Annotated in this window: 47 protein-coding genes, 1 tRNA gene, 1 other RNA gene and 1 pseudogene (1 of these 50 running past the window's edge); 16 read left to right on the top strand and 34 right to left on the bottom strand. The window is 65.1% G+C overall.

The window, feature by feature from the left end; translation table 11 throughout:
* The 8 genes from BLW40_RS13390 to BLW40_RS13355 form a co-directional block, all read right to left on the bottom strand.
* The coding region (locus BLW40_RS13390) for a DUF4372 domain-containing protein (protein ID WP_139305554.1) at positions 1-214 on the bottom strand (214 nt) is incomplete at its 3' end.
* Positions 215-285: 71 nt separating this feature from the next.
* On the bottom strand, positions 286-1,062 hold the full coding sequence (locus tag BLW40_RS17450) for a hypothetical protein (RefSeq protein ID WP_139305594.1): 777 nt from the start codon (positions 1,060-1,062) through the stop codon (positions 286-288).
* Positions 1,044-1,364, bottom strand: a complete 321-nt coding sequence (locus BLW40_RS13380) for a hypothetical protein (protein WP_139305593.1) — start codon at positions 1,362-1,364, stop codon at positions 1,044-1,046. Before BLW40_RS13380 ends, BLW40_RS17450 begins: the two co-directional genes overlap by 19 nt.
* A 469-nt stretch (positions 1,365-1,833) precedes the next feature.
* Positions 1,834-3,525, bottom strand: coding sequence for an AMP-binding protein (locus tag BLW40_RS13375; protein ID WP_074769385.1), 1,692 nt, complete (start codon positions 3,523-3,525; stop codon positions 1,834-1,836).
* A gap of 51 nt (positions 3,526-3,576) precedes the next feature.
* Positions 3,577-6,822 (bottom strand): fused isobutyryl-CoA mutase/GTPase IcmF, encoded by a 3,246-nt coding sequence (gene icmF / locus BLW40_RS13370; RefSeq protein ID WP_074769383.1) that lies wholly within the window; start codon positions 6,820-6,822, stop codon positions 3,577-3,579.
* Positions 6,823-6,941: 119 nt separating this feature from the next.
* On the bottom strand, positions 6,942-8,069 hold the full coding sequence (locus BLW40_RS13365) for an acyl-CoA dehydrogenase family protein (RefSeq protein WP_074769381.1): 1,128 nt from the start codon (positions 8,067-8,069) through the stop codon (positions 6,942-6,944).
* Position 8,070: 1 nt separating this feature from the next.
* On the bottom strand, positions 8,071-9,261 hold the full coding sequence (locus BLW40_RS13360) for an acetyl-CoA C-acyltransferase (protein ID WP_074769379.1): 1,191 nt from the start codon (positions 9,259-9,261) through the stop codon (positions 8,071-8,073).
* Positions 9,262-9,301: 40 nt separating this feature from the next.
* Positions 9,302-10,069: an SDR family NAD(P)-dependent oxidoreductase gene (locus BLW40_RS13355; RefSeq protein WP_074769377.1), complete on the bottom strand. Its 768-nt coding sequence runs from the start codon at positions 10,067-10,069 to the stop codon at positions 9,302-9,304.
* Between the two features lie 146 nt (positions 10,070-10,215).
* Between BLW40_RS13355 and BLW40_RS13350 the strand changes: the two genes are divergently transcribed.
* Positions 10,216-11,241, top strand: a complete 1,026-nt coding sequence (locus BLW40_RS13350) for an AraC family transcriptional regulator (protein ID WP_074769375.1) — start codon at positions 10,216-10,218, stop codon at positions 11,239-11,241.
* A 39-nt stretch (positions 11,242-11,280) separates the two neighbouring features.
* Here BLW40_RS13350 and BLW40_RS13345 read toward each other — a convergent pair whose 3' ends face one another.
* The 3 genes from BLW40_RS13345 to BLW40_RS13335 form a co-directional block, all read right to left on the bottom strand.
* Positions 11,281-12,069: an enoyl-CoA hydratase gene (locus BLW40_RS13345; protein WP_074769373.1), complete on the bottom strand. Its 789-nt coding sequence runs from the start codon at positions 12,067-12,069 to the stop codon at positions 11,281-11,283.
* 84 nt (positions 12,070-12,153) lie between these two features.
* Complete coding sequence (locus tag BLW40_RS13340; RefSeq protein ID WP_170834579.1) at positions 12,154-12,783, bottom strand: response regulator transcription factor; 630 nt, start codon at positions 12,781-12,783, stop codon at positions 12,154-12,156.
* 178 nt (positions 12,784-12,961) lie between these two features.
* Positions 12,962-13,879 (bottom strand): GGDEF domain-containing response regulator, encoded by a 918-nt coding sequence (locus tag BLW40_RS13335; RefSeq protein WP_074769369.1) that lies wholly within the window; start codon positions 13,877-13,879, stop codon positions 12,962-12,964.
* Between the two features lie 823 nt (positions 13,880-14,702).
* On the opposite strand from BLW40_RS13335, the gene BLW40_RS17675 reads away from it, so the two are divergent.
* Entirely contained in the window at positions 14,703-15,458 is a 756-nt protein-coding gene (locus BLW40_RS17675; protein ID WP_170834578.1) for a helix-turn-helix transcriptional regulator, read from the top strand.
* A 216-nt stretch (positions 15,459-15,674) separates the two neighbouring features.
* On the opposite strand, the gene BLW40_RS13325 is transcribed toward BLW40_RS17675, so the two are convergent.
* The 15 genes from BLW40_RS13325 to BLW40_RS13255 are packed head-to-tail and all read right to left on the bottom strand — an operon-like array spanning position 15,675 to position 28,917.
* Positions 15,675-16,904 (bottom strand): beta-ketoacyl-ACP synthase, encoded by a 1,230-nt coding sequence (locus tag BLW40_RS13325; protein ID WP_074769365.1) that lies wholly within the window; start codon positions 16,902-16,904, stop codon positions 15,675-15,677.
* Positions 16,904-17,623, bottom strand: coding sequence for a 3-ketoacyl-ACP reductase FabG2 (locus tag BLW40_RS13320; RefSeq protein ID WP_342027671.1), 720 nt, complete (start codon positions 17,621-17,623; stop codon positions 16,904-16,906). The genes BLW40_RS13325 and BLW40_RS13320 overlap by 1 nt, the downstream gene beginning before the upstream one ends.
* Positions 17,620-18,060 (bottom strand): hotdog family protein, encoded by a 441-nt coding sequence (locus BLW40_RS13315; RefSeq protein ID WP_074769363.1) that lies wholly within the window; start codon positions 18,058-18,060, stop codon positions 17,620-17,622. Before BLW40_RS13315 ends, BLW40_RS13320 begins: the two co-directional genes overlap by 4 nt.
* Positions 18,057-19,244: a beta-ketoacyl-ACP synthase gene (locus BLW40_RS13310; protein ID WP_074769361.1), complete on the bottom strand. Its 1,188-nt coding sequence runs from the start codon at positions 19,242-19,244 to the stop codon at positions 18,057-18,059. The genes BLW40_RS13315 and BLW40_RS13310 overlap by 4 nt, the downstream gene beginning before the upstream one ends.
* Complete coding sequence (locus BLW40_RS13305) at positions 19,241-19,825, bottom strand: DUF3261 domain-containing protein (RefSeq protein ID WP_074769359.1); 585 nt, start codon at positions 19,823-19,825, stop codon at positions 19,241-19,243. The genes BLW40_RS13310 and BLW40_RS13305 overlap by 4 nt, the downstream gene beginning before the upstream one ends.
* Complete coding sequence (locus tag BLW40_RS13300) at positions 19,822-22,116, bottom strand: MMPL family transporter (RefSeq protein WP_074769357.1); 2,295 nt, start codon at positions 22,114-22,116, stop codon at positions 19,822-19,824. The genes BLW40_RS13305 and BLW40_RS13300 overlap by 4 nt, the downstream gene beginning before the upstream one ends.
* On the bottom strand, positions 22,113-22,697 hold the full coding sequence (locus BLW40_RS13295; RefSeq protein ID WP_074769355.1) for a LolA-like protein: 585 nt from the start codon (positions 22,695-22,697) through the stop codon (positions 22,113-22,115). The genes BLW40_RS13300 and BLW40_RS13295 overlap by 4 nt, the downstream gene beginning before the upstream one ends.
* Positions 22,694-23,104, bottom strand: a complete 411-nt coding sequence (locus BLW40_RS13290) for an acyl-CoA thioesterase (protein ID WP_074769353.1) — start codon at positions 23,102-23,104, stop codon at positions 22,694-22,696. Before BLW40_RS13290 ends, BLW40_RS13295 begins: the two co-directional genes overlap by 4 nt.
* Positions 23,101-24,747: a glycosyltransferase family 2 protein gene (locus tag BLW40_RS13285; RefSeq protein WP_074769351.1), complete on the bottom strand. Its 1,647-nt coding sequence runs from the start codon at positions 24,745-24,747 to the stop codon at positions 23,101-23,103. Before BLW40_RS13285 ends, BLW40_RS13290 begins: the two co-directional genes overlap by 4 nt.
* Positions 24,744-26,366 (bottom strand): ApeI family dehydratase, encoded by a 1,623-nt coding sequence (locus BLW40_RS13280; protein WP_074769349.1) that lies wholly within the window; start codon positions 26,364-26,366, stop codon positions 24,744-24,746. The genes BLW40_RS13285 and BLW40_RS13280 overlap by 4 nt, the downstream gene beginning before the upstream one ends.
* Positions 26,363-26,944 (bottom strand): COG4648 family protein, encoded by a 582-nt coding sequence (locus BLW40_RS13275; RefSeq protein ID WP_074769347.1) that lies wholly within the window; start codon positions 26,942-26,944, stop codon positions 26,363-26,365. Before BLW40_RS13275 ends, BLW40_RS13280 begins: the two co-directional genes overlap by 4 nt.
* Entirely contained in the window at positions 26,925-27,170 is a 246-nt protein-coding gene (locus BLW40_RS13270) for an acyl carrier protein (protein WP_074769345.1), read from the bottom strand. Before BLW40_RS13270 ends, BLW40_RS13275 begins: the two co-directional genes overlap by 20 nt.
* On the bottom strand, positions 27,167-27,436 hold the full coding sequence (locus tag BLW40_RS13265) for a phosphopantetheine-binding protein (RefSeq protein ID WP_074769343.1): 270 nt from the start codon (positions 27,434-27,436) through the stop codon (positions 27,167-27,169). The genes BLW40_RS13270 and BLW40_RS13265 overlap by 4 nt, the downstream gene beginning before the upstream one ends.
* The gene (locus BLW40_RS13260) at positions 27,366-28,202 is read right to left on the bottom strand and encodes a lysophospholipid acyltransferase family protein (protein WP_074769341.1); all 837 of its coding nucleotides are present in this window, start codon (positions 28,200-28,202) and stop codon (positions 27,366-27,368) included. Before BLW40_RS13260 ends, BLW40_RS13265 begins: the two co-directional genes overlap by 71 nt.
* On the bottom strand, positions 28,192-28,917 hold the full coding sequence (locus BLW40_RS13255) for a beta-ketoacyl synthase chain length factor (protein ID WP_139305591.1): 726 nt from the start codon (positions 28,915-28,917) through the stop codon (positions 28,192-28,194). The genes BLW40_RS13260 and BLW40_RS13255 overlap by 11 nt, the downstream gene beginning before the upstream one ends.
* 177 nt (positions 28,918-29,094) lie before the next feature.
* Here BLW40_RS13255 and BLW40_RS13250 point away from each other — a divergent pair, with 177 nt between their 5' ends.
* Together BLW40_RS13250 and traT are read left to right on the top strand one after the other, a co-directional pair.
* The gene (locus BLW40_RS13250; RefSeq protein ID WP_170834577.1) at positions 29,095-30,633 is read left to right on the top strand and encodes a S1C family serine protease; all 1,539 of its coding nucleotides are present in this window, start codon (positions 29,095-29,097) and stop codon (positions 30,631-30,633) included.
* A 2-nt stretch (positions 30,634-30,635) separates the two neighbouring features.
* A complete protein-coding gene (gene traT, locus BLW40_RS13245; protein WP_074769335.1) occupies positions 30,636-31,385 on the top strand; it encodes a complement resistance protein TraT in 750 nt (249 codons plus the stop codon).
* An 819-nt stretch (positions 31,386-32,204) separates the two neighbouring features.
* Here the strand turns inward: traT and rpsU are convergent.
* Entirely contained in the window at positions 32,205-32,408 is a 204-nt protein-coding gene (rpsU, locus tag BLW40_RS13240) for a 30S ribosomal protein S21 (protein ID WP_002726599.1), read from the bottom strand.
* A gap of 112 nt (positions 32,409-32,520) precedes the next feature.
* On the opposite strand from rpsU, the gene BLW40_RS13235 reads away from it, so the two are divergent.
* Positions 32,521-33,192 carry a COQ9 family protein gene (locus BLW40_RS13235; RefSeq protein WP_074769333.1) on the top strand — a complete coding sequence of 224 codons (672 nt, stop codon included), beginning with the start codon at positions 32,521-32,523 and terminating at the stop codon, positions 33,190-33,192.
* 45 nt (positions 33,193-33,237) lie between these two features.
* Here BLW40_RS13235 and BLW40_RS13230 read toward each other — a convergent pair whose 3' ends face one another.
* The 4 genes from BLW40_RS13230 to BLW40_RS13215 all read right to left on the bottom strand — a co-directional run bounded on the left by BLW40_RS13230 (position 33,238) and on the right by BLW40_RS13215 (position 39,678).
* The gene (locus BLW40_RS13230; RefSeq protein WP_074769331.1) at positions 33,238-35,058 is read right to left on the bottom strand and encodes a [FeFe] hydrogenase, group A; all 1,821 of its coding nucleotides are present in this window, start codon (positions 35,056-35,058) and stop codon (positions 33,238-33,240) included.
* 1 nt (position 35,059) lies between these two features.
* Positions 35,060-37,060 carry an FAD-dependent oxidoreductase gene (locus BLW40_RS13225; protein WP_074769329.1) on the bottom strand — a complete coding sequence of 667 codons (2,001 nt, stop codon included), beginning with the start codon at positions 37,058-37,060 and terminating at the stop codon, positions 35,060-35,062.
* 170 nt (positions 37,061-37,230) lie between these two features.
* A complete protein-coding gene (locus BLW40_RS13220; RefSeq protein WP_083386777.1) occupies positions 37,231-38,712 on the bottom strand; it encodes a methyl-accepting chemotaxis protein in 1,482 nt (493 codons plus the stop codon).
* A 135-nt stretch (positions 38,713-38,847) separates the two neighbouring features.
* Positions 38,848-39,678 (bottom strand): RMD1 family protein, encoded by an 831-nt coding sequence (locus BLW40_RS13215; RefSeq protein WP_074769327.1) that lies wholly within the window; start codon positions 39,676-39,678, stop codon positions 38,848-38,850.
* Between the two features lie 171 nt (positions 39,679-39,849).
* Between BLW40_RS13215 and BLW40_RS13210 the strand changes: the two genes are divergently transcribed.
* The gene (locus tag BLW40_RS13210; RefSeq protein ID WP_074769325.1) at positions 39,850-40,155 is read left to right on the top strand and encodes an STAS domain-containing protein; all 306 of its coding nucleotides are present in this window, start codon (positions 39,850-39,852) and stop codon (positions 40,153-40,155) included.
* Between the two features lie 26 nt (positions 40,156-40,181).
* Here the strand turns inward: BLW40_RS13210 and BLW40_RS13205 are convergent, their stop codons facing one another.
* A complete protein-coding gene (locus BLW40_RS13205) occupies positions 40,182-42,275 on the bottom strand; it encodes a heparinase II/III family protein (protein ID WP_074769323.1) in 2,094 nt (697 codons plus the stop codon).
* Positions 42,276-42,286: 11 nt separating this feature from the next.
* Positions 42,287-42,667, bottom strand: coding sequence for a DUF2023 family protein (locus BLW40_RS13200; protein WP_074769409.1), 381 nt, complete (start codon positions 42,665-42,667; stop codon positions 42,287-42,289).
* A gap of 145 nt (positions 42,668-42,812) precedes the next feature.
* On the opposite strand from BLW40_RS13200, the gene BLW40_RS13195 reads away from it, so the two are divergent.
* From BLW40_RS13195 to ffs, 5 genes are all read left to right on the top strand, one after another.
* A complete protein-coding gene (locus tag BLW40_RS13195) occupies positions 42,813-43,757 on the top strand; it encodes a ZIP family metal transporter (RefSeq protein ID WP_074769321.1) in 945 nt (314 codons plus the stop codon).
* A gap of 77 nt (positions 43,758-43,834) precedes the next feature.
* A tRNA-His gene (locus BLW40_RS13190) sits at positions 43,835-43,911 on the top strand.
* Between the two features lie 154 nt (positions 43,912-44,065).
* Positions 44,066-44,329, top strand: a complete 264-nt coding sequence (locus BLW40_RS13185; RefSeq protein ID WP_074769319.1) for a type II toxin-antitoxin system RelE family toxin — start codon at positions 44,066-44,068, stop codon at positions 44,327-44,329.
* Positions 44,316-44,648, top strand: a complete 333-nt coding sequence (locus tag BLW40_RS13180) for a helix-turn-helix domain-containing protein (RefSeq protein WP_074769317.1) — start codon at positions 44,316-44,318, stop codon at positions 44,646-44,648. The genes BLW40_RS13185 and BLW40_RS13180 overlap by 14 nt, the downstream gene beginning before the upstream one ends.
* Before the next feature lie 71 nt (positions 44,649-44,719).
* Positions 44,720-44,818: signal recognition particle sRNA small type (gene ffs / locus BLW40_RS13175), an RNA gene on the top strand.
* A gap of 12 nt (positions 44,819-44,830) precedes the next feature.
* On the opposite strand, the gene BLW40_RS13170 is transcribed toward ffs, so the two are convergent.
* Positions 44,831-45,181: a hypothetical protein gene (locus BLW40_RS13170; RefSeq protein WP_074769315.1), complete on the bottom strand. Its 351-nt coding sequence runs from the start codon at positions 45,179-45,181 to the stop codon at positions 44,831-44,833.
* Between the two features lie 452 nt (positions 45,182-45,633).
* Here BLW40_RS13170 and BLW40_RS13160 point away from each other — a divergent pair, with 452 nt between their 5' ends.
* From BLW40_RS13160 to recR, 5 genes and pseudogenes are all read left to right on the top strand, one after another.
* Positions 45,634-45,876, top strand: coding sequence for an RNA-binding protein (locus BLW40_RS13160; protein WP_074769311.1), 243 nt, complete (start codon positions 45,634-45,636; stop codon positions 45,874-45,876).
* Positions 45,877-45,906: 30 nt separating this feature from the next.
* A pseudogene (locus tag BLW40_RS13155) lies at positions 45,907-46,159 on the top strand (IS1 family transposase); the annotation flags it as partial.
* Positions 46,160-46,218: 59 nt separating this feature from the next.
* On the top strand, positions 46,219-48,018 hold the full coding sequence (locus BLW40_RS13150) for a DNA polymerase III subunit gamma/tau (protein ID WP_074769309.1): 1,800 nt from the start codon (positions 46,219-46,221) through the stop codon (positions 48,016-48,018).
* Complete coding sequence (locus BLW40_RS13145) at positions 48,015-48,338, top strand: YbaB/EbfC family nucleoid-associated protein (protein ID WP_074769307.1); 324 nt, start codon at positions 48,015-48,017, stop codon at positions 48,336-48,338. Before BLW40_RS13150 ends, BLW40_RS13145 begins: the two co-directional genes overlap by 4 nt.
* A 61-nt stretch (positions 48,339-48,399) precedes the next feature.
* Positions 48,400-48,587 carry the 5' portion of a recombination mediator RecR gene (gene recR / locus BLW40_RS13140; RefSeq protein WP_074769305.1) on the top strand. It continues 406 nt past the right edge of the window, so only the first 188 of its 594 coding nucleotides appear in the window; the start codon lies at positions 48,400-48,402; its stop codon lies off the right edge, out of view.

The raw sequence follows: 48,587 nt of genomic DNA, 5'->3' as shown, positions 1-48,587 counted from the left end.
GGTAGAGACGGGCCGCGTGGCTCTCCAAGCCGCCGACGATCTCGCGGAGGCTGGTTGCTCCCGAAAGCTGGCCGTACAAAAGCGCGACAAACTGACTCTTCGTCGAAAGACGACGGACATGCTTGTCCGCCCTGTGCTCGCTGACCAGACGGTCGAACTCACCCCACGGAACATGCTTCAAAAGGTCGTGAAGAACGCTATTCTTGTGTCGCACGGTGTTGGCTCCAATTTCGTGTCCAGGAGACGCGCCAACGTCTGAACACGAGTAGAATCAACGCCGTGCACTTAGTCCAGAAATTTAAACCGGACAGCCGTGGCCGCCGTCGGACTGTCGCCGCTGGAGAAGGTGACGGTCCATTCACTGGTCGCGGCGGCGGCAGCCGGTTTGTCAGGCTCTGCTGCCTTGGCCTGGAACGGCTCCGGCATCGCTTGTTTCAATGCGGTCAACAGCTTGCCGAAATTTTCGGGATTGGCAAAGTCGGGGCAGAAATCCTCGAGGAAAGAGTTCTCCGTGTTGGTGTCATTTAGATTCTTGTTGGTATCTTGCCCTGCACTTGCGGCTGTTGCTGCGGCTGTTGCTGCGGCTGTTGCTGCGGTTGGTGCTGCGGCTGCTGCGGCTGCTGCGGCTGCTGCGGCTGCTGCGGCTGCTGCTTTGGCTTTGGCTTTGGCTATATCTATGGCGGCTTGGGTGGCCCCATATTTAGCGCAGGATACAAAGACCGTGTGCAGCAGACGCGGCAGGGAATAGGCGACGTAATTGCCAGAGATACTGGCGATTCCGGCCTTGTCGCCGTTTTCGGCCAGGATCAGCGTCGATAATACATCGCCATACTGGCTGAGGATCAGGGCGTATTCCTCTTTGTCGATCGCGCCGTTGGCATAGGCCTCGCAAGCCCGATAGGTCCCGTCGCGCAAGGCCTGGACCGCGACGGATCGTCCCGCCAATTGGCTGATCGCCTGAGTGGTCTGATGCTCTAACTGTACACCGATTGTGTCCTGGACAACGCCACCGGCGGAATTGGTGGTGTTGACTCCAAGCTTGCTCAGCAAGGAGATCGCCATCGCCGTATCCGGGCTCGGTTCGCTACAGACGATCCTTTGTTCCGTGTCGCTGTTTGAGTCTTGACCGTTATTTTTTCTTTTGGTTGATGCTTTCCGCTCTCTCTGACCCTCTTGCGTTCGATCACGGTGCGGACATCGGCGGTGGTGAAGGTGATCGTGCCGCCCTCGCCGAAATCCTTGCTGCGTGAATAGCCCTGCTGAACATTGTCTTCAAAGGCGACGCAGCCGGAAACCAGCAGCACCGCCACGACCATCGCGACCGGACTGGCGCGCCGGATCGCGTCCGTGAGTATCCGATTCATGATATCCCCCCCAACTCCCATGGTAGTTCCTATTGGAAACGATCATCTATCTGAGGGCGAATTTCAACGACTAAAGTTTGATCTAAATATGAAGTGGACTCGTATTGAGGGCTTTCTGTCGATGTGGCTTTTGGTCTTGGCGGACAATCTCTTTTTAGTTGCTGATGATCGCGACACGACACCACCCCGCTTCGGGGCGGGGTCGCATCGGTCTTGCGGGCAGCTCTTCGGGTGGGAAAATTAAAAGCCCCGCACGAGGGTGTGGCGTGCGGGGCTTGTGACTTTAGATCGGTCCGATCGGAGGGCGGGGAGTTCAAGCTCGCCTTTGGATCGGTTGGTCTTACCTGTCTGGTCAAGAAAACCATGACAGCAGACGGATTACCGCAGGATGGCGGCCGGATGAGATTTTTGTAATGATCCGAAAGTGCAGCCAGGCCCGCCTCCTGATCCGGCGGCGGGCCTGGTCGGATCACGCCATCGCGTCGGCGAAATCCTCCTCGAAATACTCGCCTTCGACCCGGATGCCCTGAAGACGGCGCTGTTCCTCGATCCGCTTCAGTTCGACGCGGCGGATCTTGCCCGAGATCGTTTTCGGCAAATCGGAAATCTCGATACGGCGAATCCGCTTGTAGGGGGCCAGCGTGGCGCTGATGTGCTTGAAGATCGACAGGGCCAGATCCTGGCTGGGCTGGTATCCGGCGCGCAGGACGATGAACGCCTTGGGCACGGCGAGGCGGAGCGGGTCGGGGCTGGGGACGATTGCGGCCTCGGCCACCGCTTCATGTTCGATCAGGGCACTTTCCAGTTCGAACGGGCTGATCCGGTAGTCCGACGCTTTGAACACGTCGTCAGTGCGGCCGACATAGGTGATGTAGCCATCGGCATCAATGCTGGCGACGTCGCCACAATGGTAATGACCGGCGCGCATCAGGCTGGCGGTTTTTTCCGGATCGTCCTTGTAGCCCAGCATCAGGCCGAGCGGACGCGGATCGAGCACCAGCGAGATTTCGCCTTCCCGCGTCGGCTGGTCCTCGGGATCGAGCAGGGCGACGCGATAGCCCGGCAGCGGGCGGCCCATCGAGCCTTCCTTGACCCGTTGCCCCGGCGGATTGCCGATCTGGCAGGTGGTCTCGGTCTGGCCATAGCCGTCGCGGATGGTGATGCCCCACGCCTTCTTGACCCGCTCGATCACCTCGGGGTTGAGCGGTTCGCCCGCGCCGACCAGTTCGCGCAATTTGACCGGATAGGCGGCAAGGTCTTCCTGGATCAGCATCCGCCACACCGTCGGCGGCGCACACATCGAGGTGACGCCGCAGCGGCTGATCGCGTCGAGCATGTTTTTGGCGCAGAAGCGGCCATAGGTATAGACGAACACCGTCGCCCCGGCGTTCCACGGCGCGAAGACGTTGGACCAGGCATGCTTGGCCCACCCGGCCGAACTGATATTGAGGTGGATGTCGCCCGGACGCAGCCCGATCCAGTACATCGTCGACAGGTGGCCGACCGGATAGGATTGGTAGGAATGGGCCACCAGCTTCGGCTTCGCCGTCGTGCCCGAAGTGAAGTACAGCAACAAGGTGTCGGTGACCCGGGTGGGCGCATCGGCGACGAAGCTGGCGCTGGCCAGGGCTGAGTCGCGGTAGTTGACCCAGCCGTCACGGTCCTCGCCCACCACGATGCGGGTGAAGTCGGCGTCGAGATGCTCGAACTTCGCGGTGTCGGCCGCGCCGACGACGACGTGGCGGACGCCGCCGCGCTCGAACCGGTCTTTCAGATCGTCGGCGACCAGCAAGGTGGTGGCGGGGATGATCACCGCGCCCAGCTTCATGCAGGCCAGCATCGTTTCCCACAGCGGCACGACGTTGTTGAGCATCAGCAGCACCACCTCGCCGCGTCCGACGCCCTGGGCGCGCAGGAAATTGGCGACGCGGTTCGAGCGTTCAGACATCTGGGCGAAGGACAGCCGGGTCTCGCCCCCGTCATCGACCAGCCACAACGCGGTGGCGTGGTTGTCCTTGGCCATGTCGTCGAAATAATCGAGTGCCCAATTGAAGTCGGTCAGGACAGGCCATTTGAAATCGCGATAGGCGGTGTCGTAATCGCTGCGATTGGCGACGAGAAAGTCGCGGGCCTTCAGGAACTCGTTAAGGTCTTTGGACATGGAACCTCCCTGGTCTTATTCGATATCAGACGGAGCGTTTTTGCTCTCTTGTCACATGTTCCGCCGGTACTGGCCGCCGACGTCGTACAGCGCGCCGGTGATCTGACCCAGCGAGCAATGGCGGACGGCGTCGATCAGGACGGCGAAGATATTGTCGTTCTGGATCGCCGCCTGTTGCAGCCGCGCCAGCCAGAGCGGGGCGGAATCGGCATGGCGGCGGTGGAAATCGCGCAGGCGGGTCAACTGGCTCTGCTTCTCGTCGTCGCTCGAGCGTTGCAGCACGATCTCGCGCTCCTCGCCCGGATTGGGATTGAGGAAGGTGTTGACCCCGACGATGGGGAAGCTGCCATCGTGCTTCTTGTGCTCGTAATAAAGCGATTCGTCCTGGATACGGCCGCGCTGATAGCCGGTTTCCATCGCTCCCAGCACGCCGCCGCGCTCGGCGATCCGGTCGAATTCGAGCAGCACCGCCTCTTCGACCAGATCGGTCAATTGTTCGAGGAAGAACGAGCCCTGGTTGGGGTTCTCGTTGTTGGCCACCCCCCATTCGCGGTTGATAATCAACTGGATCGCCATCGCCCGCCGGACGGAGTCCGGCGTCGGCGTGGTGTAGGCCTCGTCATGGGCGTTGGAGTGGAGCGAATTGCAATTGTCGTAGACCGCGATCAACGCCTGCAAGGTGGTGCGGATGTCGTTGAAATCGACTTCCTGGGCGTGGAGCGAACGGCCCGAGGTCTGGATGTGGTATTTCAGCTTCTGCGACCGCTCGTTGGCGCCATAACGGTCGCGCATCGCTACCGCCCAGATCCGCCGCGCCACCCGGCCGATCACCGAATATTCCGGGTCCATCCCGTTCGAGAAGAAGAACGACAGGTTGGGGGCGAAATCGTCGATCGCCATGCCGCGGGCCAGATAGGTCTCGACATAGGTGAAGCCGTTGGCCAGCGTGAAGGCCAGTTGCGAGATCGGGTTCGCCCCGGCTTCGGCGATGTGATAGCCCGAGATCGACACCGAATAGAAATTGCGCACCTTGTTGCGGACGAAATAATCCTGGATGTCGCCCATCAGCTTTAAGGCGAAATCGGTCGAGAAGATGCAGGTGTTCTGGCCCTGATCCTCTTTCAGGATGTCGGCCTGGACGGTGCCGCGCACGGTTTGCAGCGTCCGGGCGCGGAGTTCGGCTTCTTCGTCGGGGCGGGGCGGGCGTCCGGTTTCGGCCTCGAACCGCTCGATCTGCTGGTCGATCGCGGTGTTGAAGAACAAGGCCAGGATCACCGGGGCCGGGCCGTTGATCGTCATCGACACCGAGGTGGTGGGCGAACAGAGGTCGAAGCCGGAATACAGCACCTTCATGTCGTCCAGCGTCGCGATCGAAACGCCGGAATTGCCGATCTTGCCATAGATGTCTGGGCGTTCGTCGGGGTCGCAGCCATACAGCGTCACCGAATCGAACGCGGTCGATAGCCGGGTCGCCGGGCTGTCCTGCGACAGGAGCTTGAAGCGGGCATTGGTGCGAAAAGCGTCGCCTTCGCCCGCGAACATCCGGGTCGGGTCTTCGTTCTCGCGCTTGAAGGGGAACACTCCGGCGGTAAACGGGAAGAAGCCGGGCAGATTCTCGCGAAACAGCCAGCGCAGCAACTCGCCGTGATCCCGATAGGGCGGCAGCGCCACCTTGCGGATTTTGCTGCCCGACAGCGAGGTGACGACCAGCGCGGTGCGGCTCTCGCGGTCGCGCACCCTCACCACCTGTTCGTCGCCGGCATAGCTGTCCACCACCTGGGGCCAAGTCTCCAGCAAGGCGCGGGCGGCGGGGCTCTGCTGGGCCTCGCGCTGGGCGATCAGGGCGTCGATCTCGGCGACGGAGACGCCGCAGGCGGCATCCAGCATCCGGTGGGTCGCGGCAAGCTGCTGGCATTCGCGGGCCAGTTCGCTCTGGCGCGCGGACTCGGCGTGATAGGCGCGCAAAGTCGCGGCGATTTCGGCCAGATAGCGGACCCGGCCGGGCGGCACGATCGCGGTGGCGGCGGTCGAGGCGCGTCCGCTCGGGCGGGGCAGGGTGGTGACCCCCAGCGTGAAGCCCCGCTCCGCCAGCATGTCGCGCAGCCCGTGATAGAGCGCGGTGACGCCGTCGTCGTTGAAGCGGGAGGCGACGGTGCCATAGACCGGCATCGCCTCGGCGGGGACGGCAAAGGCGGTGCGGTTGCGCTGGACCTGCTTGCGGACGTCGCGCAGGGCGTCCTCGCCGCCCTTGCGGTCGAACTTGTTGATCGCGACCAGATCGGCATGATCCAGCATGTCGATCTTTTCCAACTGACTGGCGGCGCCGAATTCCGGGGTCATCACATACAGCGCCAGATCGCCCAGCCCGGCGACGGCGGAATCCGCCTGACCGATGCCGGGGGTCTCGACGATCACCAGATCGAAACCGGCGGCCCGGCACAAATCGACAATCGCCGGAGCATGGGACGGGATTTCGCTGCCCGACGAGCGGGTGGCGAGCGAGCGCATGTAGATCGGGCCGTTGACCGCATTCATCCGGATGCGGTCGCCCAACAGCGCGCCCCCGGTCCGCCGCCGCGACGGGTCGATCGCAATCACCGCGATCTTGAAGTCCGGGCAATCAATGCGGAAGCGGCGGATCAGTTCGTCGGTCAACGAGGATTTGCCCGCCCCGCCGGTGCCGGTGATCCCCACCACCGGAACCGGTCTGGCCTGAGCCGCCTGGGCGATCGCCGCGCGCAGCGCCGGGCCGACATGGCCGTTCTCCAGGCCCGAGATCAGCCGGGCCAGGGTGCGGCGGTCGGGGGTGTCGATCCCGTCCAGGCTGGCGGGCTGATCGGCGGAGACGTCGAAATCGGCACGGCGCACCACGTCGGCGATCATTCCTTCCAATCCCAGGCGCTGACCGTCCTCGGGGGAGTAGATCCGCTCGATCCCATAGGCTTCGAGTTCGCGGATTTCGTGGGCGACGATGACCCCGCCGCCGCCGCCGAACACCTTGATGTGACCGGCCCCGCGCTGGCGCAGCAGATCGACCATGTATTTGAAGAATTCGAGATGGCCGCCCTGGTACGAACTGATTGCAATACCCTGGACGTCTTCGTGAATCGCAGCGGTGACGATATCCTCGACCGAGCGGTTATGGCCGAGATGGACGACTTCGACCCCGTTTTGTTGCAGCAGCCGCCGCATGATGTTGATTGCCGCGTCGTGGCCGTCAAACAGACTGGTGGCGGTGACAAAGCGGATTTTGTTGGCGGGCGTGACGCCGACCTGAAGTTCGTTTCCGTCGGGCATGAGCCGTCCCCCCTTATTGCTTTGTTGGGTGAAGCGTAGCGGGTTCAATGGTTGGGTTGCGATGTCGAAACCACCCATTATGGTTGAGCGGTTTTGCCATCTTGCACTGCGGCGACGGGCTAGAGAGAGCGGGCGATCAGCATCCGCTGGATTTCGCTGGCCCCTTCGTAGATCTGGCAGACGCGGACGTCGCGATAGATCCGCTCGACCGGGAAATCCTTGAGATAGCCATAGCCGCCCAGCACCTGAATCGCCGACGAGGCGACGTTTTCGGCCATCTCCGAGGCGAACAGCTTCGCCATCGACGCCTCGGTCAGGCAGGGCTGGCCGTGATCGCGCAGATCGGCGGCATGAAGCACCATCAGCCGGGCGGCGGCGATCCGGGTCGCCATGTCGGCCAGCCGGAAGGCGATCGCCTGATGCTCGATCAGCGGCTGGCCGAAGGTGACGCGGTCGCGGGCATAGGCGCGCGCGCAATCCAGCGCCGCCTGGGCCATGCCGACGCATTGGGCGGCGATGCCGATCCGGCCGCCTTCGAGGTTCGACAGGGCGATCTTGTAGCCCTGGCCCTCTTCGCCCAGGCGCAAGGCGGCGGGCAGGCGCAGATCCTCGAACACCACCTGACAGGTGTCCGAGGCGTGCTGCCCCATCTTGTCCTCGACCCGGGCGACGCTATAGCCCGGCCGATCGGTCGGAACGATGAAGCCGGTGATGCCCTTTTTCCCGGCGGCGGGGTCGGTGACGGCAAAGGCGATCAGCACCTGAGCCGAGCGGCCCGAGGTGACGAATTGCTTGGTGCCGTTCAGCACGTAATGATCGCCGTCCCGCACCGCCCGCACCTTCAGCGCCGCCGCCTCCGAGCCCGCCTGCGGTTCGGTCAGGGCGAACGCCCCCAGCCATTCGCCGCTGGCCATCCGGGGCAGGAAGTCGCGCTTTTGCTCCGGGGTGCCGAATTTGTAGAGCGGCATGCAGGCGACCGAATTGTGAACGCTCATCACCGTCGAGAGCGCGCCGCATCCGGCGGCGATTTCCTCCAGCGCCATCGCATAGGCGACGTGGCCGGTGGCGCTGCCGCCAACCTCTTCGGGCAACAGCATGCCGAGAAAGCCAAGCTCGCCCATTTCGGCCAGGGCCTCGCGGGGGAAGCGGGCCTCGCGGTCCCACGCCTCGGCATGGGGGGCGAGACACTCGCGGGCAAAGGCGCGCGCGGTGTCGCGGATCAGAACCTGCTCTTCGGTGGGGATCATCTCAGAGCATCTCCACCGCGAGCGCGGTGGCTTCGCCGCCACCGATGCAGAGAGCGGCGATTCCCCGCTTCAGACCGTGCGTTTGCAGCGCCGCCAGCAGGGTCGCGACGATCCGCGCTCCCGACGCTCCGATGGGGTGGCCCAGCGCGCAGGCCCCGCCATGGATGTTGACCGCCTCCTCATCCAGGCCAAGATCGCGGATCGCCGCCATCGTCACCACCGCGAAGGCTTCGTTGATCTCGAACAGATCGACCTGATCCTTGCTCCAGCCGACCCGGTCCAGCAGCGTCGTGATCGCCCCGATCGGCGCGGTGGTGAACAGGCTGGGCTGTTGGGCGTGGGTGGCGTGGCCGCGAATCGCGGCCAACGGGCGCAGCCCCAGCGCCTCGGCCTGGGACCGGCGCATCAGGGTCAGCGCGGCGGCCCCGTCCGAGATCGAACTGGAATTGGCCGGGGTAACGGTGCCGCCGTCGCGAAAGGCCGGTTTCAGCGTCGGAATCTTGTCGGGATTGGCCTTGCCCGGCTGTTCGTCGGTGTCGATTGTCCGCTCGGTCTTGCCCGCCTTGACCGTGACCGGAACGATCTCGGCGGCGAAGGCGCCCCCGGCGATCGCGGCGCGGGCGCGGCTCAGCGAGGTCAGTGCCCAGCGATCCTGGGCCTCGCGGGTGAAGCCATAGGCGTCGGCGCATTCCTCGGCATAGGTTCCCATCAGACGGCCCTTGTCGTAGGCGTCCTCCAGCCCGTCGAGGAACATGTGGTCGAGCACCCTTCCATGGCCGATCCGATAGCCGCTTCTGGCCCGGTCGAGCAGATAGGGCGCGTTGCTCATGCTTTCCATGCCGCCCGCCACCATCACCTTGGCGCTTCCGGCCAGGATCGCGTCATGGGCCAGCATCGCCGCCTTCATTCCCGACCCGCACATCTTGTTGACGGTGGTGCAGCCGACCGAGAGCGGCAGACCGGCCCCCAATGCCGCCTGCCGGGCCGGGGCCTGCCCCTGACCGGCGGGCAGCACGCAGCCCATGATCACCTCGTCGATCTGGTCGGGGCGCAACCCGGCCCGCGACACGGCGGCTCCGATGACGGTGGCCCCCAGCGTCGGGGCGGCGATATCGCGCAAATCGCCCTGAAAGCCGCCTTGGGGGGTGCGGACGGCGCTGACGATGACGACGGGGTCGGGGGTGCTGTTCATGACGGTGGTCTCCCGATTGTTTTTTTGATGTTCTTTTTGATTATTTGGCGGCCATGCGGATGGCGCCGTCGAGGCGGATCACCTCGCCGTTCAACATCACGTTGCCGATGATGGCGCGGCACAGATCGGCGAATTCGGCCGGATCGCCCAGGCGGGAGGGGAAGGGAACCAGTCGCCCCAGCGAGTCCTGCACCTCTTGCGGCATCGCCTGGACCATCGGGGTGGCGAAGATGCCGGGTGCGATCGTCATCACCCGGATGCCGTGGCGGGCCAGTTCGCGGGCGATCGGCAGGGTCATTCCGATCACGCCGCCTTTCGAGGCGGCATAGGCGGCCTGTCCGATCTGGCCGTCGAAGGCGGCGATCGAGGCGGTGTTGATGATCACCCCGCGTTCGCCCTGCTCGTTGGGCTCGCCCGCGCTGATCGCGGCGGCGGCCAGCCGCACCATGTTGAAGGTGCCGATCAGATTGACCGAGACGGCGCGCGAGAAGGTTTCCAGGGCGTGGGGGCCATCGCGGCCGACCACCTTTTCCCCCGGACAGATTCCGGCGCAATTGATCAGGCCGTGCAGCCCGCCGAACGCGACGCGGGCGGTCTCGATCGCTCTGGCGGCGCTGGCTTCGTCGGCGACGTCGGTGGTGACGAAACGGGCGGCGTCGCCCAAGGCGGCGGCAATCGCGGTTCCGGCGGCGGCGTTGATGTCGGCGATCACGACGCGGCCGCCCCCTGCGACGATCATTCGCGCCGCCGCCGCGCCCAGGCCCGATCCGCCCCCGGTGACGATAAAGACTGAGTCTCTGATCCGCATTGCCTGTCGCCCTCCTCGCACGTTGGAGGCGAAGGGTAGCGAAGCCCGACCGTCCGGGCGATGTCGCCAGAGTTCAGAGTCCCTGACAGTTTTTACGTCTTGGGATAGTCTGCGACGGTTGCAACGCCTGGACGCGGCCGGGGGGTATGGAAAAGGGCACCATCTCGATCTCGTTCGTCGATGCCGTTCTCGACGGAGTCCGCCGTCGCGGCTTCGACGCCGACGAAATGCTGGAACAGGTCGGGCTGTCGCCCGCTTTGCTGTCGCATCCCCATGCCCGGGTATCGTCCGACACCTACACCATGGTGCTGCGGCTGATCGCCCAAGTACTCGACGACGAGTTCTTCGGCCAGGATTCGCGGCGGGTGAAGATCGGCAGCTTTGCGATGATGTGCCATTGCGTGATCGCCTGCCGTACCCTGGACAAGGCGCTGGGGCGGGCCTTGCGCTTTTTCGATCTCGGGCTGGACGATCTGCGCGGGACACTGTCGGTCCTCGACGGACAGGCGCGGCTGACGCTGATCGAGCGCGAGCCCGACGCCCCCGCCCGAATCTTCGCCCACGAGACTCTGCTGATGTTCGTGCACCGGCTGGCCTGCTGGCTGGTCAACCGGCGCATTCCGCTGCTATGGGCCGGGTTCCGCTATCCCCAGCCGCCCCAGGTCGAGGAATACCGGCTGATGTTCAGCGCCGATCTGCGGTTTGACCAGCCCGCGACGACGGTCGCCTTCGAGCCCCGTTATCTGGCGCTGCCGGTGGTGCGGACGGCGCAATCGCTGAAAGCGTTCCTGGCCGTCGCACCCGAAAACCTGCTGGTCCAGTACAAGGACGGGTCGTCGCTGGCGATGCAGATCCAGCGCCGCCTGCGCGCCTTGCCGCCGGGCGAGTGGCCCGGTTTCGACGAGATTGCCGGGGACATGCGGCTATCGGTTTCGACCTTGCGGCGGCGGATGGAGGCGGAGGGGCAGTCCTATCAGGCGATCAAGGACCAATTGCGCCGCGACATGGCGATCAATCTGCTGTCCGACACCAAACTCAGCGTGATGGACATCGCCGCCGAACTGGGCTTTGCCGAGACCAGCGCCTTTCACCGCGCCTTCAAGAAATGGACCGGGGCCAATCCCGGCGAATACCGCCGCACCGTCCGCGCTCCGCCGCCGCCCGGCGCATGAGGGCGAAAGGGGATCGGTTTCGATCCCCGGAAAACTCTCTCAATCCTCCCGCCACACCGGCGGGCGCTTGGACAGGAAGGCGTCGATCCCCTCGGCGGCGTCGGCGGCCAGCATGTTTTCCGTCATCACCCGGGCGGCATAGGCATAGGCTTCGTCCAGCCCCATCTCGGCCTGACGGTAGAACGCCTCCTTGCCGGTCTTGACCGTAAACGACGATTTCGCCGCGATCAGCGCCGCAATCTCGGCGGTAACCGTGTCCAGCGTCTCGGACGGAACAGCGCGGTTGATCAGCCCCCAGCGCTCGGCGGTGGCGGCGTCGATCGGATGGCCGGTCAGCAGCATCTCCATCGCCGCCTTGCGCCCGATCCCCCGGCTGAGCGCGACCATCGGGGTCGAACAGAACAGCCCGATATTGACGCCGGGGGTGGCGAAGCGGGCGGTGTCGGCGGCAAAGGCCAGATCGCACGACGCCACCAACTGGCAGCCAGCGGCGGTGGCCATTGCGTGAACCTTGGCGATTACCGGCTGGGGCTGGCGGACGATCGCGGTCATGACGCGGACGCATTGATCGAACACCGAGGCCACCGCCTCGCGACCGCGCAGCCCGTGCATCTCCTTCAGATCGTGACCGGAACAGAAAGCGGGGCCGTTTGCCGCCAGCACGACCGCCTTGACCGTCGGATCGGCGGCGAGACGGGCCAGCGCCGCCTCCAACTCGCTCATCAGCGCGACCGACAGGGCGTTGCGCGCCGCCGGGCGGTTCAGGGTCAGCGTCGCGACCCCTCCGCTTTGTCCGCTCAGCAAGATCGCCTCGGATCCCGTCTCCATCGCCGTACCCTCCGCTCCGGTTGCATTCGGTCTACGATGCCATGCCGCCAGTGCGCGCGAAAGTGCCTTGGGGGCGGATGCCCGTCAGGTGAGGACCGGGGCAAGTGGAACGGTCAGGTCGATCAGGGTTTTCAGCGAGGTCGCCCCGAATTTGTCGTAGACGTGGCCCCGGTGGGTTTCGACGGTGCGGACGCTGATTCCCAGTTGCAGGGCGATCTCCTTGCTCGACATCCCCTTGGTCAACAGCCAGAAGACGTCGCTTTCGCGCGGGGTCAGGCGGCGGTATTTCTCGATTGCGTCCTTGGCCGGAACGAAGCGCTGGCGATACGAGCGGTGCAGGTGGCAGGCCTGCTTCACCACCGACAGAAGCTGGTGGCAATCGACCGGCTTGCCGATCCAGGCTTGCGCCCCCGACTGGATGGCACGGACCACCGGCGGGATGTTGCTTTCGTCCGACATCACCACGACCGGGGCGTCATGTCCCTGCCTGCGGGCGTGGCCGAGGAAATCGGGTCCGATCTTAAGGTCGAGCAGGATGCAGCCGACCGCCAGGGCGTCGTGCCCGTCGATGAAGCCGTCGCCTCCGGCATAGGCGTGAACGTCGTAGCCGTTGTGCAACAGCGCCTCGGCGATCCGGTCGCGGCAGGCGGGATCGGCGTCGATCAGGGCAACGATGAAGCGGGGGGGCAATTCCACCACGTTCCCTTTCCGCATGATGACCGCCATCGCTGCCGTGGTGTTCGCCACAAGACAGGAGAGCGGCCGCACATCCCCTCAATGCGGGCCGCCATCAGGGAAGAGTCTAATCCAATAGTTTAATGAATTGGAGCAAAAGATTAGGGGCTGCCGTCTGTCCGGGCCGCCGCGGCGGCGGCGTCCGCCCGGTCGCAGGTCAGGATTTGGACCAATACAGGACGGGGTGATGGGGCGGACGCGCCTTCTTCCTGGATTTTTTCTCGTACATCCGCTTGTCGGCGATCTGGAGCAGGTCGGAAATCTCGCGGGAATCGTCGGGGTAGATCGCGCTTCCGCAACTGATGTCGATGCGGATGTCGATCCCGTTGATCTGATAGGGGGTCTGAACTACCGCTCGGTTCAGTTTGCGTTCGATCATCGAGATGCTGTTGCTGGCGTTGACATGCATCAGCAACGCGACGAATTCGTCGCCGCCGATCCGGGCGACGACGTCGCTTTCGCGCATCTGCCCGACGATCCGCGTCGCGACCTGATTGAGCAGGCGGTCGCCCAAGGCGTGTCCATGGGTGTCGTTGATCGCTTTTAGCCCATCGACGTCCATGAACAGGACTGCGGCCCGTTCCTGGCCCCGTTTCGCCTGATTGAGCAAAGTCTGCGCCTGTTCGTCGAACAGATTACGGTTGCCGATCCCGGTCAGGGGGTCGCGCAACGCCGAAATCCGCAACTCGAATTCCTTGCATTTGCGGAACATCGCATAGGCGATCGCCTTAACCAGATCGAACGAATCGATTCTGTTTTTGACGATGAAATCGACCGCTCCCTTTTGCAGGGCGGCAAACGCCCAATCCTTGCGGGGATAATCGCTGAGAACGATAATTGCGGTCCGATTGGCCGTTGGACCGTAAAAGTCGAACAGTTCGAAGTGATCGTCGGTGACAATGTCATAAGAAAGAAGGGCGACATCGAAAGATTTCGTTTTCAGCGCAGCCGATGCCTCGGCCGCAGAGGTCCGCGACACGATCTTGCACGTCGTGACGGTACTCACCGTCAGGATCGAGGTAAGCCTCTCGATGAACCTGGGATCGCCGTCCGCGAGAAGTAATCTGATCGTCATTGCGCCACTCTTGTTCGTCAAACGGCCACCCGGACCGGGGGACGACCCGCCCTTTGCCAGATTGGCGCGCGATCGGTCAGGTCAAGGAGCCAGTCTCGCAAATCGGGGCGCGATCTGCATCACCTAAACAGATGATGGAGGTGCTGAACCAGCGTATTTCGGATTGTACTTAATGTTGCGGTATGTCCCTGAGCAAGAACATCAGTGGGGCTGTTGACCCGCGATGGTGTGTCATTGCGTAGTCTCTACGTATTTACGCCTGGAAAGGGTGGTAGTACTTAGCCATAGGGCAAACGGATAGTAGGGGGAATGGAACGGGAAAGCAGAAACAAGGTTTGGCAGGACGGCGGGGTGAACAGAATTGGTCGATGCTGGCGGGGGAACCATGGACCATGGCGGCATCACGGTTGCCGATATGGAAAGAATTCTTGATTTAGTCGATCTGTGCTATTCATCGGCAACCGATGGAAACAGGTGGGGCTGCTTTCTTGATCGTTTGGGCGCGATGTTCGACGCCCCGATGCGGCATATCCTTTTGGTCGATGCCAGCAATCGACAAATAAAATACACTGTGTCCAGAAATATCGACAGTAAAACGCAAAGATTGTGGGCAAAAACTATTGCCCAGACTCAGGGCGAGTGGGCTTTATCGTCTTTTCCGCTCCCGCTTCGGCGCGAAACCGACGCGGACCAGGGACTGATCGCGCTCGAATGCCGAAAAGACGCGTGCCGCGCCTACGATTGCCTCGCCGATCACGATATCCGCTCCTGCCTGGGGACGAACGTCCGCGTCGATTCCAACTGCTTTGGCATGTTGGGACTGATGCGTCGGCCGAGCCAGCCTCCGTTTGACGCCGTCGATCTGACGCGGATGAAGATTCTCGCCCCGCATATCAACCGGGCGATGCGGCTGTTCGTGCAATCGAGCGCTGGCGACCGTCAGTGCCGGGCCGCTTTTGCCGCGCTGGACCATATCGCTCCGGCGCTGGCGGTTCTGGAGGGCAGCGGCCACGTCGTCTATCGCAACGACAAGATGCTGGCTTTGGCGCGCGAGGGCGATGTCTCGATCCTTAATGGCCGGGTTCATGCCAGATCGCCGCAGATTCGGGCGCGCCTTCTGACGGCGGTGCAGGACTGCCATCAGGCTGTTCTGGGCGGTCGGTCTCATCTTAGCCGCGCCATCGCCGTTCCCCGCTCGCCCGAGCGCTCGCCGCTTGCGGTGCTGGTGGGGTCAGCGCGAAGCGACGTCTGCGGCGATGCGTCCGCCAGTCCACTGGTTGTCTTGCTGGTGACCGATCCTGACGCCTGCCACGAAATCCAGCGCAGCGCTCTCAGCGAGCTTTACGGCATGACCGGGGCCGAGGCCGATGTCGCCGGAATGCTGGCTGAGGGCTTTTCCCCCGACGAGATCGCGCGCGAATTGGCAATCAGCCTGAACACCGTCCGCACCCACATGAAGCGGGCGTTCGAGAAAACCCGGGTCGGACGTCAGGCCGATCTTGTCCGGGTTCTGCTGACCAGTCCGGTTCATTCCCCTGGTCCGTTGGGGCCGGGCGAGGACGGGTCCGGTTCGACCTGAATTCACCGTCTCGGCCGACAGACAAAAGCCCCGCACGAGGGTGTGGCGTGCGGGGCTTGTGACTTTGTTATCTCTGATCCGATCTCGGGGCGGGGAGTTCAAGCTCGCCATTTGATCGGGGGGCACTATCTGTTGAGTCGTGAACATCATGCCCCTACCGGGGTTACCGCAGGGTGGCGGGGGGATGATGTTTTGGTAATGGTCGCGCCGAGCCCCTCAGCCGACGCGGCGGAACAGCAGCGAGGTGTTGACTCCCCCAAAGGCGAAATTGTTGCTCATCAGATACTCGGTCTCCAGCCGTCGCGGCCCGGCCTGGATGTAATCCAACTCGCCGCAGCGGGGATCGACGGTATCGAGATTGGCGGTGTGGCAGGCCCAGCCTTCCCGCATCATTTCGATCCCCAGCCAGGCCTCTATCGCCCCGCACGCTCCCAGCGAATGGCCGAAATAGCTTTTCATCGAGTGGATCGGCATCCTGGCTCCGAACAAAGCGGCGGTCGCCTGGGTCTCGGCGATGTCGCCGCCTTCGGTCGCGGTGCCGTGGCCGTTGACGATCCCGATTGCTTCGGGGGGAAGGCCCGCATCGGCGAGCGCCAGCTTCAGGGCGATTTCCATCGTCTCGGCCTGGGGCTGGGTGACGTGGCTGCCGTCGGAATTGGTGCCAAAGCCGACCAGTTCGGCGAAGATCGTCGCCCCGCGCGCCTTGGCCCGCTCGTATTCTTCCAGCACCAAGGCACCCGAGCCTTCGCCGATCACCAGCCCGTCGCGGTCGCGGTCAAACGGACGGGGCGTCAGATGGGGGGCATCGTTGCGGGTCGAGGTGGCGAACAGGGTGTCGAACACCGCGGAATCGGTGATGTCCAATTCCTCGGCCCCGCCCGCGATCATCACGTCGGCCTTGCCCCAGCGGATCGCCTCGGCGGCAAAGCCAATCGCTTGGCTACCCGAGGTGCAGGCGTTCGAGGTCGGGATCATCCGCCCGGTCAGGCCGAAGAACAGCCCGATATTGATCAGGGCGGTCTGGCTCATCATCTGGATATAGGAGGTGGCGTTGAGGTTGCGCGATTTGCCGTGCATCTTCAGTTCATAGAAGCCCAGCACCGAATCCGGCGAGCCGAACGACGAGCCGAACGCGGCTCCCGCCCGGCCGCTGCCGAGGATCGGATCAGACAGCAACCCGGCCTGGGTCAGCGCCGCCTCGGACGCGGCAACGGCGAGACGGGCGACCCGACCCATGGTGCGGACCTTCTTGCGCGGCCAATGCGCGGGCTCGGTGAAATCAAGGACCGGGGCGGCAAGTCGGGTGTTGACCCCGTCAAAGCGGTCCCAGTCCGGGCTCATGCTCCGGATCGCGGTGCGGCCTTCGCGCAGGGCCGGGCCGATCGTCGCCCAATCGTTGCCAAGGGCGGTGATCCCGCCCATCCCCGTTACCACCACTCTGCGCATCACACCATCCCGCCATTGACCGAGATCACCTGCCGGGTGATGTACCCCGCCGCATCCGAACACAGGAACGCCACCAGCGCCGCCACCTCGTCGGGCTGGCCCAGTCGCCGCATCGGGATCAGCTTCATCGCCTCGTCGAGCGGCACCTCGGCGATCATCTGGGTCTCGATCAGCCCGGGGGCGACGCAATTGACGGTGATGTTGCGCTTGGCCAGTTCCAGCGCCAGCGACTTGCTGGCTCCGATGATCCCGGCCTTGGCGGCGGAATAATTGACCTGACCGCGATTGCCGACCAGCCCCGAGACCGAGGCCATCGTCACGATCCGCCCGCCCTTGCGGGCCGAGACCATCGGCATTACCGTCGGGCGCAGCACATTGTAAAAGCCGTCGAGATTGGTGCCGAGCACCTGATCCCAATCTTCGTCTTCCATCGCCGGAAAGGCACAGTCGCGGGCGATCCCGGCATTCAGAACGATGCCCCAATAGGGACCGTGGGCGGCGATGTCGGCCTCCAGCCGGTCGCGGCATTGGGCGCGGTCGCTGCTGTCAAAGCCGATCAGCCGCCCTGCGCCGCCGATTGAGTCCAGGGTTTCCTGGGCTCCGTCCCGGTCGGAATGGTAATGGACCGCAACGGTGAACCCGGCGCGGCCCAGCGCCTGGGCGACAGCGCGGCCGATCCCCTTGCTGGCACCGGTGACGAGAATGGTCCTCGACATCATGATCGTCCTTCTTCCTCCGCATCCGGCTGATAGACGCTGAGCTGCGCCTCGGCCAGAACCTCCCCCGCCGCATCCTCGATGCGGCAATCGAACACGCCCATCCCCTGGTCGCGAAACACCAGCCGGGCCGAGATTTCCAACCGCTCGCCCAGGGCGAACCAGTCGGTCCGGGCGGTAAAGCGCCGGGTGCCGAGCAGATAGCCCAGCCGCACCGGCCCACCCTCGCGGCTAGCCTGGGCTCCCGCCCATAGTCCGCAGGTCTGGGCCATCAGCTCGATCCCGACATGGACCGGGATACCGTCGGCGGTGGCGAACAAATGATCCGGCGCAGGCGTTACCGCCGCCCGCGCGCTGTCGGCATCGGCGGCCAGCGCCTCGTCGAGCAGCAACATCGGTGCTTCGTGGGGCAGCAGGGTTTCGACCGGGGCGAGGGTCATGATTCCTCCCGACGGAGCGCGAGGCAGCAATTGCTGCCGCCAAAGGCAAAGGAATTGCTGAGTGCGGCCAACCGGGCGCGGTCGGGCAGGCGGGTTTCCGGCCCGGCCAGCGCCAGCGGCGGCAGATCGGGATCGGGGATGAAGTCCCACAGATGGGGCGGCACCCGACCGTCAGGGTTCCAGCGCCGCGACAGGGTCAGCCACAGGATCGCCGCCTCGACCGCGCCGGCCGCGCCCAAGGTGTGGCCGGTCATCGCCTTGGTCGAGCTACAGGCGACCGGCGCGGCAAACAGCGCCGCCATCGCCTTGCTTTCCATCGCATCGTTGAGCCGGGTCGCGGTGCCGTGCAGGTTGACGTAAGCGATGTCGTCGGGGGTCAGACCGGCCCCGTCCAGCGCGGCCCGCATCGCCGCCAGCGCGCCGCGTCCTTCGGGATCGGGGGCGCTGACATGATGGGCGTCCGAGGTCTCGCCCACCCCGACCAGGGCGATTTCAGCGGGGTCGGGACTGGCGAGGAACAACGCGCCGCCCTCGCCGATGCTGATGCCGTTGCGGTGGACGCTGAACGGATTGCAGGGGGTGGAGGACAGCGCTTCCAGCGCGCCGAAGCCCGACACCGTCATCTTGCACAGCGTGTCGGCTCCGCCTGCGATCGCGGCATCGGCCAAGCCGCACCGGATCAGCCGCCCGGCGCTGGCCAGGGCCTTGGCGCTGGAGGAACAGGCGGTGGCGACGACATAGGCCGGGCCGGTCAGCCCCAGCAGATCGGCGAGGAAGGCGGCACCGCCCCCGGTTTCCTGCTGGCGGTAATGAAATCCGCCGGGCCAGGAACCGGTCTGGGCATGGTGGGCGATCGCCTGTTCGCCCTCGGCGATGCCCGAGGTGCTGGTGCCGATCACCACCGCGATCCGGTGACGGCCAAAGCGGCGGATCGCGTCTTTGATCTCGTCGCCGATCTCGGCGGCCAGGGCGGCGAGCAGACGGTTGTTGCGACATTCCCACCCCGCCAGAGCGGGCGGCAGCGGGGCCAGATCGACCGGCAGCGCGCCGACCGGAACCGGATAATCGGGATGGGGGGCAATCCCTTGGCGCGATCCGGCGAATAGCTTTTCCACCGTCGCGGCCTTGCCCAGCCCGAGACAGGAGCCGACCGCCATCGCGGGCAGGTATAGCGGCGCGCTCATGGTCCCACCAAAACCGAACGGACGTCCAACTCGTACTCCCAGACGAGGTTGCGCAGATGGGCGGTTCCGTTCCACGGATCGCCCTGCCATGACACCAGGATCGCGCTGCCGATGGCGCGGTTGCCCGTCTGCTCGGTCAGATCGGCCCCGCTCAGGCCGGATCGCACCGCCGCTTCGGGCCAATAGAGCAGGACGATATCGGCCAGGATGTTTTCGGGCCTGAGCGAGTCGGGCAGCCACGCCGCCCGCTCGACTGAGATCTGCCCCTGGCTCCAGGTCACCGTCATCGCCCGGCGTCCCAGCGAATCCGTGCCCACCAGCAGCAATCGCTCTGGCTCGACCGACAGGCGGCCTTCGAACACGAAGCTGTCGCCCCGGTGGCGGGCGGTGACGATCTGGACCGCATCGACGCTGCGGCCAAGCGCGGCGGGGCTGGGCAGAGCCAGGGTGATCCCCGGCGCGATCGTCACCCGTCCCGGCTCGGGCGGCGGCGGTGGCGCGGCGCAGGCGGCCAGTCCCAGACCGATCAGAAGGACCAGGGCGGCGCGGACTCGGCGGATTTTGACTGTGTTGAAGCTCATCGCTCTGTGCGCTCCGGGACAAGGCCGCGTCGCTGTTTGACCGAGGGGGCGAGCAGGAAGGCCAGCAGCACGCCGACCAGCATCGTCGCCCCAAAAGCGCGGACCGCCGCGACGTCGCTGAAGGCCAGCAGCCCGAAGGACAGGCTGGTCGTCAGCATCGCCAGACAGACCGAGACCAGAATCGCCGCGTCGCGGTCGCGGTCCTCGGCGCAGAACAGGGCGTAATCGGTGCCGATCGACAGCACCAGCACCAGCCCCATCGCGCTAAAGAAGCTGAACCCCACCCCGACCAGGGCCAGCAGCGGCGGGGTCAGCACGATGGCGGCGGTCGCGGGCAGCATCACCCTGAGCGCGCCGCCCCAGCCATAGCGCCAAGACAGCAGCGCCAGCATCAACAGCGGGGTCAGGGTCAGCAGGCCAAGGGTGCGCAGGCGATAGGCCCGCAACAACTCGCTGAGGTCGCCGGTGGGGTCGATCAGGCGGACACCGTCCAGCCCTTCGGCGGCGGCGCGTAGCCGGGCCGGGTCGTGGCCGCGATCCAAGGTGACGACATGCATCTTTTCACTCAGCACCAGCGCGTCGAGAAAGGGCAGGGCGCGGGTGGCGGTAATCTCGGCCAGGGTCAGCGGTGCGGCAGGCGCGGCCTCGGGCACAGCGGGGGCGGCCATGCCGAGGCGGTCGCGATAGGCGGCCAGATGCGGCTGGGTCAGGTCGCGTTCGACCAGGGCGGCGGTGTCAGCCTGACGTTTGGCCGAGGGGACGAAGCGCGATGCCGCCTGCCAGCCGCTGGCGCTGCCGGAAAGCCGGGCGCTCAACGCCTCTTCCCGCTCCAGCACCTGTTGCTCGCTGTCGCCTTCGACCAGGAAGAACTGGGTCAGTTGGCCGAACCCGGCCAGCCGCTGAATCTCGGCCTGTTCGGCGACCAGGGTGGGCGACAGCCCTTGCTGGCGGCGAACGTCGTCGTCGGGCTCCAGCCGGGCCAGCCCGATGGCGCCCAATCCGGCCAGCACCAAGACCAAAGCGATCCGGGCTCGGCCAAAGCGGGCTTCGTCCCAGAAGCGCCACAGCCCACGGGCCGCCGCCGCGATAGGACGGTTCAACCGGGCTCCGGGGGCGCGGTCGAGCAACGGGAACCACAACACCACGGTCAGGAACGAGCCCAGCAGCCCCATTGCCGAGAACAAAGCCACCTGCTTCAGGCCGGGAAACGGCGACAGCGCCAAAGCGGAATAGCCGATGATGGCGCAGGCGGCCCCCAGCGCCAGCCCCGGCATCACCTGGGCCAGCCGGTCGGCGGGCCGGGTCCGATTGGTGAAGATCTGACCGAAATAAAGCAGGGCGTAATCGACCGCGATCCCGATCAGGCTGGCCCCGAACAATTGGGCGGCGACGTGCAGGCTGCCGAACAACGCAAGGCAGGCCGACAGCGCGACCAAAAAGCCGGTGCCGATCGCCAGCAGCGACAGCAGCAGCGGCCGGGCCGAGCGGAAGGCCACTACCACCAGCAGCACAATTCCGGCCAGCGAGACCAGCCCGATCCGGCTCGATTCGCCGATGGCCTGGGTGGCTCCGGCCTGGGCGAAGAACACCGCCCCCAACCGCTTGGCCGTGACGCCGGGGGGAGCGTCGGCCAGGGCGGCATCGAAAGCGGTGACGAAGCGGTTCTGGAACTCCAGCGCATAGGGCTCGCCGGTCAGGATCAGGCTGACCAGCACCCAATGGGTACCGTCCTCGATCACGGTCGGCATTCCCTCGTCGATCGAGAGCCGGTTGGCCGGAACCGGCAGGCCGGTGAGGAAGGCGGGAAACAGCAGGAAGGGATCGCGGGCGAGCAGCCGCGACTCGACAAAGCCGCCAAAGCCGAACAGCTGCGACAGCGCCCGCGTCACCAGACTCTGGCCGTCGCCGTGTTCCAGCGCGGCGCGGTCGTTGTCGGCCAGCAGACCGGCGCGGTGGGGGAAATAGGCCGCGCCCAGGCGCTTGATCGCCTCTGGTCCCGGAACATCGGTTTCGGTCTTGACCAGCCCGGCCTCGGTCAGGCGGCGGCGCAGTTCGCTTGCCTCAGTCCGGGCAACGTCGCGCTCGGGATGGCCGACCAGTACCACCACTCGCCGCGCCAGGGTTTCGGCGATCCGGTCCTTGGCTGCCTGCACTGCGGGGTCGCGCTCCTCGCGCGGCAGCAGGGCCATGATGTCGGTTTCGAGCGGCAGGCCCGAGCGCGCGATTGTCGCGACATGGACTCCCGCCACTATCACCACAGCCAGCCAGAGCAGGGCGAGGACTTTTCTCACTTCAGCATCGCCGCCTCGGCGGCATCGAGCGGGCGGGTGTTGAGGCTCTGCGCGGTGAAGGTCAGCCGGTCGAAATCGCCGCCGGGTTTTCTGATCTCGACCGCTTCGACAAAGCGGCCCAGCCGGGCGGTGATCCCGGCGATCTGGGCGGCGGTGGGGTCGTCGGGCTTTGACGGGACCAGCACGATCTGGTCGGCAGTCCGGGTGATCGCGAACACCCCGTCCAACGCCCGCCAATCACCCCCCAGCGCGCCCGCCATCATGTCGTAGAGGCGGGAGAGGAAGGGCAGCCGTGTTGCCGCCAGCCGGGTGGTTTCGGTGCCTTCGACGCTTTGGACCAGCCCGGCCGGGGTCACCACGGTGGTGACCGCGAACGGGGTCTCGGCCCGCCAGATGAGCCCGCGACCGGGGGCGACGACAAAGCTGCCTTCCGAGCGGATCGGATGGGCAAAGCCCTGCATGTGGCGTTCCTGGACGAAATGGCCGCGCAGCACGTCGCCGTCTTTCAGCATCGCCGGTTCGGCCCGCAGCCCGGTGGCGGAGAGTGCAAGCAGCAGGACCAGGAGAAGAGCGCGGATCATGGCAGCAGCTTTCTGACCCGCTCGACCAGTGCCGAGGGGGATTCCAGGCACAATTCCTGGCTTGCCGTCTCGACGGCCAATTGGGTGGTGGTGGCCTTGGTCAGAACCTCGCCGGTCGCGGCGTCGGTGATGCGGTACTCGATCCGCAGCCGGTTTTCATATTCGGCCAGGGTGGCGCTGACCCGGATGGTTTGGGCAAAGCGGACCGGGCGGACATATTTCAGCCGCATATCGACAATCGGCCACAGATAGCCCGATGCTTCCATCTCGGGATAATTATAGCCGATGCGGTCGAGCAGGGCGCAGCGCGCCTGTTCGAGATAGCGCGGGTAATTGCCGTGCCACACCACCTGCATCGGATCGAGATCGTAGAATTGTGCGGTAAGCGTGATCTCTGCGGCAATCATCGGTCGGTCTTCCCCGCCCAGAAGCTGAAGAAATTATACCATTGCGTCGGCGCGGCCCGGCATTCGGCCTCCAGCCGGGCGGCATAGCGCGCGGCTGGTTCGGTCAGCGCTTCGGTGCGGCGGCCGCGCGGCAGGACGATACGCTGGGCGAACGGCTCGAGGCTGAGGCTCCACCGCCCGTCGCCGATACGGCGGCAGAACAGCAGATAGACCGGGCAATCGAGCAGCGCCGCCAGCAGCCACGGCCCGTGCGAGAACTCGGCCATCGCCCCCAGGAACGGCACCCGGCTGACCCGACCGTGCGACAGCACCGGCACCCGGTCGCCCGCGATCGCCACCCATTCGCCCTGCTCGATCCGCTCGCGTAGCAAGATCGCGGTGTCGGGGCCAATCTCGGCGACCTGGATCGTCCGGCTCGGCGCGTCGCCGTGGTGGCGGGCCAGCAGCCGGTTGTAATTCTCGGCATGGCTTGTGTGGACCAGGATCGTCAGCCGCGCCCGCAAGTCCGGGTCCATCAGCGCCCGCGACAGTTCGGCGTTGCCGTGATGGGACACCACCAGCAACGCGCCGCGCCGGGTCGCCGCCGCCTCGGCCAGGGTCTCGGGGGTGGCGATCTCCATCGCGGCAGGGGGGATCGCCCCGCTCCAGGCGGCGAAGGCATCGAGCGCGCGTCCGGCGAAATCGCGGAAATGGCGGAACCCATCGGCAAAGCGCGCCGGTCGTCCCAGCACCCGACCCAGATAATCGAGCGAGGCGCGGCGTTGCTCGGTTCCACTGAGATAGAAATAGAGCACGATCGGAGCGATGGCGGCAGCGCAGGCCCGCCGCCCCAACAGCCGATAGGCGGCGGCGACCAGGGCCAGCCCCCACAGCGCGCCGCGTTCGCCCAGTCCGGCCCAATGGGCGGCGGGGCGGGGCGGGCGATGGAGCAGGATCGTGGGCAGTCGCCACAGCATCGCGGTCACCAGCCGGGTATGCATCCAACTGATGCGAAGATTGTCGGCGACGATGGCGAAATTCGACAGATTGCCGGGGGGATAGGTCACCTTCACCGGCACCATCACCGGGGCGATGCCGCGCCAGAACAGCCGGACCATGATGTCGGTATCGAAATCCATCCGCCGTCCGACCGGCTCGCGATCAAGCAGGGCAAGACAGGCGGCCAGCGGATAGACGCGAAAGCCGCACATGCTGTCGCTGATCCGAAAGGACAGGGTCTCGACGAACACCCACAGATGGGTGATCCAGCGCCCGATCTTGCGTCCGGTCGGGATGCTGTCGTCATAGAGCGGCGCGCCGCTGACCAGGGCGTCGGGATCGGCTTCGGCCGCCGCCAGCAGGCGGGGCAGGGCGTCGAGATCGTGCTGGCCATCGGCATCAATCTGAACCGCGTGGGTGAAGCCAGAGGCGGCGGCGAGGCGAAAGCCGGTCGCGACCGCGACGCCCTTGCCTTGATTGACCGGCAGCCGGGTCACGGTGACGCCAGCGTCGGGATCATGGAGGGCGGCCAGCGCGCTGGCTGCCGGTTCGTCGCTGCCGTCGTCGATCACCAGGATTGGCAGACCGGCGCGGCGCACCGTCGCGATGATCGCGGGCAGGGCGGTCCAGTGGTTGCGGCTGGGGATCAGGGCGCAGGGTTTCATCGGCAGGACGCCATGCCAGAGGAACAGATATCGTCGCCGCGCCGATACTGGAAGCCCAGCCGCCGTTTCGCCGCCTCGTGGCGCAGGCTCAGGGTGACCCGGTCGCCCGGCAGGATCGTCGCCCGGAACTTGATCTGGAAATCGCGGGCGGCGGGCAGATCAAGGCCGAGATGCTCGCGGGCAAAGGCGATGGCCCAATCGATCTGCACCACGCCGGGCAGGATCGGATGGCCGGGAAAATGCCCCTTAAACCACACCAGAGCGGGGTCGATCTCAAGATCGAGTTCGACGCTGCCATCGTCGTTGCCGCCACGCCGGGCTACGATCCGGGGCTGGCGGGGCGGCGGTTCGAACAAGGCGGCCAGATCGGCACTGCGCCGCTTGCCCATCGCTCCGACCGGCAGCGCATCGACAAAGCGCCAGCGGCGGGGCAGACCGGCGGGATCGAGGCTGGCCGCCAATCCGGCGCGCAAGGCCCGGCCGAGCCGGAAGCGTCCCAGCCGGGTCAACTCAGTCTGTCCCGCCGCCGCCAGCATCACCACCGCCGCAAGATGGGGCTGGGGATCGTTCAGAACCACGATTGCGGCATCGGCGATTTCGGGGCGGGCTTTCAGCGCCTGCTCGACCGCATCGAGGCTGACCCGCTTGCCCTCGATCTTGGCGATCCGATCGGCACGGCCCTGCAAGTAAAACCCGTCCTCGGCGGCAAGCTCGATCCGGTCGGCAATCTCGGCCTTCCCGCCCGGTGCGTCGAGACAGAGCAGCCCGGCGGCGCTGCGGCCGACGCGGTAGCCCGGCAGCGGCCGCCACGGGGGCTCGCCGGTGCCGTCGCGGTGCCGCGTCGCCATCGCTCCGGTTTCGGTGCTGCCATAGATTTCAGTGATATCGCGCCCAAGAACCCGCTTGGCCTCGATCACCGCCGCTTCGGGCAGGGGCGCCCCTGCCGACAGGATCAGACGCGGCCGCTTCGCCTCGTCCAACGGGGGCAGGCCGCCCAGCCGGGTCAGATGGGCCGGACTGGTGATCAGCACCGCGCCAGCGGGGAGGGCGGCGAGCAGGTCTTCCCACAGATCGAAGGGCCGGGCAAAGAACGGCCGACCCGCCGCCAGCGGCCATAACAGCCCGAACATCAGCCCATAGGCATGGCGGTGCGACACCGTGGACAGGGTGTCGGCTCCGGCCAAAGACTCGCCCCACAGCGCATCAAGCGCGGCCAGTTCGGCGTCCAACTGAGCGAGCGAACGGGCCACCTCCTTTGCCTCGCCGGTCGAGCCCGAGGTCTGAAGGGACAAAGCGGCCCGGTCGGGGTCAAGCCCGCCGCTCCACTCGGCCGCGCCCGGCTCGAAATCGTCGTCGATCCAATGCTCGATTCCGTCGGTTGGGCCGGGATGGGACGGCACCACCACGCGCGCTCCGGCGCTCAACGCCCCGAACAGGCCGACGGCAAAGCGCCAGCCGTCGCGGCAGGTCAGGCCGACCCGGCGGGCGGCGGCCAAGTGGCGGGCGGTGCCACCGATCTCGGCGCGAAAGCGCGCCCAGGTCAGGTCTTCCCCGTCGCGCCGGGCCACGACATGGTCGGGGGCGAACGCGGTGGCCTTCAGGCCTTCGAGCCGGATCACGCCGCCTTCTCCCTGGCCCGGACCCGGCGGCGGATCAGATATTCGATGGCGAACAGAGTCCCCATCAGCAGATAGGAGATCAGCCCGTTATAAAGGGTCCACAAATCGCGGTCGCCCGCCGCCACGGTCATCGCGGACAAGGAGGCGTTGCCCAGCAGGAACATGAACCAGACCAGGGTGACCTTGCGCATGTAGGCGCGGGCTGACGGAGAGGGTTCGGGCTCGGTCAGGCTGGCGAAGTTCTCGACCAGGGTCGGGCCGCCCCGCAGCGACAGGCCGAACGCCGCCGCCATCCCCAGGCTCATCAGCACCGGATAGGTCAACACGGCCAGGGTGGGATCGAGCAGGGCGAAGGTGGCGGTGGCGATCAGAGTTGCCGCCAGCGCTGGGACCAGTGGCCCCGTCGCGGCCCGGCCTCGGGTCAGTCCCAGCCGCGCTCCGACCAGGATCAGGGCGAGCGCGGCGAGGGCTCCGGCGGGAACCCGTCCCAGGGCAAGATAGACCAGACCGGGATACAGCAACCCCAACCCGCCCAGACCAAGACCGAGGAGGAGGCGTCTATTCGGCGAGGAGGTCATGGACGCGGTCGACCACGTCGGCAACAGTGCGGACCGTCTTGAACTGCTCGGGTTTGATTTTCTTGCCGGTCAGGTCCTGGAGGCGGACGACCAGATCGACGGCGTCGATGCTGTCGAGGTCGAGTTCCTCGAACAGCCTGGATTCAAGGGTGATGCTGTCGGGGGCAACCTCGAACATTTCGACGAGATAGCCGGACAGAGTGGTAAAAATCTCCTCGCGGGTCACGAACGGGCTTCCTTTTGCTCGGTGATGAAAGCGGCCAGCGCGGCGACGCTGGCGAAGTGGCGCCGGACCTCGTCCGAGACGGTCTCGATCCGGATGCCATAGGTCTTGCGGAGGGCTACGCCCAGCTCCAGCGCGTCGATCGAATCGAGGCCCAGTCCCCCGTCGCCGAACAAAGGCTCGTCGGAGACGATCTCCTCAGGAGACACATCCTCTAGGTTGAGAGACGAAACGATCAGCCGCTTCAGCTCCAGTTCCAATGCATCCATGACTATGCGATTCCGTATAGTACTCTTCAATGAATTCGACCAGCTTGCGCGCCGAAAGCGAGCGGTAGCGATAACCCAGGAAGTTGTGGATGTCTAGCCGATCCCCCACTTCCATTTTGAACCGGGTGCGAGTGGCGGGGACTTTCCACCAGGGATTTCCCTTATGAAGGATTGGTGGAGTACACTCTATTCTGATCAATTGTAGGTCGGCCTCGCCAAGTATCGCTATATTTGCAAAACCTCTGCGGAGGACAATCGGGCGTCCGGGCACGGTCCGGGTGCCCTCGGGAAAGACGATCAGGTTGTTCCCCGCTTTCAAGGTGTCGATACAGGTCCGCAGCAGCGTTTCGGGATCCTGGTCGTTGCGGATATAGCCTGCGCCCTCGACGGTCAGGCGGAAGAACGGATTGCGCCACAGCCCGCCTTTGACGATGCATTGGACATTGGGGATCGCCGCCATGATCATCACCACGTCCAGCAGCGACGGATGGTTGGCGATCAGCATCACCCCTGTCAGCGATTTCAGCCGCTCGGTGTCCTTCATCTCGACGTCGGCGACCTTGAAGGCGTGGATCGCCCGGCAATAAAGCCGCAGGCTGCGGTGCAGCACCGCCTGAATCCGCTTTTGCCGCCGGTCGCGGTCGCGGGTGACCAGGGCAATCGCCGGAAACACCGTCAGCGCCAGCAGGCTGCCGCCGAGCCCGATCACCGCCAGGAACAGGCCGGTGCCGAACGCCCGCCAGATCCGTTCGGGTTTATGCCACATGCTGCCACGTCCAGGTCAGCCGCTCGCCAGCGGCACGGGTTTCACTGCCCCCGCCCTCCAGCAGGGTGGCGACGCAATGGGCCAGGGAGTCGGTGCCGGGCGGGTCGGACGGCGCGAGGCCAAGCGCGATCCGCTCGCCCACCCCGTCGTCTCGGTTCGGGGCCAGCAGCAGGGCCAGCGCCAGCGAGTCCTCGGCCCCGCCGCCGATCTCGGCATAGGACTCGGGCAGCGCCTCGTCGAAATGGAGCAGCAGCACCCGGTCGATCCCTTCGGCCAGACTGGTCGCGGCTTCGAGACAGCCATAGCCGAACGATTCGCCTCCCGCCGCGACGGCGGTATGCCCGGCCCGATTGTCGGCGGCGATCGACAGCAATCCGGCCAGGGCATGATGGACCGACAGGCTGAACCCCGCCGGAGAGACCTCGCCGCTTGCGGCCAGCGAGGACAGCAGGCCGAAGGTGCGGGAATATTCACCATGGCGGGACGACAGGACGATTTTCGGTGTCGTGCCATGTGTCCCGGCCAGCAGATACCATGCCGCGTCCAGCGCCTGGCGCCCGATCGGCGTGACCCGGCGGCGCAGCGATGACGGCAGGTCGGCACCGGCCGCGACCGTGCCGCCGCTGGCAAGACGGTCTCGTCCGGGCAGCCAGCCCGCCCAGGCTTCGAGCCGGAAGCCCGGCGCGTGCGATTCGGTCCGCGCTGCGACCGCCATGATTTCGTTCCCTCCGCTCCCGGTCACGCCTGTCGGTTGTCGTCATCGACACTAAGCCATCATCCGGCCCGGCGGGCAATCTCCGCGTCGTGACGGGGCCGTCCCCCCCGTTTGCATCTACAGCCGATCTTTCCTATGATGGCCGCGACTGCAATCTATGGATCGTACCGGCGGACGATGACCCCTCCGATCACGCGCCTTGCCCGCCTGTGCCGCCGTCTTTTTGTCGCGGTGGCGATCCTGGTCGCGGCGGCTCCGGCCGTGGCTGCCGATCCCGATCTGCCCGCCTTGGTCGCCGCCGCCCGTGCCGCCGGCGAGAGTGCCCCCGACCTCGCCCGGATCAGTCTGGTCCAGGCCACCTCGCGCCAGATGCTGGCGGTCGATGGCGATATCGACTTTCCCTTTTCGGTCGGACTCGACCTGCCGCTCGACGCCCAGCCGCGCGATCTGGCCTTTGCCCTGACCGGTCCGGTCGCCGAAACCGGTCGCTATGTCATCGTGTTCGACGTCGCCCTGGCCAAATCCTCGCGCAAGGTCCGCGACGTCCAGGACCGTACCTCGCGCAAGATCGTTTCGGTCGATCGGATCGACAATCCCGCCTATCTGCGCGCGGTCAAGAAGTTCGATGTCAGCGCGACCCGGGTCGAACGCGCCCCCGACAATACCAAGCTGCTGATGCGTTATGACGAGGCGCAGCGCAAGGTCGCCACCACGCCGCGCTATCTCGAACAGCCGGTGTTCGGTCCCTATCAGTTCAAGGTCGCCGACGCCGAATGCGTCAAGACCCTGACCGTCAATTACCGGCTGATCGACCGGGTTGCCAACACCGTCCGCGCCTCGGTGATCGACGTCGTCGAGACCGAGCGCTTTACCTTCGCCTACAATATCGACGCCTCTGACCCTAATCAGGGAGCCTATGCCAGCGATTTCTCGACCGAGCGTCAGGTCCGCGATTGGGAGCGCGCCCCGGTGCTGGTGACGCTGTCCCAGGTGTTCGACCACGCCTTGGCCCCGAGCGTCCCGGTCCGTCCGCTCGGCTCGGTCTCGGCCCTGCTCGACGAGATCGGGCGCGACCGCACCCGCGCCGCCGCCCGCGCCTACGACGAACGCTACGCCGAGCGCCCGCTCGACGATCCCCGCTTCGACAGCGTCGTCGTGATCTATACGCCCCAGGCGTTGGGCAGCGGCTTTTTCGTCCGTCCCAACATCGTGATGACCAACTGGCATGTGGTCGAGAACAGCCCGATCGTCGAATTGCGTACCTATGACCGCCGCGAAACCTTTGGCCAGGTGATCGCGAAGGACGTCCGGCTCGACCTTGCCCTGGTCAAGGTCCAGGACCGCGGCCGGGTCGCGCCGTTCTTTCAGGGCAAGGGGCTGAAACCCGGCGACAGCGTCGATGCGATCGGCCACCCCAAGGGGCAGCGTTATTCGATCACCCGTGGCGTGGTCAGCGCGATTCGCAAGGCCAGGGCCAACACCAATCCGGCCCAGGATGGTGCCGAGATTTTGTATGTTCAGACCGACGCCGACATCAATTCCGGCAATTCGGGCGGGCCGCTGTTCCTGGGCGACAAGGTGGTGGGGGTCAACACCTATATGATGATGCAGCGGGTCAAGGGCGGCGATGGGGCGGCCCCGCTGCCCGGACTGAATTTTGCCGTCCATTATGCCGAAGCCAAACGCTTCCTGGACCAGTCGATGAGGGGGGACTGACGATGCGCTTTGACCGGCGACACTTCCTGGCCGCCGGGATGGCGGCATTGACGACCGCCTGCCAGCGTCCCAACCAGGGCGACATGGTGGTCGATTCGAAAACCGACCGGATGTACGGGATGCGCTCGGACGGGTCGATTTTCACCGACCCGACGATGTTTCCCAACCGCCGGCTGAAGCTGTCGCTGCGCAACATGTCGGGCGACCCGGCGTGGGATATGGACTCCACCCGCGAGCGGTTGCTTCAGGGCTATGTGGACAAGGGCTACGAACGCTCGGATGGCTCCGATTTCGGCCTGAAGATCGACCTCAACGTCGTGCGCAGCCAGCAATTCGATCGCGACATGATCGCCCAGTTCGGCTTTTTGGGGGCAACGGCCGGGGCTGCCGCCGGAGCCGGAACCGGCGGGGCCTATAACGGTCCGGGGGGGATGACGGGGGGCGCGGGGATCGGTCTGGCCGCCGGGGTGTCGCTGGGGACGCTGATCGGCTATTTCACCGTCGATAGCATCTATGTCGTCGTCACCGAGGCGATTTTCGCGGTGCGCCGCAACGCGGCCAAGCCGCGCCGGGTCGTCACCTTCGACGGCAGCCCGCGAATCGAGGAATGGGAAGAGAGCGGCTATGGCTCATTCCATCGGGTCCACCGCGTCACCATCGCCAATTACGGCGGCGGCCGCTTCGTTACCCAGGCCGAGATCGCGGGCGACATCCGCGACCGCCAGATCCGCTCGCTGATCAGCCTGATCTGAAAACACGTTAAAGCCCCGCGCCAGGGTGTGGAGCGCGGGGCTTTTGACTTTAACGATCCGATCCATCAAGCGGGGAGTTCACTCTCGCCAATCGATCGGTGGGTAGTGGCTGTTCGAGTCGCCCCTACTTTGCCCATGCCGGGATTACCAAAGCATGGCGGGCGGATGATATTTTTGTAATGCTGCGGACGTGAAAAAGTCCTTCGGCCTTTGGCCTCATACCATGTCTCGGTGATCGGAACCGATCACCGAAGCCCTCAAACGGCGGGCGGGACGCCTCCGCGTCCCTTGCCTTCCGCGCCATCAGGCGCGCGGCCCCTTGGGCCTAACCAAATCCCCATGAGTTTCACTCACTGGGATTTGGTATCAGTGTACTTTTCCCCGGTTCAAAAAGAATCCCCGTGCTCAATCAAGCTTTCCGCGCGGGGATGGATTTGGTTCCCTCCGAGGCCGATGGGCGACGCCCACGGCTTCGGAGGCTGGTGAAACAGACAACACGAAAATGGGCGCTGGGCCGCCCCTAGCCCATTTTTCCCCTTTTAATCCAACGGGAAAAAGTACACCGAGCGACAGCGAGGGACTTTTTCACGGGAGACTAATGCTGCGGTCGGGTGGACCGGTACGCACACGTTTATCGCCCGCGGCAAAAGCCGGGACGTTGGGCAGAAAGGCGCACCGACGCCCTCCGAATCCCTAAGATGCCGGATTTCCGGCTAGGGTCGGAGTGGCGTCCGTGGCGAAGCTATAGCGGGGCAAAACGGTCACGATACAGCGACGAACGGCACCGCCACCCGGCGACACCGCGCGCTGTCGGGCCGTTTAGAAACCTTCGCGTTCCAAACGCTTGCGTTCCAGCTTACGAGCACGACGCACGGCTTCGGCCTTTTCTCTGGCGCGGCGCTCGGACGGCTTCTCGTAATTGCGACGCAGCTTCATTTCACGGAAAACCCCTTCGCGCTGCATCTTCTTCTTGAGCGCCTTAAGGGCCTGATCGACGTTGTTGTCACGAACGAGTACTTGCACGTTTCGCCACCGCTCCTCTACGCTTGAAAAGCCACCCCATCGCACGGCACAACTGCCGTCCGGGAAGGCGCTTGATATCACAGTGACGGTTGCTTGGGAAGGGGCTAGGGATATGCAAATCGATCCGAGCGCGAAACGCGACGATCTGGTGCTGGCGGCGTTGCCTCATATTGCCTTCGACGGATGGTCCGATGTGGCGTTGTCCGAGGCGGCGCGCGACCTCGATTACCCCCCGCGCGAGGCGTTGCGGCTGTTCCCCGGCGGCGCGAGCGACGCGCTGGCTCATTTCGTCGCGCTGGCCGACAAAATGCTGATCGACGATTTCGCTCTGCAAGGGCCGCGCGGCGGCAAGCTGGATGAACGGGTGTTTGTCGCGGTCAAGATGCGGCTGGACCGCTGGTCGGCCCATCGCGAGGCGATCCGTCGCGGCGTCGCGCTGTTGGCGTTGCCGCAGAACCTGCCATTGGCGGCGACGCTGGGGTGGGGCACGTCGGATGCGCTGTGGCGGGCGGTCGGCGACAAGAGTCACGATCTCACCTGGGCGACCAAGCGCGGCTCGCTGGCGGCGCTGTATTCGGCCACTCTGTTCTTCTGGCTGGACGATTCGTCGGAGGATTCGATTGAAACCTGGGCGTTCCTGCGCCGCCGTCTGCTCGACATGGGCAAGCTGCCCCGGCTGCGTCACCGGGTCGAAACGGCGGTTCGCCGGGGGCTGGCCTCGTTCCAGCGCAAAAGTCCGTGGAACCGCAACCGTTTGCACCGCCGCGCCGCAGGAGGCTTATAGAGCACAGCACAGGCCCTCTCCCCGGCGGGAGAGGGCCTGTTCCGCTTAATACACCATCGTGCTCATGGTGATGTCTTCCCAGATCTGCTTGACGGTCAGCGACATCTCGATCGAGCGGTCGGTGTAGTAGGTGTGCAGCAGGTGGTGGGCCTTTTCCGAATAAGGCCGTTCCAGGAAGTCGCGATAGAGCGCCTGGACCTGCGGGTTGTTGTGGGACTGGCGGACAGAGGTGGCGCGGTCGATCGCGAACAAGGTCTCGCGCCGCTTCAAGGCAAAGGGCAGATAGGCCTTCTTCGACCGCAGATTGCCGCCGCCATCGACGCAGCCGCCGGGGCAGGCCATGATTTCGATGAAGTCGAAATCGGCGGTGCCCGCCCGCACCGCCTCGCACAACTCGCGGGTCGGGCGCAGGCCGTGGCACATCGCCACCTTGACCGTGCCGATCGTACCGCCGACCTCGATGGTGGCGGCGCGGGCTCCGTCGAAGCCGCGCAACTGGGCCAGTTCGATCTGGGGCAGTTCGCGGCCGTTGGCGATCTGATACATCGTCCGCACCGCCGCTTCCATCACGCCGCCGGTGGTGCCAAAGATCGCCCCCGCGCCGGAATAGGCACTCATATACGGGTTGTCGAACACCGACGGTTCCTGATGACGCAGGTCGATGCCTTGGCGCTTCAGCAGGCGGGCGAATTCGCGGGTGGTCAGCACCACGTCGATCTCGGCTGTTCCGTTATCGCTCAGTTGGGGCCGGACCCGCTCGTCCTTCTTGGCGGTGCAGGGCATGATCGAGACCACCCGGATGCGGGCGGGGTCGATCCCCATCCGTTCGGGCAGATAGGTCTTGGCGATCTTGCCCAGGCATTGCTGCGGCGATTTGGTCGAGGACAGCAGCGGCAGCAGGTCGGGATAGTGCCGTTCGGCGAAATTGATCCAGGCCGGACAGCACGAGGTGAAGGTCGGACGCCGCGCCTCGCCCAGACGGCGCAGCAATTCGGCGCTTTCCTCCATCACCACCACGTCGGCGGCGAAGTTGGTGTCGAGCACGATGTCGGCGCCCAGACGGCGCAGCGCGCCGATGATCCGCCCTTCGACATTGGTTCCGGCCGGCAGGCCGAATTCCTCGCCAAAGCCGACTCGCACCGCCGGAGCGAACTGGAAGACGGTGACGATCTCGGGATCGAACAGCAGGTCGAGCACCCGGTCGGTTTCGTCGCGCTCGCCCAGTGCCCCGGTCGGGCAGACCATCACGCACTGGCCGCAGGTGACGCAGCTTGAGTCCTTCTGGCTGAGACCGTGATGCAGCCCGATCGCCGAATCGCTTCCGGTGCCGGTGACCACCAGCGCATCGACGGTCTGACCGTCGCGGCAGATGGTGACGCAACGCTGGCAGCGGATGCATTTGGTCATGTCGCGGATCATCGCGGGCGAGGAATCGTCGATTCCGCGCCCCAGCGTCCGCGCCCGGTCGAAAAAGCGGTTGGTGTGCAGCCCGACAGATTGGGCGATGTCCTGCAACTCGCAATTGCCGTGGCGAACGCAGGTGGCGCAATCCTGATTATGGTCGGCCATCAGCAGCTCGACCTGGAGCCGCTGCGCCTCGCGCACCCGGCGGGTGCGGGTGCGGATCGTCATGCCGTCTTGCACCGGAGTGGTGCACGAGGCGACCAATTGGGCCGAATCGTGGCCGGGGGAATCGATTTCGACCATGCAGACCCGGCAGGTGGCGGGGGCATGGTCGATATCGTTCATTTCGCACAGGGTCGGGATCGGCACGCCGTGGCGACGGGCGCAGGCCAGAATGGTTTCCTGCGCTTCGGCGGTGACGGGGCGACCGTCCAACGTGGCGGTGACGGTTTGGCTGGTCATGTCAGGCCGCTCCTTCCGGGATGGGCTGTTCGGTGATCACCGAATAGATGCGGTAGCAGCGCATGCAGCGTCTGGCTTCCCGGTAGGCGTCGGCGTCGGAGATGGTGGTCTCGACCTCCTCGAACATGGTGCGGCGGACTTCGGGGTCGAGTTCGGGGTGGTGGACCCGGTATTCGAGCCGCACCGGCAGTTCGACGCAATCGGCGGCCAGCAGCTTGTGCTCGTTGAGGATCTGACGCATCCGCGAGCGGGGGAAGAAGCGGGTGTGGCCCAACTGGATGTAATCGTCGATGCTGCGCGCCGCCTTCAGACCGGCGGCCATCGCATGGATCAGGGTCGAGGGGCCGGAGACGCAATCGCCCCCGGCGAACACGCCGGGTCGCGAGGTGGCGAGATCGACCGGGGCCGCTTCGATGCAGCCCCAGCGGGTCATCGCGACGCCGTCGGTGGGGCTGAGCACGCCCTGGCGCACCTGCTGGCCGATCGCCGAGATCAGCAAGGTGCAGTCCATCCGCCGTTCCGAACCGGGGATCGGCTCGACGCCGCGCCGACCGCGCGAATCAAGCTCGGTCTGGCGCATCGACACGACCTCCAGCCCGACGACGCGGCCGTCCTCGTGAAGGATACGGGCCGGATTGGTCAGGAAGTGGACGATCACGCCCTCGGCCAGGGCGGCCTCGATCTCCTCGTGATCGGCGGGCATGTCCTCGCGGGTGCGGCGATAGAGCAGGTGGACCCGCTCGGCCCCCATCCGCAGCGCCGAACGGACGCAATCCATCGCGACATTGCCACCGCCGACGACGACTACGTCACCGGTGAGGCGGGTGAGGTGGGTTCCGGCGATATGGTCGTGGACCTTGAGCAGGAAGCCGATCCCGGTTTCATAGCCGAGCGCGGTGGAATCCTCGTCGGCGACGCCCATCGGCGTTCCTTGCTGACAGCCCAGAGCCAGGAACACCGAGCGATAGCCGCGCTCGAACAGGGTATCGACGGTGAAGTCGCTGCCCATCGCCTGGTTGAAGATAAAGCGTCCGCCCAGGGCGACGATGATATCGGTTTCCGAGCGCAGCACGTCCTTGGGCAGGCGATAGCTGGGGATGCCGATCGCGGCCATCCCGCCCGGTTCGGCCATCGCCTCCAGGATATCGACGTGATAGCCGTGCAGCAGCAGGTGATAGGCGCAGGAAATCCCGGCTGGTCCGCCGCCCACCACCGCCACCCGCATCTCGGCCGGATGGGACGAGGCGATCAGATCGCGCGAGAAGCGCAGCGCGTTCGGTCCGGTCTGATGATCGGCGACATAGCGCTTCAGAATCTTGATCCCGACCGCTTCGTCAACGAGGTTGCGGCGGCAGGCCATCTCGCAGAAGCGGACGCAGACCCGGCCGCAGGTCGCGGCCATCGGGTATTTCTGCAAGATCACGCCCAGCGAATGTTCGGGTTTGCCGTCGCGGATATAGTCGATATAGCGCGGCACGTTGATCTTGGACGGACAGGCCTCGATACACGGCGCCGTCATGTAATCCATGCCGTATTGCGCCGTTCGCGCCGCGCCCGAGGCGATTTCGGCCTCGATCATGTCGCGGAAATGGGTCAGCGCCGCCAGCAGGGCGATCGGAGTCGTCCGACCCAGCCCGCACAGCGAGGTCTCGGCCATCTGCCGCCCCAGCATCGCGACCGCGTCAAGGTCCAGCGGCGCGGCCTCGCCGTGGGCCAGCGCCGCCAGCGATTCGCCAATCAGCGCGGTGCCCATCCGGCAGGGGGTGCATTTGCCGCAGGATTGTTCTTCGGCTTTGGCCAACTGGCGACGCAGCGCGTCAAGCAGGCTGACCGCGCGGTCGAAGATCAGAAAGCCGCGATCGCCGAAAAAGGCGCGGATCGGATTGCCCGGATTGAACTCGCCAAACCCGGTAAGGCTGGGGATCAGGGATCCGGCCTCGCCGTCGCCATTGCGATGATCGATCACCGCGCCGTCCCAGATTCCATATACGATTGTCGCCATAAATCCCCCTTTTCCCGACCCGCCATCCCCCCCGGATGCGGTCCCGGGACAGTGTCTAATCATGGAGTACGGGGCGGGCTGTGTCCATCGGCGAGGGGGTGGGAGACGGCCGGTTCGGTTCCCTCTCCATCCGGGTAGGGTGCAACTTACTTCGGGGCGCTGGGCCGTCTTTATCGTGCCAGGACGCTGGCAGCCTCCTTGGTTTTGCCGACGGCGGCCTCGATCTGGTGGATGCTGGTGCTGATCGTCGCGACCGTCCGGGAAATGGTATCGACCGAGCCTGCGGCATTCTGCATGTTGCCGGACATGTCGCGGGTCACCGCGCTTTGCTCCTCGACTGCCGCCGCCGTCGCGGTGACATGATCGCGGACGGTTCCGATCGATTGGCGGATGATGTCGAGCGCCGTCACCACATCGTTCGAGACCAACTGAATCCCTTCGATTTCCTGGGTGATCTGCTCGGTGGCGCGGGCGGCCTGGTTCGCGAGATTTTTAACTTCTCCCGCCACGACGGCAAAGCCCTTGCCCGCTTCGCCCGCACGGGCGGATTCGATGGTGGCGTTCAGTGCCAACAGATTGATTTGTCCGGCGATGGTCTGGATCAGCCCGACGATTCCTCCCATCGCGGCGGCCGCTGCCGACAGGCGCTGGGCCGAATCTCCGGCCGAGACCACCTGATCGAACGCGCCGTCGGTCGCCGCCTGCGATTTGGTCATGCTCTGGGAAATCTCGGTGATCGACGCGGCCATTTCCTCGGCGCTGGCCGCCATCAATTGCACATTGCCAGAGGTCTGCATCGCGGCGGAACTGGCGGTCGCGGTTTCGATGGTCGATTGGCCGACCGCTTGGTCGATCTCGGCAAAATTGACGTCGATCAGCGTTTTCAACTGGTTCAGAAGGGCGATCTGTTTGGTGATGTCGGTGGCGAATTTCACCACTTTGATCGGCTTGCCATCGGCATTTAAAATCGGGTTGTACGAGCCTTCGATCCAGACTTCGCGGCCCCCTTTGCCGATCCGGCGGTATTGGGCGGCCAGAAACTCGCCCCGCTGCAACGTTTCCCAGAATGCGCGATACTCCTGGCTGGCGCGATAATCCGGGTCAACGAATATTCCGTGATGCTTGCCGACGATTTCGGCAAGGTCATAGCCCATCGCTTTCAGGAAATTGTCGTTGGCGGTCAGGATCGTCCCGTCCATCTTGAACTCGATCACCGCCTGGGATTTCAGGATGGCGTTGTATTTTCCGACAAGGTCGAGGTAGCGTTCTTTTTCCTCGGTCACGTCGGTTGCGTATTTGACGATCTTTGTCGGGGTGCCGTCCGGTTTCAGGATCGGATTGTAGGCGGCTTCAAGCCAGATCACTCGGCCATCTTTGGTAATGCGCTTGAATTGACCCGATTGATATTCACCGCGCCGCATCTTGTTCCAGAATTCGCTGTAGTCTTTGCTGGCGCGATAGCTCTCATCGACGAAAGACCGGTGGTTTGTCGCAAGAGCCTCGGCAAGAGAATATCCCATCAGAGAGAGAAAATTCTTATTCGCCGAAATAACATTTCCGTTCAGGTCGAACTCAACTCGAGCGTTCGATTTGTCCAGCGCGTGGATGATCGATTCGTTTTCGAGGCTATTCGCATTCTTGAACAGAAACATATTGTGCCCTCCTCGTGGGTGGCGACCCCATACAACGGTGTCTATGACCTTTGCCGATGCTATTCCTTTTGTTTAAAATCGGGAAGGCTGTTTAGAACGAATTTCAATCTGGTCGGAGTCAGGCCGAAATCGGCTCTAGTGCCAGGGACCGGCTCCCTGGGCCATCTGAACAATCGTCAGTAGAATTTCGAACATAATAAGAAAGACGATGTACCACTCGACCTTCATGCTGCTGCGGGTCTGGATCAGATCAAGCAAGGTCTCGGCGGTGTCGGAGATCACTTCCAGCTTGCGGTCGAGTGCCCGGTTGCGCGCCGACAAATCGTATTCACGCTCCAGCCGGATGAACAGACGTTCCAGTTCGGGTTTGACCCACAGCACTTCGGGGCTGTCGAGCAATTCGACGCGGCCGACCATCCGATGCTCGGCCAGCAGAACCTCGCCGATCTGGGCCAAAAGGTCGCGGGTCCGCAGGTGACGCAGGCTGCGCTTGCCCAGCGAGGCGGCCAGCGGCTCGATACTGTCGAACACGCGGGCGATCCGGGTTTCGTAATGATCGAGCACCAGATCGCGGGCCATCATCTCGGCGACCAGTTGCAGGCGTTCCGGACAGGTGTCGGTCAGCGAGATGATCCCGGTTTGATCGACCCGGTCCTCGCCGCCGGGGACGATCACCAGATCGGTCGAGGCGCGGGCCTGGACCGGCATCGGTTCCGCGACCAGCTTCGCCAGCGAGGCGAGGAACACCGCCTCTTCCATCGGGTCCAGGCCGAACAGAACCGCCACGCCATAGCGGAACAGCACGGCAAAGCCGTCCTTGCCAGCGCGGATGATCAGGGGGGCGGTGCCAAGCACCTGGCCTTCTTCAAGGCGGCGGGTGTCCAATCGTTCGCCCAGCAGCAGAACCTGGGCGGACAGCCGTCCGGTTCCGCTGGAACCGGCGGGAAGGGGAGAGTCGGAGGTCATGAAATCCGAGCAACAGGAAAGGGGAAAAACAGCATATCACGACGGGCGGGGCGATCGCGTGTCCCCTGGTCGCTGTCACCGAACTTTCATCCCGGCCGCGCCGGTCGAAGCTACTGGCGTTCGGTGAAGGCCAAAGTTATAGTCCGCACGAGCGACAGGGAGCATTCGTAGATGGACTACCGTTTTTCCGAACAGGGCGGCGTCACCCATGTCACGTTGACGGGTCAGTTGAATTTCGCTGCCAACGAGGACTTTCAGGCGATCGTTGAACGTATTGCGAAGATTCGCGGTGGAAAAGTTGTCTTCGATCTTGCCACCCTGACTCATATTGATTCTGTCGGTCTGGGGCTGCTCTATATCGCTCATGAGGAACTGGCTGCGGTCGGTTCATCCCTGTCGCTGTTGCATCCGCGCGATACCGTGCTCAGGATGCTGCAATTGACCGAAGCCAGCGAAACCTTCGACATTATTTCCTGATCGGGGCGGGCGCTCGCCCGCCAAAATCAGAGCCGTCGGCCATAGCCGGGCGAGAACGGCAAGGTCAGCCCCCACAGCGCGGCTAATTCCGCAGGCGAGCGGACGATATGCGTCACCGCCTCGGCCGGGCGATCCTCGATCACGATCGCGCCGTCTTCGATCGCGACACGGCGGGTTACCACCTCGTCGAATCCCCGATGCGTCCCGATGAAATCCGCCCCGAAGCGGATCGCTTCGGCCTGGGCGCGGTCTTCCAGCCGGAACGGGGCCAGCATCTCGGCCGGTTCGGCGTCGCCGTGGCGGGGGACGAAATGGGCCAGGGCCGAGCGATAGCGGTCGCGCGCCAGCAAATCCGAGCCAAACACATAAGATCCGGGATCGCGGGCCCAGGCCACCCCGTCGATTTCGATCTCGACCGCCAACTGGTCGTTATGGGCGTGACCGCCGCGTCCGTTCTGGCCGATCGGTCCGCAGCGGACCGCGATCAGGGCGCGAGGGCCGCGCCACAGATAGAGGCCGAATTCGGTAAAGGCCAACGGCTCCAGCCCCTCCAGCGCGGTGGAATCGGGCGGCACGATCCGCACCACCAGCCCGGCCGGACTGGCAAAGATCGGTCGTTCGGCGAGGACGGGCAACGGCGGCGCGGTTTCGGCAAAGCGGGTGCCCCCGGCCAAGGCGGCGGCCAGAATTGTGGCGAATTCGGCCTGGGGCGGGATCGACGCAAGCGGATTGTGGTCGAACAGGCCACGCCCGGCGGCGAACAGTTCGGCGGGATCGAGTATCCGCTCGACCGGCCCGTCAGAGCCGGGATCGCACAGCGGCGCGGCCTTGAAAAAACGGCCGGAATCGGTGTCGCCGATCTGGATCATCAGGCCCGAGGGAAGGGTGCTCGCGGCGGCGAAGCGCAACGCGGCGGCAAGGCGTCCCTGCGCCTCGACCGACAGCGGGCGACCGCGCCCGGCCAGCAGGGCGGCGGTATAAAGCGCCATCTCCGCCGACAGGCGGTGATAGGCAATCGAGGCTTCGAAGCAGCCGCCATCGGCGGCGAACTGGCGCAAAATCTCGGCCTCGAGTTCGTCGGCGGCATAGCCCAGCCAGCTTTTGCTTTCCTCCGCCTCGGGCAGATAGGCGGCGACGAAGGCCAGCCCGCACAGATCGGCCAGATAATGATTGGCGCGATAGGTCTCGTGCCATTCGAGGAAACGGAAGACGAAGCGGCCATGGGCCAGGGCGGCGGCGGCCAGGGCGGCATCGAAGGCGGGCTCGAACACAACGCCTTGCGCCCGGAACAGATCCCAGGCGACCAGCAGGTTGGCGGCGCGGATCGCGACATCCATCGGACACGACCAGTTCGGCCCCCAGCCCGGCGGGTTGGCTCCCAGGAAATCGAGCACCTGATGGCAAAATTCGGCGGCGATCCGCTCGGGCGCGGGGAAGCCGGGGATGCCCCGCGCGGCCAAAGCGTGGGCCTGGGCCAACACCGGGGCGTGCTGGAAGCGGGCCAGTTCCCACGGCAACTTGATGTCGAGTCCCGGCTGGCCGCCGCTGACGGCGCGGCCCCAATCCCGGGTCGACCAGCGATAGCCCGAGCGGAAATCGACCATCCAATCGATCGGCCGCCAGTCGGGATCGGCGATGCAATCGAGCAGGGCGCGGGCCGGAGCGCGGGCGCCGGGCCGGTGCGAAGCGGCAACCGCCTTGCGCCAGTCGGGCGGCAGCACGGGGCCGGGACCGTATTGGTTACCGGCGAAGCCGGGATAGGTCTCGCCATGGGCGACCCGGACCCAGCCCGAACCGAGCAGGTCGAAGCGATGGTCGAGCCACAACGAAGTCAGCGCCCGGATCGTCTCGGCATTAGCGGCGGCGACGCTGAAATCGACGTTGCCCAGGATCGGCGTCAGTGTTCCGGCCGCCAGCGGATCGAGATAGGGGCTGCTTCGCCCGGTCACCAGTTCGCGGAGCGGGCGGGTCGCCGCCTTCCAGGCGAAGGACAGGCTTTTGGCCAGCACCATTTGCAGCGGCATCGTCTTTGCCACCCGCATCAACAGATCGGTCTGGCTGGGCTGCTTCGGTTCGGCGGAGGAACCGGTGGGATCGGCGGCATCCGGGGCTTTGCTCATGATGAGGCGAACTATACCCCGGCGCTTGCCCCCTGCCAATCCGTCCGCCGTTCGCTGACCGGAGGGCAGTCGTCGTGACGGTTGCGGCGGGTCAGATAGCGGCGGCATTGCCCCTCGCCGTCATAGCCGAGCAGGGTGCCCAGGATGAAATCCTCTTCCGGCGACAATTGGTTAAGCGGGCCGGTGACGATCCGCTTCGCCGTCTCGACCCATGGCCCGCGGCCAAAGAAGATGTTGGCCTTGGTCGGGCTGACGAAATGCGGAAAATGGTCGATCCCCTCGCGGTCCAGCCGCAGGCGGATTTGAGCAATCTCGCATCCGGTCGCCGTCAGCATGAACAGGGAGCGCACCCCTTTGCGGAATTCATAGATCTGATTGAGCAGCAGACGCATCCTGAACTCTTCCCGGCTGGAGCGAAGGAGGTCATCATAATGCGAATGAGAAAGAATCGCAATAACACCTCCGACCTGATCGCGCGGGGTGGCGCGGCAACCGATCATCGACTATAATAGACTAATTCTAAAAAGAGGGCCGACCATGACGCACGATCCCGCCATCACTCTCCCCCCTCGCTCCCAAGGATGGGCGGTCAGCGCCTGGGCCGAGGCCCGGCGGCGCCCCATCCCGGCTCTGGGGCTGGCAGCGGCCTTGGCGACGGTGCTGGTCCTGCTTGCGGCGGGTGGGATCGGCGCGCTCAAGCCCGACAAGGCCGACATGCTGGGTCTGGCCGCGCTGGGCGGTCTGGCCGGGTTCGTCGCGACCGCGCTGGGGGCGGCGGCGGGGGTGCTGTTGCGCAATCTCTCCAGCCGGGCCGAGGATAGTCTGCTCGGCTTTGCCGCCGGGATGATGCTGGCGGCCAGTTCGTTCTCGTTGCTGCTGCCCGGTCTGGCGGCGGGGCGCGAGATCACCGGCAGCGGGCCGTTGGCGGCGCTGGTGGTGACCGTCGGGCTGGCGCTGGGGGTGGCGTTGATGCTGGGGCTCGACCGCTTCTTTCCCCACGAACACCCGCATACCGGCCCGTGCGGTCCGGGATCGGCGCGGGTGTCGCGGGTGTGGCTGTTCGTCCTGGCGATCACCTTGCACAATCTGCCCGAGGGAATGGCGATCGGCGTCAGCTTCGCCCAGGGCGATCTGTCGGTCGGCTTGCCGCTGACCACCGCGATCGCGTTGCAGGACGTCCCCGAAGGGCTGGCGGTGGCGATCGCGCTCCGCGCCGCCGGGCTGGGAGTCGGGCGGGCGGCGGTTCTGGCTGCCGCCTCGGGTCTGATGGAGCCGTTGGGCTCGCTGCTTGGCGTCGGTCTGTCGAGCGGCTTTGCCCTGGCCTATCCGATCGGCCTCGGGCTGGCGGCGGGCGCGATGATCTTTGTCGTCTCACACGAAGTGATCCCGGAAACCCACCGCAACGGTCACCAGACTCCGGCGACGTTGGGGCTGATGGTCGGCTTCGCGGTGATGATGGGACTAGATACCGCGCTGGGATGAGCGGTTTGGCCGGGCCGACGTGAATAAGGTGCTTGACGCGGGGCGGGGTGTTCGCTACACATTCCGCCTCCCCGGTGGCGGGTGTAGCTCAGTTGGTTAGAGCGCCAGGTTGTGGTCCTGGATGTCGTCGGTTCGAATCCGATCACTCGCCCCATTCCCCCTTTTATCGAACGAATCGTTCCTCTCCGCAGTCGGCAGGGGGCGGTTTCTGATTCTGTTTGAGCTTTGGCGTTCGCTGGGAGCGATTTATCGCTTGCATCGTTGTTCGCTATTGGCGAATGTGGTGAGGCTTGACGGGACGCCTCCAGATGCAAATCGTTTATGAGATCAAAGCGATCAAGGATCTGAAGGCCATCGAGCCCAAGACCCGCGAGCGCATCGTCGCCAAGATTGTGTCCTATGCCGATGTGCCCGCGTCGCAGGCCAACAATGTGAAGCATCTGACGGGATCGCCCTTTTTCCGTCTGCGTGTCGGTGATTACCGGGTGATCTTCTCGCTTGATGACGACATCGCCACCGTGATGACCGTCATCCGCGTCCGCCACCGGAGAGACGTCTATGACCAACTCTGACACCGTCACCATCCCGCGTGCCGAATATGAGGCGATGCAGACCCGGATCGAGGATCTAGATGACATCCTTGCCGGTCATGCCGCGCGGACCGGGGTTACCTTGCCGCATGACTTCGCGATGCGGATCATCAATGGCGACCATCCCGTTCGGGTCTGGCGCGAGTACCGCGCCCTGAGCGCGGTGGCGCTGGCCGAGGCCGCCAAGGTATCGAAGGCCTATCTGAGCGAAATCGAGACCGGGAAAAAGCCGGGCTCGGTCGAGGCCTATAAGAGCCTAGCTGCTGCCCTGGCCGTTCCGGTCGATGCTCTGCTGGGATAGGGAACGTCCGCGCCGTTCCCGGCGATTTTTTGTGCTTGCCAGCCGGTCGCGGCGCCTGTAGATAAACGCCCGGGAGATCGGCGGCGGACGAATCTATCGCCAACCCGGTCAGGTCCGGAAGGAAGCAGCCGCAACGATTTCAGATTTGGGTCGTTGTCCGGTCTCCCACCTCACTCCATCCTCTACGACGTCCGGCCGCTTTTGCGCTTCCGCAGAGCCTTGACCGCATCAATCGCCGTCTTGGCCGCGTCGAGCCGCTCCAGCGCTTCTTTCTCCCGGTCGGTCAGCGTGCTGCGGTCGATGTGCTTTTGCACCACCGCCAGCGCATCCATCACGATCCCGATCTGGCGGCCATAGGACATTACCCCGTTGACCAGGGTTAGTTCGGTTGCCGGATCTCCGGCGGCGTTCAAGGTGATGGTCGGGCTGAACCAGCCGTCGAACCAACCGTTCTGGGCGTTGCCGCTGGGAGCGACGAACGGGAAGAAATATTGCAAAAACGCATTGGCGGCAGGAACCGGATTGACATCCATGTCGTCCTCCTGGGATGCGATCGGACAGTCCTTGAAACCCTGGGTAGAATAACCCATGCCGACTTGCGTCGGCAAGATTTCAGCGCGCCACGGGCGCGGTAGTGTTTCAGTTTGAAATCTGATCCGCCTTGACGGGGTGGCGTTCGGCGCCCCACCTCCTATATGCTTAGCGGAAAGCATGTGGAGGCTCTAATGGCAGGGGCGTGGAAAATTCGGAAGTACGACGGTCTCGACCAAAAAGGGGAGTGGTCCATATCAGGCGCTCTTTCCGAAGACGAGGTTTGTACACTTCTCCAGCGTCTCGTCTCGCAGAATCTTTCCGAAGACGAGATTATCGGCGCCTCACTGAGGCGTAACGATCCGCGTTATTTCACGCTCTTGGAAAGGATCGGCAAGGGGAGTCCGATCAGCTTCGGACACGGCGTTCACTACACTGCGCAATTCGAGAAAACATGACGCCTAAAGGCCCCCAAGGACAGAAGCGGCCCGCCGACGTGATCGGCGCCGCTATCATGGTTGCCCGCATCGCCACGGGCGAGATCGACGAACCCACCGAACCGGACGACGGCAAAGACCCGGCTGCGAAGGCGCTGGGGGCCAAGGGCGGCAAGGCCCGCGCCGAGGCTTTGACGCCAGAGCAGCGGGCCGAGATTGCCCGGAAGGCGGCGGCGACGCGGTGGGGGAACGCAGAATAGGATTTGTATATTTTTTATTGTTTTTGCAGAATGCGTCGGTTAACCCGGCTCACGAACGCCTTCTCGAAGAAGCTGGAAAACCACTGTCACGCGCTGGCGTTCTACTTCATGTTCTACATCTTCGTCCGCATCCATAAGACGCTGAAGGTCACGCCCGCGATGGCCGCGTAAGGTGACGGATCGGCTGTGGAGCATGGAGGACATTGTTGCGCTGATCGACGCGCGGGCGGAGGCGCCGAAGCGCGGCCCCTACAAAAAGCGCGGGGCCGAGATTTCAAACTGAGACATTACCGGGGCCGCGCGGGACTTTGCTTCGGCGGCGGCGCGATATATTCTGCCGCGATGACCGACAGCCCCGCCCCCGCTCCGTACCGCGTCTTGGCCCGCAAGTACCGGCCAACCGATTTTGCCGGATTGATCGGGCAGGAGGCGATGGTTCGCACCCTGTCCAATGCGATTCGCGGCGGCCGTCTCGCCCATGCCTTCGTCCTGACCGGCGTGCGCGGGGTGGGCAAGACCACCACCGCCCGCATCATCGCCCGCGCCCTTAATTGCATCGGCCCCGACGGCAAGGGCGGCCCGACGATCGAGCCGTGCGGGGTGTGCGAGCATTGCCGCGCCATCGCCGAGGACCGTCACGTCGATATCCTGGAGATGGACGCCGCCAGCCGCACCGGCATCGACGATATCCGCGAGCTGACCAATCAGGTGCGCTATCGCCCGACCTCGGCGCGCTACAAGGTATTCATCCTCGACGAAGTCCACATGCTGTCGGAAAAGGCGTGGAACGCGCTGCTGAAGACGCTTGAGGAACCGCCGGAACACATGAAGTTCGTGTTCTGCACCACCGAAATCCGCAAGGTGCCGGTGACGGTGCTGTCGCGCTGCCAGCGTTTCGACCTGCGCCGGGTCGAGATGGATGTGCTGTCCCGCCATTTCGCCGCGATCGCCGCCAAGGAAGAGGCCGAGATCGAGCCGGGCGCGCTGGCGATGATCGCGCGGGCCGCCGATGGTTCGGTCCGCGACGGCCTGTCTCTGCTCGATCAGGCGATCAGCCATGGCGGCCGTCAGGTCTCCGAGGCCCAGGTCCGCGACATGCTGGGTCTGGCCGACCGCGCCCGCGTGTTCGATCTGCTCGACGCGGTGTTCAAGGGCGAGATCGCCCCCGCGCTCGACCTGATCGACCAGCAATACGCCGCCGGTGCCGATCCGGTGGTGGTGATCCAGGACATGCTGGAACTGGTCCACTGGCTGACCCGGCTGAAGGTTTCGCCCGCCGCCGCCGATACCGCAGGCGTCTCGGAAACCGAGCGGGTGCGGGGTGCCGAGATGGCGACCAAGCTGTCGCTGGCGGCGCTGACCCGTGCCTGGCAGATGTTGTTGAAAGGGCTGGCCGAGACCCGCTCCGCCCCCAGCCCGATCCAGGCCGCCGAAATGGCGGTGGTGCGGTTGGCCTTTGCCGCCGAATTGCCCAGCCCGGCCGAACTGGTCGAACAGCTTCGCTCGGGCGCGGTGGCGTTGCCCGCTCCGCGTGGCCCCTCGGGCGGTGGCGGGGGCGGTGCCCCCTCCGGCGGTGGTCGGGTCGAAGCGATCGGCTCCCACGCACCGGCTCCGTCCGGTTCGGGTGGCGGCGGCGCGGTGGCGTTGCGGGCCGAGCCGGTTCCGCTGGAGCCTCCGGTGGCGTTGCCGCCGATGCCGACCAGCTTTGCCGACATGGTCGCGCTGTTTTCCGAGCGGCGCGAAGGCGTGCTGGCGGTCAGTCTGCGCAGTCAGGTCAATCCGGTCTCGTTCGCGCCGGGTCGGATCGAGTGGCGCCAGCAATCGAAGGCCCCGTCCGACTTGGCCCCCAAGGTCGCCCGGCTGCTGTCGGAATGGACCGGGCGGCGCTGGACCGTCGCGCTGAACGCGACCGATCCGGCCGAACCGACCTTGGCCGAGCAGGAAGCGGGAGCCGAGTTGCGCCGTCGTCAGGACGCCGCTAATCATCCCCTGGTCAAGGCGGTGATGACCGCTTTTCCCGGAGCCGCGATCGAGGCCGTCCGCGATCTCGATACGGCACCGTCGCCCGAACCCGCGCCCGACGAGGGAGAGGGCGACGCCGGACCCGATATCGAACTGTTTCCTGGAGAGGAAGATCTATGAAGAACCTGGGTAATCTGATGAAGCAGGCCTCGCAGATGCAGGCCAAGATGGGCGAGATGCAGCTGAAGCTGGCCGAGACCGAGGTTGAAGGCTCGGCCGGGGCGGGCATGGTCCGCCTCACCATCACCGGCAAGTATGACCTGCGCAAGCTCACGATCGATCCGGCGCTGGTCAATGCCGAAGAGGTCTCGGTGCTGGAGGATCTGATCGTCGCCGCCTTTGCCGACGCCAAGAGCAAGGCCGAGGCGGTAATGCAGGAAGAGATGGAGAAGATCACCGGCGGCATGGGGCTGCCCGCTGGTCTGAAGCTGCCGTTCTGAGCCCGCTGGCCGGACTCGGCGCAGGGCGGGGTCCGGCCGCCTCGGTTCGGGTTTGACCAGGATGGTCGGACCCGAAATCGAGCGGCTGATCCAATTGCTGGCGCGGTTGCCCGGTCTGGGGCCGCGCTCGGCCCGGCGCGCCGCGCTGAAGCTGCTGGAACGGCGCGAGACCCTGATGGAGCCGCTGGCCCGCGCGATGACCGACGCCGCGGCGCGGGTCGGTCCCTGCCGTCTGTGCGGCAATTTCGA

The sequence above is a fragment of the Magnetospirillum fulvum genome, from assembly GCF_900108475.1.
Classification (GTDB): domain Bacteria; phylum Pseudomonadota; class Alphaproteobacteria; order Rhodospirillales; family Magnetospirillaceae; genus Phaeospirillum; species Phaeospirillum fulvum_A.
Note: the sequence above shows the minus strand (reverse complement) of the source record. Positions and strands in the feature narration are given on the sequence as shown.

Excerpts from the sequence above, each read along its gene's own strand:
- BLW40_RS13375 (WP_074769385.1), bottom strand. The coding sequence starts at position 3,525 with ATGTCCAAAGACCTTAACGAGTTCCTGAAGGCCCGCGACTTTCTCGTC.
- BLW40_RS13285 (WP_074769351.1), bottom strand. The coding sequence starts at position 24,747 with ATGAAACCCTGCGCCCTGATCCCCAGCCGCAACCACTGGACCGCCCTG.
- BLW40_RS13250 (WP_170834577.1), top strand. The coding sequence starts at position 29,095 with ATGACCCCTCCGATCACGCGCCTTGCCCGCCTGTGCCGCCGTCTTTTT.
- BLW40_RS13355 (WP_074769377.1), bottom strand. The coding sequence starts at position 10,069 with ATGCGGATCAGAGACTCAGTCTTTATCGTCACCGGGGGCGGATCGGGC.
- BLW40_RS13315 (WP_074769363.1), bottom strand. The coding sequence starts at position 18,060 with ATGACCCTCGCCCCGGTCGAAACCCTGCTGCCCCACGAAGCACCGATG.
- BLW40_RS13150 (WP_074769309.1), top strand. The coding sequence starts at position 46,219 with ATGACCGACAGCCCCGCCCCCGCTCCGTACCGCGTCTTGGCCCGCAAG.
- BLW40_RS13295 (WP_074769355.1), bottom strand. The coding sequence starts at position 22,697 with ATGATCCGCGCTCTTCTCCTGGTCCTGCTGCTTGCACTCTCCGCCACC.
- BLW40_RS17675 (WP_170834578.1), top strand. The coding sequence starts at position 14,703 with ATGCGTCGGCCGAGCCAGCCTCCGTTTGACGCCGTCGATCTGACGCGG.
- BLW40_RS13180 (WP_074769317.1), top strand. The coding sequence starts at position 44,316 with ATGACCAACTCTGACACCGTCACCATCCCGCGTGCCGAATATGAGGCG.
- BLW40_RS13170 (WP_074769315.1), bottom strand. The coding sequence starts at position 45,181 with ATGGATGTCAATCCGGTTCCTGCCGCCAATGCGTTTTTGCAATATTTC.
- BLW40_RS13360 (WP_074769379.1), bottom strand. The coding sequence starts at position 9,261 with ATGAACAGCACCCCCGACCCCGTCGTCATCGTCAGCGCCGTCCGCACC.
- BLW40_RS13160 (WP_074769311.1), top strand. The coding sequence starts at position 45,634 with ATGACGCCTAAAGGCCCCCAAGGACAGAAGCGGCCCGCCGACGTGATC.
- BLW40_RS13205 (WP_074769323.1), bottom strand. The coding sequence starts at position 42,275 with ATGAGCAAAGCCCCGGATGCCGCCGATCCCACCGGTTCCTCCGCCGAA.
- BLW40_RS13230 (WP_074769331.1), bottom strand. The coding sequence starts at position 35,058 with ATGACCAGCCAAACCGTCACCGCCACGTTGGACGGTCGCCCCGTCACC.
- BLW40_RS13350 (WP_074769375.1), top strand. The coding sequence starts at position 10,216 with ATGGAAAAGGGCACCATCTCGATCTCGTTCGTCGATGCCGTTCTCGAC.
- BLW40_RS13200 (WP_074769409.1), bottom strand. The coding sequence starts at position 42,667 with ATGCGTCTGCTGCTCAATCAGATCTATGAATTCCGCAAAGGGGTGCGC.
- BLW40_RS13255 (WP_139305591.1), bottom strand. The coding sequence starts at position 28,917 with ATGGCGGTCGCAGCGCGGACCGAATCGCACGCGCCGGGCTTCCGGCTC.
- BLW40_RS13145 (WP_074769307.1), top strand. The coding sequence starts at position 48,015 with ATGAAGAACCTGGGTAATCTGATGAAGCAGGCCTCGCAGATGCAGGCC.
- BLW40_RS13310 (WP_074769361.1), bottom strand. The coding sequence starts at position 19,244 with ATGAGCGCGCCGCTATACCTGCCCGCGATGGCGGTCGGCTCCTGTCTC.
- BLW40_RS13220 (WP_083386777.1), bottom strand. The coding sequence starts at position 38,712 with ATGTTTCTGTTCAAGAATGCGAATAGCCTCGAAAACGAATCGATCATC.
- BLW40_RS17450 (WP_139305594.1), bottom strand. The coding sequence starts at position 1,062 with ATGGCGATCTCCTTGCTGAGCAAGCTTGGAGTCAACACCACCAATTCC.
- BLW40_RS13225 (WP_074769329.1), bottom strand. The coding sequence starts at position 37,060 with ATGGCGACAATCGTATATGGAATCTGGGACGGCGCGGTGATCGATCAT.
- BLW40_RS13215 (WP_074769327.1), bottom strand. The coding sequence starts at position 39,678 with ATGACCTCCGACTCTCCCCTTCCCGCCGGTTCCAGCGGAACCGGACGG.
- BLW40_RS13365 (WP_074769381.1), bottom strand. The coding sequence starts at position 8,069 with ATGATCCCCACCGAAGAGCAGGTTCTGATCCGCGACACCGCGCGCGCC.
- BLW40_RS13380 (WP_139305593.1), bottom strand. The coding sequence starts at position 1,364 with ATGAATCGGATACTCACGGACGCGATCCGGCGCGCCAGTCCGGTCGCG.
- BLW40_RS13275 (WP_074769347.1), bottom strand. The coding sequence starts at position 26,944 with ATGACCTCCTCGCCGAATAGACGCCTCCTCCTCGGTCTTGGTCTGGGC.
- traT (WP_074769335.1), top strand. The coding sequence starts at position 30,636 with ATGCGCTTTGACCGGCGACACTTCCTGGCCGCCGGGATGGCGGCATTG.
- BLW40_RS13210 (WP_074769325.1), top strand. The coding sequence starts at position 39,850 with ATGGACTACCGTTTTTCCGAACAGGGCGGCGTCACCCATGTCACGTTG.
- BLW40_RS13305 (WP_074769359.1), bottom strand. The coding sequence starts at position 19,825 with ATGAGCTTCAACACAGTCAAAATCCGCCGAGTCCGCGCCGCCCTGGTC.
- BLW40_RS13320 (WP_342027671.1), bottom strand. The coding sequence starts at position 17,623 with ATGATGTCGAGGACCATTCTCGTCACCGGTGCCAGCAAGGGGATCGGC.
- BLW40_RS13335 (WP_074769369.1), bottom strand. The coding sequence starts at position 13,879 with ATGACGATCAGATTACTTCTCGCGGACGGCGATCCCAGGTTCATCGAG.
- BLW40_RS13235 (WP_074769333.1), top strand. The coding sequence starts at position 32,521 with ATGCAAATCGATCCGAGCGCGAAACGCGACGATCTGGTGCTGGCGGCG.
- BLW40_RS13340 (WP_170834579.1), bottom strand. The coding sequence starts at position 12,783 with ATGCGGAAAGGGAACGTGGTGGAATTGCCCCCCCGCTTCATCGTTGCC.
- BLW40_RS13265 (WP_074769343.1), bottom strand. The coding sequence starts at position 27,436 with ATGGATGCATTGGAACTGGAGCTGAAGCGGCTGATCGTTTCGTCTCTC.
- BLW40_RS13290 (WP_074769353.1), bottom strand. The coding sequence starts at position 23,104 with ATGATTGCCGCAGAGATCACGCTTACCGCACAATTCTACGATCTCGAT.
- BLW40_RS13195 (WP_074769321.1), top strand. The coding sequence starts at position 42,813 with ATGACGCACGATCCCGCCATCACTCTCCCCCCTCGCTCCCAAGGATGG.
- icmF (WP_074769383.1), bottom strand. The coding sequence starts at position 6,822 with ATGCCCGACGGAAACGAACTTCAGGTCGGCGTCACGCCCGCCAACAAA.
- BLW40_RS13260 (WP_074769341.1), bottom strand. The coding sequence starts at position 28,202 with ATGTGGCATAAACCCGAACGGATCTGGCGGGCGTTCGGCACCGGCCTG.
- BLW40_RS13325 (WP_074769365.1), bottom strand. The coding sequence starts at position 16,904 with ATGCGCAGAGTGGTGGTAACGGGGATGGGCGGGATCACCGCCCTTGGC.
- BLW40_RS13345 (WP_074769373.1), bottom strand. The coding sequence starts at position 12,069 with ATGGAGACGGGATCCGAGGCGATCTTGCTGAGCGGACAAAGCGGAGGG.
- BLW40_RS13185 (WP_074769319.1), top strand. The coding sequence starts at position 44,066 with ATGCAAATCGTTTATGAGATCAAAGCGATCAAGGATCTGAAGGCCATC.